Origin of the sequence: Saccharicrinis carchari, from assembly GCF_900182605.1 — a bacterium.
GTDB classification, from domain to species: Bacteria; Bacteroidota; Bacteroidia; order Bacteroidales; family Marinilabiliaceae; genus Saccharicrinis; species Saccharicrinis carchari.
On the sequence record NZ_FXTB01000002.1, the window covers coordinates 461372 to 519042 of the forward strand.

Below are 57671 nucleotides of genomic sequence, written 5' to 3' on the forward strand. Positions count from 1 at the left end.
GATAATGAGGTAGTACTTAATGCTTTCTCCGAAATGGACTTTAATACGGTTTATTATCCGCAAAAAGCAAGCCTACAACTGGATTCGATAATAAACTCATTCAATAATTCCGAGAAACTTACTTATAAAGGTCACATTGAATATATTCGGGCACAGCTATTTTATAATCAAATGGAAGTGGACTCTTCCCTCTATTACGTGGAGGATGCCATATCTTATTTTACGGATGAGGAGGATAAAGAATGGTTGGCTCGCTGTCAGTTCTTGTTAGGCCGAATTGCCGAAACCACGGGACTTTACGAACAAGCGAAAATTAATTATTACGAAACAATTAAGCTAAGCGAAACAAGTGAAGAGCGGATGGTAGGTTTTGCCTATATAGCAGTAGCAAGATGTATGATGACTTTATCTGAGGATTATGAAGCAGAGGTAATAAAAGGAGTTGAGATATTAAAAGAAAGTCCGCATGAGGAGGTTCAACTCTATGCCGATTTTATGGAGCAGTATTTTAGGCTGATGGAACCAGACACCCCGGGAAAGCTGAATGTAATAGCAAATAAGTACTTAGATAAGAAAGTGTACAACCGGGCGGTAAATGTATATAAGATTGTGGCCAGCAGTTATCATGCCCAACAAGAATACGATTCGGCTCATTTGTATTGCGATAAGGCAATTCAAATCAGTGAAGAATACAATGTGGGCCATTTGATTTTGCCCGCTTTGTATCAGTTTAAGGGGGTACTTTATTTTAAGCAAAAAAAATATAAAACGGCCAATGACTTCTTCGATATGTCACTCGATCTGTACGCCAAATTCAACCAGCACAACAGGATGTTGTACACATATAATTATTTGCATCAGATAGACCTGGCACAAAATGACTATAAAAAGGCCTATTCAAATTTGCACAAATACATCGATTTAGTTGAGAAGACAACATCCTCTGAAAAAATACGAATGGCTAAGGTATTAGAAATAAATAATAAGGTTGGCTTGATGAAAGGGCAACTGGCTCAGATGAAAATTGAAAAAAAAGCCAGTGAGTTTATGCTTTATCTTGTGCTGTTAATTACAGCTGTAATACTAGTTGGAGTAGCTATTTACGTTTATTTATACCAAAAGAACAAAAAGGCCAAAATTGAGGAATTAAATAAGGAGTTCCATAATCTGCTCATAGGAATTGGCGAAAAACAATTGTTGGAACATAGGCTAAGTACACCTTCGCAAAGTAAAAAACGCAGCACTTCGCGGTTGACAAAGGAGCTTAATGTGAATGGTATGAGCGAAGAGGATTTAAGCGATAATTTTGATAGCTGCTATATGGAGACAATTGGATTGTTAACCGGAGCCTTTCCGCAATTAACCAGAACCGAAGTGAGATATGCGGTAATGATATGTCTTAAACTACCAATGGAAGTGATCTCAAAAGTACAAAACGTGCAGCCTGCTTCTATACGAAAAGCGAAACAACGTATCCGAACAAAATTAAACGTGAGTTGCAATCTGGATATTTATCTGCAACAACATCTCGAAAAATTACTTGCAGATTTGGCACAATAGTTTTAAAAATCAAAAGGGATAAGTTAATTACTTTCCACCGGCACTTACAAAAATTACTTAGCCTGATAAAATTTTTTTCCAGAGTTATTCTCAATCCAGCTCAGGTGAAAACGGCATTGTGTACCCAAGGCATAAATTTATCAATATAGGGTGGGTTAATAAGTCAATAATATATTTTTATCTGCATAAAAATGTACGATTACGGACACTTTATTGTGCGGTGTGTTTAATATGATAATTGTAAGTTGTTTTTTTTGTCTTTCAATGCCTTTATAAGTCGTAGTATATTAGGCGAATAGCTTTTGTCACGCTTTTGTCACGCCTAAAATTCGTCTTTTTTTTCCTCTTCCTTGATATTTGTGATAAACAATTTTTAAAAACCGTTTATCATGAAAGCTACAAATCTTTTTTCCACATTATTCACTGTATTTATATTATTTGTTTTTGCATTTGCATCAAATGCCATGGAGCATAAAGCACCTGTTGTTATCGAGGCAAGTAAAATTGTACGTGAAGATCCCATCATAATTATGTGTAATAAAGTAGAGCGTGAGGATCCCATCATAATCATGTGTAATAAAGTTGAGCGTGAAGATCCTATCATAATCATGTGTAATAAGGTTGAGCGTGAAGATCCCATTATAATCATGTGTAATAAAGTGGAGCGTGAGGATCCCATCATAATTATGTGTAACAAAATTAAGGATGAGGACTCGGGTGTTATTGTAGCCTGATTATAATTATTTTGGTATGTACTGCAGGTGAGCTTAATAATGGACTATAGAAAGATATTCTGTTGATTAAACAAAGCGCAGATCTGTACAGCGATGATAAAAATTAATACTTGTACAATGAATTAATAAGGAGAATGTTATGGTGAGTGTTTCGGTATATGATGGTATTGTAGAAGTTGAAGTTACCAAATTCATCACAATGGATGATGTGATTTTGGATGTGCATGAATATATCAACAGTTTACCATCACTGCCATCTGAGCAATTGATGCTTATTGATGCAACACAGTGCAGAACTAATATCGGTTTAAGTGATTTGGGGAGGTTAAAAAATACAAACAAGTTATTGACCGAATCTTTTGAGATGTTAAAAGTGGCTATCGTTCTTGATGATCCTTTGTACACCGCAATATGTATGGTTTATCAAAATATGATGGATTCGGAACGTTTTTGTTTAAGGGTATTTTCTACCCGTTCCGGTGCACTTAGATGGTTGAGATAGAAAAACTAAAAGCTAAAAAATATATACAATACTAATCTTGTACAGTTGGTGCAATCGTAATCTTTTACAGATGATTCCCAAATCGTAAGTTTAGCGAGAGATGATTAACCCAAACAAGATTTAAGTCCGTTGTAAACCGCAACTTTACAACGGACTTTTTTATTTTAATGAGGTTGTTGATAATAATTTAATAAATCGTTTAATTTTTGTTCGGAACTTTTAAGCCCGCCTATCCGGTTTCGCTTTGTCCATAGTTCATTATGTTTTTTTACAATTTGTTCCAATTCAACTGAAAGCATTGATCGGGTAGGAGAGTCGATATTTTTAGTGGCCAATTTTTTGGCTTCGAGACGGGCTACTCCAAGTTTAATACCATGTTTTGCCAGGTTTGCTGCATGCCTTATTTCTTCAACTGTTATAGCTGCATCCGAACAGGTAGGAGTGGAGGCCTGTAAAAGTTCTAATGCCTTATTGATTTCTGCCTTGGCAGCTAACAGTTTATCTTTTGTTATCATCTTAGTTTGGTAATGCCCTTTCATCGACCATTTGTAACGTCGTAACATTAAATGAAAAGCATTCGCATTTCCTTCAGGAATACCGCATAGGAGATATGCGTTACCCAGTTTTAATAAGGCTTCCGATAGCTTGCCAGAGGGGTCCTTAAAAACAAATTTATCTAATACGGTGCTTAGGTTCTCGGTAGGGTTAATAGTAGTGTTCCAGGCATAAGCGGCACCTACGGTCATGGCCGGGTAACAAACAGACAAGGGTTGCCAATGCCCCCAGTCACCCCAGTTTGTATTCAGATAACCTTTGGCTCCATATGTCTTGCCGTATTGTGCGGCACGCTGTAAATTGGCAAAGGCATCCCTGTTGCGGCCAATGAGCGACCGCCAGGTCCCCGTGCCCGGACATACATAAAAGTCTAAGCCACTATGCTTAAATCTGGGTAATTGTTTTTCAAACGGGAAATAGCTTTCGTAGCCCCATACCATAGCTGTCATGTTCTGCGGAAGGGAGGGGATGAGTTCGGGATAGTTTAGTATAATGTCGCCCCAAAATTGGGCTTTTTTACCATGTTTGTTTGCTTCCGTGTTTAGTTTCTTTACAAAGTCGAGATATACTGTGCCTTTTCCTTTTTCCTTGCATGCTTCTTTCGATAATCCATTGCCAAGTTCTACTGTTTCGTCACATCCTATGTTAAAATAAGTGCTGCTGAAATTGGGCAGTAATTCAGCATATAGCTCTTGCATGAGTTCCAACGACTTAGGGTTAAGCGGGTTTAAACTATGCCGGCTACGTTGGCCCCATATTGTTTTGCAATCTGTAGGACACTCCGCCAAATGGAGGTATTCATCGTGCTTTAACCAATTTTCCATGTGACCAAAAGAATTTTGATTTGGCACAAGATCGATAAACCTGCTTTTGCAGAAGGCATCTAACAATTTAATCTCTTCGGCGGTAATTGGGCTTGCCCCTTTCCATACCGTGGCGTGGTTTTTATAGGCGAAAGTATGCTCGGTATATAATTGAAATTCATTAATCTTAAAAAAAGCCAGAAAATCGATTATGCTATAAAGCGTTTCCATGCTGGGTACTTTGTCCCTGCTGATGTCCAACATGTATCCTCTTCGCTCAAAATCAGGCCAATCGCTAATGGTTAAGCAAGGGATAGGACGACCCGTATCTTTGCTGTATTTGATAATTTGTTGTAGCGTTTGCTTGCCGTAAAATAAGGCAGCTTCATTGTTGCCTTTAATGGTGATGGAACATGAATCTATAGTTAATTTATATTCCTGAGCGCGTTTTAATTTAGGATCAAGGGCCAGTTTAAATGAATTGGTAAAAAGCGGCGAATAATAATCTTTTACAGTGCCCTTTATATTGAAAGGGATTATCTGTTCAACGGTACGTATAAATTGATCGCTTGCAAATGCGGTCTTGTGATAATGGTTCAGGTGCCCTTCTGTAATCTGCATGTGCTGTGGCATAGGCATTAAATACTCCCTAAGCTGCTGAGCCGCTGTAGCATGCTGAAGCATAAATGCAAGTAAAAAAAATGTGGTAATTTTCATAGGTTTATATTTGATTTCATTTGCCTTATAGCCTGCCCCGATTTTTTATCGGGGGAACTCGCCATTATAATCATTCTTCTCCCTAAGGCAGGACAAGTGGTGTGAGAAAAGGCTCTCATAGCTTGCCCCGACCCTTCAGGGGCTGGTTTCATCTCGCAATAAATATATTCATTAATTGTATTCCATAGGCTGTCCCCGAAATTTGGGAGCCTTGAATCGTTAAAATAGGCTTATCTTAGATATTCAATAATCCAAATTGGTGAAGCTCTTGCCCGTTATAGCTTTGCCAAAATACATTAAAATCGCCCAGATTGTTTTCCTTAAAACTATCTCTTGTCTGGTTAAATGTAGGTTGCGTAAAGTGCTTAACACTACACCTTTGTAGTAATTCTTTGATCCAAATGGCGAGTGTAGCTTTCATTTTTAGTTGAGCTGTACCTTGTTTCATGTAGAACGTAAGTTCGCCCATTTGGGTATTTTTCCCTTTCTTTTTTTTGTCGTAAAATCGGAGTTCAGGTATGTTTTCCAGCCATACGAGTTTACTATTTGGCAGTGGTACTTGATGTGCAGGCTCCTGAAGGGATTGATAAATAAAGTCATACGAAATTTGTGGTGACGGAATTTTAAAATCGAACCATCTTTGCAGTGGTAAGTCAAAGCCAACATCATGCATGTAATTATATAACGATTTTTTCAGGCCATCGCTGAACTTATAATGGGGCGCTCCTGTTGGGTCGCTGTGCTCCAGATCGTTGTTGGCAAATGGGTGTGGGCCTGCATCTTTTATTTTCACGTTAAACCTGTCGGGATTTTTACCAACGGGGCTGTGGGCGGTCAGTGCAAATTGATGCCAAAAACCGGAGTGTACAATCTGATTTTCAAAAAGCTGTTTCACTACTTCCAGCGAATTAATGGTTTCCTGGACTGTCTGTGTGGGAAATCCGTACATAAGATAGGCATGGGTCAAAATGCCGGCATCGGTAAAGTTTTTACATACCTTAGCTACTTTTTCTACACTAACGCCTTTGTTAATTAGCGATAATATACGATCCGATGCTACTTCGAGACCGCCTGAAACAGCTATGCATCCCGACTTCTTTAGCAATTGGCAAACATCGGCGGTAAAACTGCTCTCAAAGCGTATATTGGCCCACCAGGTAACATTCAGGTTCCGCTTTAAAATTTCTTTTGAGAGGGCTATCATTAATGCAGGTGGTGCTGCTTCATCTACAAAGTGAAAACCCGTATGTCCGGTTACATCTATTATTATTTCCATTTTGTTGCAGAGCAATTTGGCGGTGGCCGGTTCAAAGCGCGAAATATAATCAAGGCTTGTATCGCAAAAAGCACAACGTCCCCAATAACATCCATGGGCCATGGTCAACTTGTTCCAAAAACCATCGCTCCACAATCGGTGCATGGGGTTGCTTATTTCTATAACAGATAAATACCGATGCGCTGCTAAGTCGGTGTAATCCGGGCAAATGGGATCCCTGAACGAAATATCTTTGCTTTGAGATCCGTTTAGATACCTTACTTGTTTCTCGATGCAGGCAAAAGTTCTTTTTAGTTGTTCACGAGGTCTTTCGCCTTCTAAGTATTCTATCAGGTTCAATAGGGGGATTTCGCCATCGTCGAGGGTGATATAATCTACAAATTCAAAAATTCTTGGATCACACAACGAACGCAACTCTGTATTGGCATATCCACCGCCAAAGCATACGGTAATGTGGGGATGGTATTTTTTTATATATTGTCCACACTTTAAAGCTGAAAATAAATTACCGGGGAATGGTATCGAAAGTGCAATCATATCGGGCTTTTCGCGATTGAGATAATCCTCTAATATCGCTAACTGAAATTGTACGATTAGCGATTCGTCGGTGAGTAGAGCGTTATATATATTGTCGAAAATTAAAGCCGAGGAGCTGAGCCGTTCTGCGTAGCGACTGAAACCGAAATGCGGGTCGATGCACTCTACAATAAAATCGGATATATCTTCCAGTAATAAGGTGGTTAGGTGTCTGGCCTTATCGCGTATACCCATGTTACCAAAGTTCCATTCTAAATCTTCCAGTTGGTCAAAACGCGAGGCGCGTGGTAAAAACCAATCGGAGCATATTCGATGGGCAAGCATATCGTTGCTTCCTTGTAAAAATAATATCAAATCGTCGATAAGATTGATATATTCATGCCGCAGAGCATAAATACGTTGGCTGTTTTCAGATGCGTTGGATAGTATTTCAGGGTCAATTTTAAATATTTGTTTCAACCCTTTGGACGAAAAAATAGTTAAGATTACATCAAGCCCTAAATCCAATTGAAACGAAGATATGTGTTGCGTGTTCAGATATCCTTTTAAGTAAGGTGTTGCCGGATAGGGCGTGTTAAGCTGTGTAAATGGTGGTGTAATCAGCAGAACTTTGGATTTCAAATGTTGCAATTTTTTGTTTTTGTACAAAAGTATAAAAATTGTTGGCTTCGCATTTGATGCTTTACCCCGAAGTGTTAATAAATGGCCGCAAACAATTAAAAATAGTTAATATCGTCTATTGTGAGCAGTAAGGGGGTACGCAATAGAAAATGTTTTTTACTTTTGCACCGCCTACTTCACATTTAACAACTGCTAAAAGTTTACTAACTTCATTAAATACAATGTATTATGTTAGTTTGACTTGCAGTGTTTCACAACTATTTTATGGGAATTTTGTCTGTTGCTTTTTTGAAAAAACATTAAAGTGTCAAGCGCTTGATAAGGAACAGATTGGTAAGAAATGGTTACGCCTCACAGTGTACAAATTTAAAAGAAATTTATTGCAATTGTAACTTTTTAAGAATGCATTCGTTAGAAGTTGACAGATGCATACTTATAAATTGTGAATGTATGATTTTACGTGATGAAAGAATTTATAATGAGGAATGATTACGAGCCAACGAGGTTGGGACTAGGATGAAAAATTAATTTTGGGGAAAATTAAGGAAGCATCACCGCAGCCATATCGTGCCCTGATATGCATACAACGAAAGATTAATATTTTAATAACACAACAACATACAACAACACAACACAGATTTAGATATGTTTAAATTCACTTTATGTTCGCTACTAGTTTGGGGACTGGCGATACAAACTTCATGGGCCCAGGGAGGGCAATCATGTAACCAGGCAGTTAATGCTCAACAAGGAATCAATATTGCTGACAACTCATTGGGCGACCAATGGTTTTCGTATACAGCTACTTCAACAGGTAAGGTAACAGTTTCGTCCTGCGGACAAACCACCGCCGACACTTACGTAGAGGTTTTTGATGGCTGCAACGTGGAGGCTTTTACATTTAGCAACGATTTTTGCGAAAAACAATCGGAAGTAAGCTTTGAAGTAATATCCGGCTTAAGCTACCAAATATGTTGGAGAGCTAAATATACCAACCGCAACTTCGAGTGGTTCCTGACCGAAGCACCCATAGAGCAAGGCGAATTTTGTACTTCAGCCATAACCGTTGAGGCGGGTAGCTCAAATACCAGCATACCCACAAACCAATACAGATGGTACGAATTTACGGCCAGCCGTACAGGAAAAATAACAATTGAGGCCGGTCCTGATTGTAAGGTGGCAGTATTTGATAATTGCAACTATACCACCTCATTGAATAATGATGATAACTGGAATCCCGCAAAAGTAGCTATTGAGGGAGTTGCCGGTGAAAGCTATTTAGTGGCACTATTTAATTCCGGATCAAATTCTACTGTCAATTGGCTTATCACCGAAAGCGATTGGCAGACGGGAGAGCGTTGTTCCGATCCTATTGAAGTATACAATCTAAATGAAGCACCTATTGACCATGATTCCGGAACAGATAAGTGGTATCGCTTTATCGCTTTTGAGGATGGTGATGTTACCATCTCTTCAGTAGGTTTAACCAATCAGGATACCTATTTAGAGATTTATGAGGGTTGTGGTTCGGAAAGAATTGCCTTTAGCGATGACGCCTCGGGTTTACAATCGGAACTTGTGCTGAATGCAAAAGCCAACAAGGCTTACTATATTAAATGGGACAATATTTTTCAACTGGAACCATATGCGTGGAACTTAAAATCGGGCAATTACTCAACGAGCTTACCCGAAATGGAGAATGCTTCTATAGGAGTTTACCCAAATCCTTCGTTCGGACCCGTAACAATAGATCTGCGTGGTTTTGAATCTGAAATGGTTAACATATCGGTAATGAGCGTTACGGGAGCCGCGGTAAAAATGTTCCGCTTGCCCGGTGGAAAAGAAGTAAGTTACGATTTGTCCGACTTAAGTAAAGGTATATATCAAATTGTACTGGAAGATTTGGTTTCGAAAAAAGTGGTGAAGTTCTTGAAAAAATAAATACGCTGACACAAGCACATATTTTGAATGAAGCACCTTGGGTATAACAATATAAACCCAAGGTGCTTTTTTTATTATATTGGCATTCATTACGGAATACGTATATACATTTATAAGATGAAAAAATTTAAAACACATAAAAACTTGACAATTGTGAATTTTGCAATTGTATCTTACTTTATTCTGATTTGGTTAATTAGCTTTTATAATATCAATTTTGTATTGATTGGAGTGTTAAGTGAAATGTTGACTATACCATTTCTTATTGCACAAATTGTTTTTTTAATAATTGGAATAAAGTATTTAATTAAGAATCAAATAAAATTCTTAACATTAATAAGTGTTTTGGCATTAGCTATTTGTTCATATATAACAATCGGAAGTTTCTTTTAAAACAGGAATTGAAAGAAATTATATAAACTGACCTATTGCGGATTGGAATAAGTTGACGAAATGGATTGCTGCCCCAATGGACTCATGCCGGGGAAAATCGAAAAGCGGAGTTAAGCCGAACAAAAATGAATCTGTATAAAGTAAGGAAGTATCATCAATGGCCAAATTCAACATGGCTCAAGTCCTTTCTTAAAACGAGCCCTGCGAGGGGTAGGCAGGCTGTATAAGTAACTTCTCACATTAGCTGGCCCGTCTAAGGGGAGGAGGATGTGTAGTGCGGAGAGTTCCTCCTGACCATAAAAATCAAATAATTGACCAAGTAAACGAGAATCAATAGGCACGATTGACTTTTAATGCAGAACGATTCAGTCGAACTATTCCACGACAAAATCATAGCCAAGCCGATACCTTACTTGCCAAGGTCAGTAATAACAGTATTTTCCGTGGAGGCGATATAGGCTAACAACCTTAGCTACAACTATAAATTAGTTTTTAAGCAGTTAAGAAAGCTAACCGATCCAGCTTGGAAGCTGGGCTATACTGAACCGCAGCCTCAAATACAATCCAATATAATCCCCCTTAGGGCCAATTTGTTTTGTTCTCTTCACACGAATCCATACATGGCTAACTCTATTTGATGTATGAAAATATACGCTTCATCTATATAAATTAAGTTTAAGGTTTAAAAAGTTTTAGTTTTACGTTAACAAAACCGGCTAATAATTGTAATAATAGGGTATAGATTGTCATTAATTTTACACTTTGTAAGCCAAGACTTAAAAAATACGAGAACTGTATTTTTTTTAGTGGTTTTTTGTAAAAGAAATTCTATTTTGCACCTTTGTTTTCAAATACCTAATAAGGAAACGCCGTAAGCACGAATGAATAAAAGTAATCTTAAATAAGTAACATGGAATCAAAACTTCAGGAACTAACGAATAAACTTTATTCCGAGGGCGTTGAAAAGGCCAATAAGGAAGCTGAGTCTATATTGGAAAAAGCCCGTCAAGAGGCCGATAAAATAGTAGACGATGCAAAACAGGAAGCCGAACAGTTGATGGAAGAGGCGGAAAAACAAGCGGCCGAGACGCAAAGGAATGTGGAGGCTGAAATTAAACTGGCTTCGCAACAAGCCATTGCTACATTACGCCAGAAAATAGGAAATAGCTTAACGGTAAAAATGGTAGAACCGGCAATGAAAGCGGTTTTTTCCGATAAAGAATATTTGCAGAGTTTAATTTCAAAAGTAGTGGAAGGATGGAGCAAGTCCGGAAACTTCGACATGAACATAGTGCTCCCGGAAAAAGATAAAGCCGAACTGGAGAAAATGGTGAAAAATAACTTTGCCGGTGAAATGAACAAAGGATTGAATTTTGAATTTGATTCAGCCGTTAAGTCGGGTTTTAAAGTGGGGCCAAAGGATGGTAGCTATAAAATTAGCTTTACTGAAGCAGATTTCCATAACTTCTTTAAATCATTTCTCCGTCCTAAAACCAATCAATTATTATTTGAAGAGTAAAAGCTATGGCAAAAAATTATTACTGTTTGGTTGCCGGCTTACCCGATATTTTATTGGGCGACAAAAAAGTACCGTTCACGTCCATCGGCCTGCGCGATATGCTGAGCGAAGAACTTGCCGAACGCGACTTTAGCATGGTGCAAGCCCTGTATTTGCCTTTCGATCATAGCAATCTCATCAATATCTATTTCGAACAAAATAAGGAGTTTGATCCCAGGGGCAATTACTCCCTGAACGACCTGGATCCCCTGATTAATAAAAAACAGTTGGAAACGCTTGAAGGAAGCAATTTTCCTGACTATATGATCCGGTTTGCCGAACTGATCCTTTTTGGCGATGATGAGATAAACAGTGTAGATGCCGAAGTAAAGCTCTATAAAATGTACGCGGAATACCTGCATGGCTTTTCAAATACCTTCCTGCAAAACTATCTGCAGTTTGAGCTCAATCAAAAAAATATATTCGCCGCACTCACCGGACGTAAATACGAAATGAATTATGAACATGAACTGATAGGGGAGGGCGAAGTAGTAGAGGCTTTAATAAAAAGTAGATCGCGGGATTTTGGTCTGGCCAATGAAATAGAGTATGTCGAATCGCTTGTGCAAATATATGAAGAAGAGAATATTTTGCAGCGCGAGCTTAAAATAGATCGCCTTAAATGGGAGTACCTCAACGAAAGTACTTTTTTTAACTATTTTACCATCGAAAGGGTTATGGCCTTTGTATATAAGCTCTTTATGATTGAAAGATGGACAGAGCTAAACGAGGACGAAGGCAAAAAAATGTTCCAACAACTATTGAGCGAATTGAAAAATAGCTTCGAGTTTCCTGAAGAATATAAAATACGACATGGAAAGAAAAAATAAAACTATAGGAGTGGTAACCGGGATTATATCCAACCTTGTAATTGTTAAGGTCGATGGCCCCGTTGCCCAAAACGAAATTTGTTTTATCCGCCATCCCGAAAATAAACTGATGGCCGAGGTAATTAAAATTACAGGCGATAACGCTTACGTGCAAGTTTTTGAGAGTACACGCGGATTAAAGATAGGTGTGCAGGTAGAGTTCGAGAATCACCTGTTGGAGGTGAGCCTGGGGCCGGGAATACTGTCACGTAACTACGACGGACTGCAAAACGACCTGGACAAGATGGACGGCGTATTCCTTAAAAGAGGCGATTACACAGACCCGCTGAACCGGGAGAAGAAATGGGACTGGAAACCCCTCGCTAAAAAAGATGATAAAGTAAAGGCCGGCTCCTGGTTGGGCGAGGTGCCCGAAAACGGCATGCCCCACCGTATTATGGTACCTTTTAAAATGGATGGTGAGTACACTGTTAAAAGCGTAGTGCCCGAAGGTGCCTATACCGTGGACGACGTAGTGGCCACCGTGACCGATACCGACGGAAATGACATTGAATTAACCATGGTGCAAAAATGGCCGGTTAAAATGGCTATTACAGCCTACAACAATAAACCGCGCCCCTTTAAGCTACTCGAAACGGGTATACGTACCATGGACACCCTGAACCCAATTGTTGAAGGTGGAACAGGTTTTATCCCCGGCCCTTTTGGTACCGGAAAAACCGTATTGCAGCACGCCATATCAAAGTTTGCCGAGGCCGATATAGTGATAATTGCGGCTTGCGGGGAGCGTGCCAACGAGGTGGTGGAAATTTTCACCGAGTTCCCCGAGCTCGAAGATCCGCGTACCGGACGAAAGCTTATTGAGCGTACAACCATTATTGCCAACACATCCAACATGCCTGTGGCGGCTCGTGAGGCATCGGTATATACCGCCATGACCCTGGGAGAGTATTATCGCTCCATGGGGTTAAAGGTGTTGCTGATGGCCGACTCCACCTCGCGCTGGGCACAGGCGCTGCGCGAAATGAGTAATCGTTTGGAAGAACTTCCCGGGCCGGATGGGTTCCCCATGGATCTGACAGCCATCATCAGCGGTTTTTATGCTCGCGCCGGATTTGTATACCTCAATAACGGAGAAACGGGTTCCATCACTTTTATCGGTACGGTATCACCGGCAGGGGGTAACCTAAAAGAACCGGTAACAGAATCTACACGGAAGGCAGCGCGCTGTTTTTATGGTCTAAATCAGGATCGTGCCGACAGTAAGCGCTATCCCGCCATCGACCCCATTGATAGTTATTCTAAATATTTAGAATATCCCGAAGTGCAAAATTATTTGATGGAGCACATTGGCGAAGGCTGGCTGGAAAACGTGGCCAAAGCCAAAAACTTACTCTTAAGGGGACGCGAAGCCATGGAACAAATAAATATCCTGGGCGACGATGGTGTGCCCCTTGAATTTCATGAGCGTTTTTGGAACTCCGAACTGATAGACGGCGTTATACTTCAGCAAGATTCCTTTGACGAGGTGGATGCCAATTGCCCCATGCCGCGCCAAAAATATATGCTCGAAAAAGTACTCAACGTAAGCGAAAAAAAGTTTGCGTTTGAAAATTTCGAGGATTTGAGCAACTTCTTTAAGCGCATCATTAACGTTTTAAAGCAAATGAACTACTCGGAGTGGGAATCGGATAAGTTAAAAAAGCATGAAGCCGAACTGGAAGAGATAATGAATGAACGCTTAAATTAATCCTGAAAAATTTATATGCATGGAAACACAAGCATTTCAAAAAATATATACTAAAATAACTAACCTGACAAAGGCCACTATCATGTTAAAGTCCACCGATGTAGGCTACGACGAGATGGCGCTGGTGCATGGCAGGATAGGGCAGGTAGTGAAAATTATGGGCGACGACGTTATCCTTCAGATTTTTGGAGGAACGGAGGGAATACCCACGGATGCCGAAGTGGTGTTTTTGGGTCGCCCACCACAACTTAAAGTGGGTGAGCAGCTCGCCGGACGCTTTTTCAATGCCTTTGGTGAACCCATAGACGGCGGCCCTGAAGTTGAAGGGGAGATGGTGGACACCGGTGGCCCCTCAGTAAACCCCGTGCGACGTGCACAGCCCTCGCAACTAATAGCCACGGGAATTGCCGGAATCGACCTGAACAACACGCTGGTTACGGGCCAAAAGATACCTTTTTTTGCCGACCCTGACCAACCTTATAATCAAGTGATGGCCAATGTGGCCCTGCGAACCGAAGCCGATAAGATTATCCTGGGTGGTATGGGCTTATCAAACGATGATTATCTGTACTTTAAAAATGTATTCGATAATGCCGGGGCGCTCGACCGCATCGTGAGCTTTGTGAATACTACAGAGGATCCACCGGTAGAACGACTTCTTATTCCGGATATGGCACTTACCGCAGCAGAGTATTTTGCTCACGAAAAACAAGAGAAAGTACTGGTACTGTTAACCGACATGACCTTGTTTGCTGATGCCCTTTCCATCGTATCTAACCGTATGGATCAGATACCTTCAAAGGACAGTATGCCGGGATCGCTTTATTCCGATTTGGCGCGCCTCTACGAAAAAGCGGTACAATTTCCCCACGGTGGATCCATCACAATTATCGCGGTAACCACGCTTAGTGGTGGTGATATTACCCACGCTATACCTGATAATACGGGCTATATAACGGAGGGGCAAATATTTTTACGTATGGACTCGGATGTGGGTAAGGTTATCGTAGATCCGTTCCGAAGTCTTTCGCGACTGAAACAGCTGGTTATCGGAACTCAAACGCGCGAAGACCATCCACAGGTGATGAACGCTGCCATACGTTTGTATGCCGATGCCGCCAACGCCAAAACAAAGCAGGATAACGGTTTTGATTTAACTGATTACGACGAGCGTACGCTTAAATTTGCGCAGGAGTATTCCGAACGCTTATTGGCGGTGGATCTGAATATAGATACCGAAGAAATGCTTGACAGAACCTGGCAATTATTTAAGGAAAACTTTAGCCGCGAAGAGGTGGTGGTGCGCCAGGAGTTTGTAGATAAATACTGGAAATAAAGCTGGATTGTTACGCTATTAGCTATTAGACTGATAGATTATAGGTAAATGGATAATTAGAAATTAGATAAACGGATTGGTGGATGAAAACGGGGGCAAAATATTAAGGCAACAGACAATGTAAAAGTCTATTAGCCTTTGTCTTATCTCAAAGTTACTGATCGTTTGTCTCTTATCTCAAAATCTCAAAATAAATATGGCCATAAAGTTTCAATATAATAAAACCTCGCAGCAGTTGATGGACAAGCAGCTCAAAGTACGTGAGCGCGCTTTGCCCACGCTTCAGAATAAGGAAGCGGCTCTGCGAATCGAGGTTAAAAAAGCAAGGGAAAGGGCGCAGGAACTCGAACATGAACTTGAAGCAAAGCTGGCTGATTTGGATAATATGTCGCGGTTATGGGGCGAGTTCGACATGAATGCCATTACGGTTGAAGATGTGGAGCTTGCAAATAAAAGGATTGCCGGCGTGCAAACCCCCGAACTTGTGGAAGTTATATTTAAAAAAGAACCATTTGCACTGTTTAGCAAGCCCGTGTGGTTTTTAGACGGTGTTAAAATTGTGGAAAGTCTGGCTAAATTGGGCATCGAACGCGAGGTGTATATTCGCAAGATGGAGCTGCTGGATAGAGCGCGTAAAAAAACAACCCAAAAGGTGAATCTTTACGAGAAAGTGCAGATACCGGGTTATAAGGATGCGATACTAAAGATAAAGCGATTCTTGGAGGATGAGGAAAATCTATCGAAAGCAGCACAGAAAATCATAAAAAATCGTCAGGAAGAAATGGAGGTGCAGTTATGATTATACCGATGTATAAATATTCTTTTTTGGTGCATCACTCAGATTTTATCTCTTTCAAGGAAAACCTGAAGGAAAAGGGGGTGCTCCACATCAAGGAAAGGGATATCGAACCCGGTGCCGAGGTGCTTGACAATATTCAGCAACTCAGTGAGGTAAAACGGCATAAGCGCCGGCTCCTGGGCAGAAAGGCTGATGAGCACACGGTGCAAGTGCAGATACCACAGGACGGCAGTGAACTGATAGAAATGCTCAAAAGCAAAAATGCCCAACTGGATACGCTCCATCACGAGCAACAACAACTTGACAAAGAGGTGGAGGCGCTAAAGCCATGGGGCGATTTTAGCTGGGATACAATCCATAAGTTAAAAAAACAGGGTATTAAAGTCAGATTTTTTTATACCGCCGCAAAAAAATATGATCCCTTATGGGAAAGAGAGTATAGCCTGGCAAAAATTTCGGAGGAGCGCGGTTTTGTTTATTTTGTTTTTTACGACACCGAAGACCAGACGCTGGATTTGGATGTGGATGAAATAAAAATCCCTGAAAAGGAACTGAGCGATTTAAAAAAGCAACTGGATTCGATCATCAAAAAGATTGACCGTTTAAATCAGGAGCTGGATAAGATAGCAGAAGAGGGCATACCTGTTTTGGATAAATTTGAAAGCGATATTCAGGATAGGCTCAATGATGCCAGTTTTTTGGTAAACAGCGGAGATGGGGCAGATGGTAAAATCAAGATCGTAGAGGGTTGGGTACCCAAATCCCTGGACGAAGGGTTTGAAAACTATATAAAAGAGCAATCCGTTTATTATATACGCGAGCAATCAACCCAAAAAGATAAGCCGCCTATCTTGCTCCAAAATGGAAGATTTTCAAAATTGTTCGAGCCCATCGGCAAACTGTTTTCGCTGCCTTCGTATGCCGAGCTCGATTTGACAGCCTTTTTTGCACCGTTCTTTTTCCTGTTCTTCGGTTTCTGCCTTGGCGATGCCGGATATGGGCTCTTGCTCCTTATTGGCGCAGGGGTGGCCAAGTACAAAGTGGATAAGGACATGAAACCGTTATTGTCCTTGGTGCAATGGCTGGGCGTAGGTACCATCCTGTTCGGTGTGGTAACCGGAACATTTTTTGGTATTAAGTTGATGGATGTAAACATTCCGTTCTTCACTAATTTAAGGGAAACTTTCCTCGATGATCAGCAAATGTTTAATCTGGCATTAGGCTTTGGTTTTGTGCAGATACTCTTTGGTATGGCCATTAAAGTGGCTAATGGGGTTAAGCAAAATGGCTGGAAACATTCCCTCTCGGCAGCGGGTTGGTTCCTGTTTTTTATTTCAACGGCTATCATGGTAATTTTAGATGCCGTTGGAGGGGAAGAAAAATGGTTGTGGAGTGTTCCGCATATCATCTTAATCAGCATCTCGGGCTTGGGCATTTTTGTGCTTAACGATCCTAAACGAAACGTATTTATGAATATAGGTGTGGGACTTTGGGATACCTATAATATGATAACCGGATTTGCCGGCGACTTGTTGTCGTACATCCGTTTGTTTGCCCTGGGGCTGTCAAGTGCTATATTAGGCCTGGTGTTTAATTCTTTGGCCTTTGATCTGGCTCCCGACATACCTGTTTTGGGTTGGATAGTGACCCTGATAATATTGGTATTAGGGCATGGATTAAATCTTTTTATGGCATCATTGGGCGCGGTAGTTCATCCCATGAGGCTTACCTTTGTTGAGTTTTATAAAAATGCCGGTTTTGTCGGCGGTGGTAAAGAATATAAACCATTTAGTAAAATAAGTAAATAACCATTTTAAAAATAAGATTATGAGCGCTATTGTTTTAGCTTACATTGGAATCGGAATTATGATCGCACTTACCGGAATCGGAAGTGCCTACGGAGTGTCTATCGGCGGTAATGCAGCCATCGGAGCCATGAAAAAGAATGCTGACGCATTTGGTAATTACCTTGTGCTGAGTGCCCTTCCGGGCACGCAGGGACTGTATGGCTTTGGTGCCTTCTTTATTTTTAGTACCACAGGCATTTTAACTACCGATATTACCTGGCTACAGGCTTCTGCCGTGTTTGGCGCCGGACTTGCACTGGGGTTGGTTGGTTTGTTCTCAGCCATCCGTCAGGGGCAGGTTTGTGCTAACGGAATCGCTGGTATAGGATCAGGACACGATGTTTTTGGTAACACCCTTATCCTTGCCGTGTTCCCCGAGCTTTATGCCATCCTCGGTTTTGCCGCTGCCTTTATGATCAGTGCGTCCGTAGTAGGTTAAGCAGATAAAATAAATCATTAAACGGTACTGTGATCGAAGTGCCAATTTTTATAACCGATGGCGAAAGTCATCGGTTTTTTTTAGAAACAAATCGGCATAATGGCTATTTGTGGAAAGTATATGATCCATATAAACACAATACGAAGTACGCTATTCAGTCAGTCGCCACCAGCTTATAGAAGCTATTTAGATGCTTTTATATCATTTATCCCACTTAAGCCTGCAGCCATCTTGCACGCTCAACGCTTTGTTTTTGCTGCACGCAATACAAATGCTGCCATATCTTTTTTACGCCTGAAAATACCAATATTCACCTATTACCTATAAGTGTCATTCGGATTGTACGTTTCTACATGGCGTTCGGTTTTTGCCTGGTTAAACTCATTAATAGTGATGATGATACCGGTTTCTTCCACATCGCCAAAGCGATCGTTTACCGCTGTTCCGAATGATCGCATGGAAGGTGAAAGGTTCATATAGGCATTTACCAACGGAGGTATAGTTTCGCCAAGCTCCCTCACTTTACGATTCAAAATCTTGTAGTCTTCAACAAAGGTAGGGCCTGGGAAAATGCTGTTTATTTCCTCCTGGCTCAAAGCAATTTTAACTTTATAGGCTTCGCGTGGATAAACCAGTTGGTCAGGATCGCTAAAATATCTGTTCATAAAACTGAGAATCAAATCTCTGGCTTCCTGGTTAAAGTGCGTGTACATAGTCACTTTACCAAAAAAATATTTCATTTCCGGATGGTTTACAATCAGTGAGCCTAAGCCATCCCACAAGTTATCTAAAGCAAAAAGACTTTTGGCTCCTTGCTTACTCGACTGGTATTGGGGTTGCACAAAAGATCGACCTAATTCAATGGTTTTAGGAAAATATTCGTTTAAAAACTTTTGCGAGAAATGAAACAGGCGTGAGGTAGCTAATTTTACGTTTCCATCCTTGTCTTTGGGCACTTGGTTGCCCATAATATACCGATAACCACCTAAAATTTCTTTTTCTTCCGGATCCCAAACAATCAACTGATGATAGGGAACTTCGGCGGTGTCGTAATCGTCAATGTCCGCTTCCTTGCCTGTGCCACCCCCGGCTTGGCGAAAAGATTCTTCTCGTAAGCGTCCTACCTCCAGCATCAGGTTGGGTGCCTGATCGCCACGGAAATCGTAGATCTTGTTGCCTCCCTTGTTGGTATTGCGAACAAACCTTTCTTTTGTCAATTCTGCTTCCAGCTTTTCTTTAGCTATTGGAGCAATAATGGGTTTAATAGAATTCATCAAATTAGTACATGTTAACCGATACAAAATTAAATTAATTTTGGTAAGCCATAGACTGTTTCCTTTATTTTTTCTGCCCACACTTTGGCACTTTCACCATTTTCAAGTTGCTGCCACGGAATGACTGAGCCAAACCGCAATGTAATATGCTTATCTTTTTGCTTAAACATTTCATCTACAAGGTAGAGCATTTCAATATTCGCTTTTAAGCCAATTAACTTTCTGAAACGAGCCAGGTTATAAAAAAAGTTAGAATTACGTCCTTCTATATGTACCGGCACTATATTACGCTGGTGCGCGATGGCTTTTTTTATAAAATTGGGTTTCCAATCCAAATCCTTTATGCCGCCTTTTTGTTTTCGCGATACCAGTCCGGCCGGAAAATAAAGCATTTGGGCTTCCGATGCAAAAGCGTTCTCAATCAGTTCCGCTGCTTTTCTGGAATGTCCGCCATGTTTGTTAATAGGTACAAAGATATCATTGAAGCGTCCAATTTGCAACAAAATGTCGTTTACCGGAAACTTGATGTTGTCAAAAATACGGCCCACCTCGTTCATAAATATAATACCGTCCAACCCACCCAAAGGATGGTTCGATACAAAAAGATATCTACCATCAAGGGGTATTTTATCCAAGCCAATAGATTGGCTTTTCACACCAAAATGTGCAGTGCATATCTTTCCAAAATCAACATTGTATGCATTCGGATCAATGTTGAGCATTCGGTTTAAACTATCCTGATGGATAACTCTTTTCAGATACGATAAAATAAACCCCGGAATCCATTTTAATAAAGCAGGGTTTTTTTCCTGAAATACTTTTTCAATGTCGATGGTTTTCAGCTCTTGCTTATTCTTTTCTTTCATGTAAATAAAATAAAGTTCAATCTTACAAAAAAACCCTTAAACCTTATTGTTTTTCGTGCTAAAAATTATCGATACAATACATCAAAGGGAAAGAAATATAAATAAAGTGGATTAAAGTGGGTTAAAGTGGTTGATTGTGGTTTTAAAATTTCATACTTTTACATCAAATAATATAAAATCGTAATGGCCACATTTATAGGTGATTTTGTTTGCAAAGCGGATGCCAAAGGACGAATTGTATTGCCTTCTATTTTTAAAAAGGTGATGAATGCAATGAAAGAGAACCGTTTTGTGGTTCGTAAAGACTTATATACAAACTGCCTGCTGGTATATCCATACCCCGATTGGGAGGCACATGTGCACGACATCCGTTCAAAGGTAAATGTTTATGATAAAAACCAAAATATGGTATATCGACAGTACGTGAGAGCAGCAGCTGAGGTAAGTTACGATGCGAATGGTAGAATGTTAATACCTAAGCGATTAATGGATAAGATAGCGGTGGAAAAAGAAGTGGTTTTGGTTGGTGTGGACAATAAAATTGAACTGTGGAGCAAAGCTGAATTTGAGAACGGAGGGATGGACGATGATGAATTGGCTGCAAAAATGCAAACCTTTTGGGGCGAAAATATAAATGAAGACAGGAAGGAGGACGAGTAATGGGGGATGTATATCATGTGCCGGTTTTATTAAACGATTGTATTGAAGGCCTTAAACTGAAGCCCGATGGTACTTATGTGGATCTTACTTTCGGTGGTGGCGGACATACCAGGGAGATATTGAACAAACTGATAAACGGAAGGTTAATCGTTTTTGATCAGGATGAAGATGCCTACCGGAACCGTCCCGAAGATGAGCGTTTGATTTTTGTACGTCATAATTTTCGTTACCTGAAAAATTTTCTTCGCTATATCGGTATCGAAAAGGTGGATGGCATATTAGCCGATCTGGGTGTTTCTTCGCACCATTTTGATACACCTGAACGGGGCTTTTCATTTAGGTTTGAAGGGGATTTAGACATGCGTATGAATAAACAGGCAAGCATTACAGCCGCAGATGTGCTTAATACGTATGATGAGGATAGCTTATTTAAGGTATTTAAAAATTATGGCGAAATCAAAAAATCGGGCAAGTTGGTCAGAGCAATTATCGCTCAAAGAACCACCCGTCCGTTTAAAATGATATCCGATTTGCTGCAGGTAGCCGAACCATGCGTTCCGGGGCGCGAGAAAAATAAGTTTCTGGCTAAAGTATTTCAAGCACTACGTATCGAGGTGAACCGTGAAATGGAAGCGCTAAAAGATATGTTGATGCAAACAAAGGACGTACTGGCACCGGGGGGCAGATTGGTGGTTATATCCTACCACTCGCTGGAAGATAGATTGGTAAAAAACTTTATGAAAACCGGCGACTGCGAACAAACACAGCCCGAGCAGGATTTTTACGGCAAACCTTTGGTGCCATTTATAGCCATAAGTCGTAAACCTATTGTGGCAGGTGAACAAGAGTTGCAAAGTAACACAAGGTCGCGAAGTGCAAAATTGCGTATCTGCGAAAAATTGTAAGCATGGTGGCAAAAAAAAGAAGAGATAAAGAGTTTGTGAGTTCAGGTGCAGGGGCATCAAAACGATTATCCTTCCGCGATTTTGTGTCCGGAAGGATATTTACCCGTGCCGAGGTGGTCAACCAACTTCCATTTTTGCTGTTTTTAACACTCCTGGCATTTATTTATATCTCCAATCATTTTAAGATGGAAAAATTGCTCAAAGAGGCGGCAACCTTAAATAAAGAAATTCAGGAACTAAGGATTGAAGCAATAACCACTTCGTCCGATTTGATGTATTTTAGCAAGCAGTCGGTTATATTAAACAAGGTGAAGGAGGCCGGGGTAGAGCTTGAAGAGCTTACCGAGCCACCACGAAGGATAGTATTGAAAAAACAGTGATAGTTCAATGACAATAAAAAGAGACATAACGTGGAGGGTAGGGGTTATTTATTTAGCTTTAGTGATGTTGGCTGCTTATGTGATAGTTAAAGTGGTGTATCTGCAGGTGGCAGAAGGTAGCGAATGGCGTGCCATGGAAGCTAAAATGACCAGTAAAGAACGCGAGATAGAGGCCAATAGAGGGAATATATTGGCTTGCGATGGACGCAAACTGGCTTGTTCGGTACCCAGCTATCGTTTATATATGGATGTGGTGGCTGATGGCCTTACCGATGAAGTTTTTTACCAAAACATCGATAGCCTAAGCTATTGTTTGTCCGTATTCTTTAAGGATTTGTCGCCTAAAGGCTACAAGCGTCGCCTGGTAGAAGCCCGCCGGAAAAAAAGCAGATACTTTAGAATACATAACCGTAGAGTTTCTTATACCGAGTTAAAAAAAATTAAACAGTTCCCACTCTTTCGTTTGGGCAAAAACAAGGGGGGGTTCATCCCCGAACAGCTCGACATGCGTAAAAAACCTTTTGGTATATTGGCTTCTCGAGTTATTGGTAAATTGTACGAGGAAAAAGAAAAAGGGGGTATGATAGGCCTGGAGCGTGCTTTCAACCAGGAGCTTAAGGGCGAAAATGGCATCAACACCTTTACCCGAATATCTGGCAGGTGGGTTCCCGAAGAGGTGGTGTCGCCACAAAATGGAAACGACGTTATGACATCTATCGATATCGAAATTCAGGATGTGGCCGAAAATTCCTTGAAACAACAACTCATAAAGCATAACGCACATCATGGAGTGGCTATATTGATGGAGGTTGAAACCGGTGCAATAAAAGCCATTGTAAATTTGCACCGTAAAAGCGAGGGTTTTTATATAGAAGATTATTTTAATTATGCCATCGGCGAGGCAACCGAGCCGGGTTCTACCTTTAAACTGGCCAGTATGATGGCGGTATTGGAAGATGGATTGATTAACCTCGACGATACTATTGATACCGGAAATGGCGTTATTAAGTTTTACGATCGCACCATGCGCGACAGTCATTATGGCGGTTTTGGAAAAATAACTTATAGGGAGGTTTTTGAAAAATCATCCAATGTGGGTATCTCAAAAATGATAGTGGATAACTATAAATCCAGACCTAAGCGCTTTATCGACCGTCTTTACGCCATGGGGCTGAATAAAAAGCATGGGCTCGAAATTAAAGGCGAAGATGAACCCTATATAAAATATCCGGGTTCCGATTCATGGTCGGGTGTTTCACTACCTTGGATATCTATTGGTTACGAATCGGAACTAACGCCCTTGCAAACACTTGCATTCTATAATGCGGTAGCCAACAACGGCAAAATGATGAAACCTTATTTTGTAACCGGTGTTTACAGGCATGGCGAATTGGTAAAAGAATACCAACCCAAGGTGCTCAATCCTTCTATAAGTTCCCTGTCAACTATCGAAAAAGTACACGATTTACTGGTTGGCGTGGTGGAGCGGGGAACGGCCACCAACCTAAAAAACAACAATTATAAAATAGCCGGTAAAACCGGTACTGCACAGATTGCTAAAGGTAGAGACGGGTATAAAAATGGAGGGGTGGAATACCAGGCTTCCTTTGCCGGTTATTTCCCTGCCGACAGACCCAAGTATTCGTGCATTGTTGTCGTAAACGGACCTTCCAATAATGTATACTACGGAAATGTAGTGGCGGGCAGTGTGTTTAAGCAAATAGCCGATAGGGTGTACGCAACAGGATTCGACATGGTGCAAGAATATGCCCGCCGTGAGCCTGGTGAAGGGGTTTTACCCTATTCAAAAGGAGGTAAAAAAAGTGATTTGCTAACCGTGTTTGATAAACTAAGGGTAACAGTAGATGGAAGCGAGGTGGAGTCGGAGTGGATATCTACCTTGGCCCAGGAGCATAAAGTAAGTTTCAGCCAGAAGACCTTCAAAAACGGCCTTGTGCCTAACGTGGCAGGGATGGGGGCAAAGGATGCCGTAACTTTACTTGAAAATGCAGGTTTAAATGTAATCGTGTCCGGAAGAGGACGCGTAATAGAGCAGTCGATTTCGCCGGGTAGCCGACTGAAACGTGGAGTAAGGATATTTATAAAGTTAGGATAGGTATGAATAGGATGGTGCAATTAAAAGAATGGACCAAAGTAAACCAGTTGGTGGGCAAAACGGAAGTAAGTTTTTCTGAAATATCTTTCGATTCGCGAACAGTATCCGGGAAATCGCTTTTTGTGGCTGTGCGGGGCGTGCATGTTGATGGACATACCTTTATTGCAAAAGCCATTGCCGCGGGATGTGTAGCCATTGTTTGCGAAGTATTGCCCGAGCAGGGCTACCGGAATGTTACTTTTTTTGTGGTGAACGACTCCGCACTGGCGCTGGCTCAAATAGCATCCGGGTTTTATGGAAAGCCTTCGGAGCAGCTGCGTTTGGTTGGCGTAACGGGTACCAATGGCAAAACCACAATAGCTACTATGTTGTATCAGCTCTACAGCTCTATGGGCTTTGAAACCGGGCTTTTTAGTACGGTGGCCAATTATATAGGCCCCAAAAAAATTGCTGCCACACATACCACACCGGATCCTATTGCCTTAAATAAAATAATGCGCCAAATGGTGGATGCGGGTTGTGAATATTGTTTTATGGAGGTGAGCTCGCATGCCATCGATCAAAAGCGTGTGGCTGGATTAACATTTGCGGGAGGTATCTTCACCAACCTAACACACGACCATCTGGATTATCATAAAACCTTTGACGCCTATTTAAAAGCAAAAAAAGGATTTTTTGATCACTTGCAGAAAAAATCTTTTGCGCTTATAAATATCGATGATAAAAACGGAATGGTAATGGTGCAAAATTGCAAGGCACAAATTAAAACGTACTCCATCCGTACCATGGCCGATTATAAAGCCAAAATTGTAGAAAGCATGTTCGAGGGCATGCAGCTGCTTATTAACGATAACGAAGTGTGGACACCGTTTATTGGTAAATTCAATGCTCAAAACTTGCTTGCCGTGTATGGCACCGCTGTGTTGTTGGGTCAGCCACAGCACGAGGTTTTGTTGGGTTTAAGTTGTCTCACATCTGTGGATGGAAGATTCCAGACTCTACGCTCGCAAACGGGCGTTACGGCCGTGGTTGATTATGCCCACACACCCGACGCCTTGCAAAATGTAATAGAAACCATAAATCAAATTCGCCAACCAGGACAGGATTTGCTTACCGTGGTAGGAGCTGGTGGCGACCGCGACAAAACAAAACGGCCGGAAATGGCGCGGGTGGCTGTAATGGGAAGTAGCCGCGTGATATTGACCTCGGACAATCCGCGTTCGGAAGATCCGCAGACTATTGTGGATGAAATGATGGAGGGTGTGGAATTTAAAAACCGCATTAAAGTGGTGTGCATCATTAACCGTAAAGAGGCTATTAAAACAGCTTGTATGCTTGCTAAGCGTGGCGATATTATATTGGTTGCCGGCAAAGGGCACGAAGATTATCAGGAGATAAATGGTGTAAAGCATCATTTTGATGACAGAGAAATAATTAAAGAAATTTTTGAAATGACGCAGGAACGATTTTGAGAAGCCTTTTAGTATGCTGAGGCTGAAAACTAAAGTCGATTACCTATTGACAATTATCTAAAATATAAACTAATGTTATACTATCTTTTCGAATACCTGGCACAGATGGATATCCCCGGAGCAGGGGTGTTTCAGTACATTTCGTTCCGGTCGGGCATGGCCATTATCTTGTCGCTTTTGATAGGTACCATTTATGGTAAAAAAGTAATTAGCCTGCTTCAGAAAAAGCAGATAGGCGAGGTGGTACGTAACCTCGATTTGGAAGGTCAGTATGCTAAAAAAGGTACCCCAACAATGGGGGGCCTTATTATTATCGCCTCTATTTTAATACCCACCTTGCTGTTTGCAAAGCTATCTAACATATACATCATTTTAATGTTAGTATCTACTGTGTGGCTTGGTATTATTGGTTTTCTGGATGATTACATCAAGGTTTTTAAAAAAAATAAGGAAGGGCTGGCTGGTCGTTTTAAGATAATCGGCCAAATAGGTTTGGGTTTAATTGTGGGTGTTACCATGCTAATGAGCGATTCAGTGGTAGCACGCGAAAAAGTGCCCGGCGAAACGATAGTGATAAGCAATAGCCAGGGCAAACAAATAGAGCGTCCGGCTACGGTGGATGTTAAAACAACACAAACCACCGTTCCTTTTATGAAAAATAACCGTTTCGATTATGCCTGGTTTGTAAGCTTCATGGGACCCAATGCAGCCCAATGGGCTTGGGTAGTATTTGTACTGGCAGTAATATTTATCATCACCGCTGTATCTAACGGTGCCAACATGACCGATGGCCTCGATGGACTGGCCACGGGAACGTCTGCCATTATTGGTACTACCCTGGGTATTTTAGCCTATGTTTCCAGTAACACTGTGTTTGCCGAATACCTCAACATCATGTATATCCCCCAGTCGGAAGAGCTGGTTATTTTTATGAGTGCTTTTATTGGTGCAACCATCGGCTTTCTATGGTATAATTCCTTTCCGGCGCAGGTTTTTATGGGAGATACGGGTAGTTTAACTTTGGGCGGAATTATTGCGGTTTTTGCCATTCTCATTAAAACAGAATTACTCATACCCATATTGTGCGGGATTTTTTTGGTGGAGAACATATCTGTTATGATGCAGGTGTCGTGGTTTAAATATACTAAACGTAAATATGGAGTAGGACGGAGGATTTTTAAAATGGCGCCCTTGCATCACCATTATCAAAAAAAAGGATATACCGAATCAAAAATAGTTACCCGATTTTGGATTGTGGGAATAATTTTGGCGGTACTGACCATTGTTACGCTTAAAATTAGATAAAGCAAAACAAAAGAGTATAGCGTAAAGCACAGATGTTTTTTGTTTTGAAATTGTATAACAGTAAATGTAAATGAGCAAACGGATAGTCATATTAGGAGCAGGAGAAAGTGGCGTTGGTGCGGCATTGTTGGCGCAAAAACAGGGCTTTGAGGTGTTTGTGTCCGATAAATCCGTAATCAAAGATATTTTTAAGAAAGAGCTGATTGAGAATGGTCTGGCCTTCGAGGAAGGTGGGCATACCGATTTAAAAATTATGAATGCGCAAATAGTGGTAAAAAGTCCGGGAATACCCGATAGTGCTCCCCTTGTTATGGCACTGCGCAAAAAGGGTATCCCGCTTGTATCCGAAATAGAGTTTGCTGCAAAATTTACGGATGCTCGTTTTGTTTGTATCACCGGTAGCAATGGCAAAACCACTACGGCCATGTTGATATACCATGTATTGAGCGGGGCAGGTTTAAATGTGGGACTGGCCGGCAATATTGGTACGAGTCTGGCGCGCCAAATATTCAACAATCCAACCAAAGATTGTTATGTGCTTGAGCTGAGTAGTTTTCAGTTAGACGGTATGTACAATTTTAAAGCGGATATAGCCGTGCTAATGAATATTACACCCGATCATCTGGATCGTTACGATTATAAAATGCAAAATTACATCGACTCCAAGTTTCGGATTATTCAAAATCAAACCAAAGAGGATTGTTTTATATACTGTTTGGACGACGAAAATATTGTCAAGGGATTGAAAGAAAGGAAAATACAAGCGCATCAGCTGCCTTTTGCATATGGACAGGAGTTGGAGTCAGGGGCCTTTATTAAGGATGATAAAATAGTGTTTAATCTAAAGGGAGATACTATGAGTGTATTTATGGAACAATTGGCCATACAAGGCCGGCACAATCATTATAATACGATGGCGGCAGGCATAGTGGCACGTCTGTTTCAAATCCGTAAACCGCTTATTCGCGAATGCCTGTTGAGTTTCAAAGGGGTGGAGCACCGGCTGGAAAAGGTGTTGAAAGTTAGGGGGGTGACTTTTATAAATGATTCCAAAGCCACCAATATTAATTCTACCTGGTACGCATTGGAGAGCATCAATTCAAATATTATTTGGATAGCAGGCGGTGTAGACAAAGGAAACGATTATGCTGAATTAAAGGAAATGGCCGGTAAAAAGGTGAAAGCCCTGGTTTGCCTTGGTACCGACAATGCAAAGTTATTAGAAAGTTTTAAGGGTACCGTGCCTACCGTTGTGGAAGCTACAAGTATGGCCGAAGCAGTTAGCAAAGCATATCGCCTGGGCGATAAGGGCGATATCGTATTGCTGTCGCCTGCCTGTGCCAGCTTTGATTTGTTCGATAATTATGAGCATCGCGGAAGGCTTTTTAAAGAGTGCGTGCGGAATTTGTAGGGGATGGGCTTTATAAATAATAGATTAGCGTATTTTATTAGAAAAATTAAAGATGGGAATAAGAGCAACCTTACAAAAATACTTTAAAGGCGACCCGATATTATGGGGGGTAATCGCTTTTTTGGCAGCTATATCTCTTTTGGCGGTGTATAGCGCAACAGGTTCGCTGGCTTACAGAATGCAGGGTGGGAATACCTATTATTATATGATGAAACACCTGGTATTTTTACTTTTGGGCATGTTGCTGATGCTGTGGATTCACCAATTGAATTATCGTATTTTTGCCAAATATGCTACCGTAGCCCTTTGGGTGTCAATAGGTTTGTTGGCCTTAACATTGATTACAGGCATAAGTCTTAATCAGGCTTCGCGTTGGCTTACCTTACCCGGCATAGGTGTGTCCTTTCAGCCATCCGAACTGGCCAAAATAGCCCTGGTGATGTATATTGCCCGAACCCTTGCCCGTAATCAGGACGAGAAGGTGGGAGCCAAAGAGGCTTTTAAGCCCATTATGATTTATGTTACGCTGGTTTGTGCACTCATATTTACCGAGGATTTTTCAACCGCATTCCTGATTGGCTTTACGGCTTTTTTATTAATGTTTATTGGACGAGTACCGGCCAAATACCTTCTGGGCACCATTGGGGTGGTAGGATTGATGGCAGTTATTTTGTTTTTCGCATCGCCCCATTTGCCATTTTTGCACAGAGCGGCAACATGGAAAGCCCGTATCGAACGTTTTGTAGACGACGACGATCAGGTGTCGGAAGGCAGTTATCAGTCGCGCCAGGCACAAATGGCAGTAGCTACGGGTGGTTTTTTCGGAAAAGGACCGGGCAACAGCAAGCAGCGTAACTTTTTGCCTCATCCCTACAGCGATTTTATTTTTGCCATCATTGTTGAGGAGTGGGGGCTGTTGGGGGCTTTGCTGGTGGTGATGAGTTATATGGTTTTTTTGTTTAGAGCCGGTGTGCTGGTGCGGGGAAGTACCCGCACGTTCCCGGCATTTCTGGCCATCGGATTGTCGTACCTACTGGTTTTTCAGGGTTTTTTTAATATGGGGGTGGCCGTTGGTATATTCCCGGTAACAGGGCAACCTTTACCTTTGGTTAGTATGGGTGGAACATCCATTTTGTTTACCTGTATTGCCATGGGAGCCATACTGTCCGTAAGCAGAAATAATATGGAGGAGGCTGAGCGCTTAAAAAAGAAAGCCGCCGCCGCTAAGGGCTAGTAGTTTTTTGTATGGATACTTTTATTTGATAATCTAAAAATAACATGAAAGTAATAATAAGCGGAGGAGGCACAGGCGGACATATTTTTCCAGCCATTTCTATTGCAAACGCATTAAAACAAACCGATGCATCGGTACAGATACTGTTTGTTGGGGCAGAAGGTAAAATGGAAATGGAGAAAGTGCCGGGTGCCGGATATGAAATTGTGGGCTTGCCCGTAGCCGGTTTTCAACGTAAACTGTCGCTTAAAAACATTACTTTCTTTTTTAAGCTGGCAGCCAGTATGATAAAAGCCCGTAGCGTGGTACGGCAGTTTAAGCCCGATGCTGTGGTGGGAGTGGGCGGATATGCCAGTGGGCCTGTTTTACGAGTGGCTACAAGCCTGAAAATACCAACTATCATTCAGGAACAGAATTCTTTTCCGGGCGTTACCAACCGTATTTTATCGAAAAAGGTGAATAAAATTTGTGTTGCCTATCCCGGGATGGAACGGTATTTCCCGGCTTCAAAAATAATTCTGACGGGAAACCCGATACGGCAAAACCTGTTGCAAAAAGTGAATAGGGAGGAGGCAGCCAACTATTTTGGTCTCGATCCTAATAAAAAAGTGGTGTTCGTTACAGGGGGAAGCCTTGGAGCCGGAACCATTAATCAAGGTGTTCTGGCCGGGTATCAAGTCCTGGTAAAAAGTGGAGTGCAATTGATTTGGCAAACAGGTAAGTATTATTTTCGCGAATTGAATAAAGTAGTAAGCGAAAATGAGAACGTAAAAATAATGGCTTTTGTAGATCGTATGGAGGCCGCCTTTTCGCTGGCCGATGTGGTAGTTTCCAGAGCCGGGGCTTCATCTATTTCCGAAATCGCTCTGCTGGGAAAAGCTTGTGTTTTTGTGCCTTCGCCCAATGTGGCCGAAGATCATCAAACTAAAAATGCCATGGCTCTGGTAAAGGAGGATGCGGCCGAAATGGTGGAGGATAAAAAGGTAGCCGAAGAATTGGTAAAAAAAATACTGTCTTTGTTGAAGGACGAGGAGCGATTGATGCAACTGAAAAATAATGTTAAAAAATTTGCCATGCCCGATGCAGCCAAAGTTATTGTTGAGGAACTGTTCATGCTGGTAAATAAATAACGCATATGGATTTTAAAAAAATAAATAGTGTCTATTTTATTGGAATCGGTGGCATTGGCATGAGTGCGCTGGCGCGGTATTTTAAGGCCAACGGTTACGCGGTGGCCGGATACGACCTTAACCCGACGTTGCTTACCGCAGACATGGAAAAAGAAGGTGTAGACATTTGTTTTGATGATAAGGTAGAACTTATCGCCGATGAGTATAGAAATCAAATCACCACCCTTGTGGTTTATACGCCTGCCATACCCGCTAATCTTAAGCAATTAAATTATTTTAAAGACAACCTGTTTAATGTAAAAAAACGTTCCGAAGTGCTCGGACTCCTCACGCATTTGCAAAAAGGTATTTGTGTAGCCGGTACGCATGGTAAAACAACCGTTTCTACTATGATAGCCCATCTGTTAAAACAGTCGGAGGTGGATTGCAGTGCTTTTTTAGGGGGCGTATCACAAAACTACAAAACAAACCTTTTGCTCTCTGCTACATCAGATTTTGTAGTGATGGAAGCCGATGAGTTCGACCGTTCGTTTTTAAGACTCAGACCCTATTTGGCTCTAATCACATCTGCCGATGCCGACCATCTGGATATTTATGGTGACGATACCTCGGTAAAAGAATCTTTCCGCGAGTTTGCAGGATTGATTAAACCGGGTGGAATATTGCTCTCCAAAAAAGAAATCGATTTACTGTTTGCAGTTCCGGATGAGGTAAAACACTTTAGCTATTCCATGGACGATAGCACGGCCGATTTCTATGCTTCAAATTTGCACCTGATCGACGGTTTGTATCATTTTGACTTGCATACACCGCAAGGCCTTGTTACAAACATTACAGTGGGCATTCCGGGTCTGGTTAACGTGGAGAATGCGATTGGTGCATGTGGGGCGGCCTATTTGGCGGGGGTGTCGGAAGGCGCTATGCGAATAGCTATGCCACAATTTAAAGGAGTGCGTCGCAGATTCGAGTATCGTATTAAGCGCGACGATTTGATTCTGATAGACGATTATGCGCATCATCCCGAAGAGATAAAAGCCACCGTAACATCAGTTAGGGCGCTTTATCCAAATAAAAAATTGACGGGCGTATTTCAGCCTCACCTCTATTCGCGCACCAAGGATTTTCATCGTGAGTTCGCTTTAAGCCTTAGTATGCTCGATGAACTTATCTTATTGGATATTTATCCTGCGCGCGAAAAACCAATTGTGGGGGTCAGCGCGCAAATGATTTTGGATTTGGTAAAATTACCGGTGAAAGTATTAAGTACAAAAAAAGAACTCATCGAGCAGATAAAAAATATCAAGCCCGAAGTTTTATTGATGATGGGTGCTGGCGATATTGATAAAGAAATTGATAAAATAACGGAAAGCTTAAAATAAAATAATGGCCACCATAAGCCAATTCCTTTGCAAATTCAATACGTCTTTTTCCTGTTATGGGGAGGCCTTGGAATATAGGGAGAGTTGGCTATTTAATAAATGATAAGCAGGTTTTAGTTGATAAAAAATGGATAATTGTTTATAAATAAGCCTATTTAAATTGTGTTAAATAAAGTTATTCAGATATATTTAAGCAGTTTGCGAAAGGTGCGTAAAAATGATTGATAAAATAAAAAATATAATACTGTGGACGTTGATGATAGCTTACTTCCCGGTGCTTTATGCCTTTGTAAGTAAAAGCAAGAACCGTGTGGTATGTGCAGATATTAGCGTAGCAGTAAGCGACAGTACAGAGTCCGGTTTTGTGCATTCACAACAAATACGCTCTCTTTTGTTAAACAAGTATCCAAAAATATTGGGCAATAAAATAGAAACTGTGCCATGTCAGGATATAGAGCAATTTTTAAAGAAGCACCATGCCATTAAGGTGTGCGAAGCTTATTATACTATCGGAGGTCAGTTAAATGTTGAGCTGAGTCAGAGAAAGCCCTTATGCCGGGTATTTTCAGGATACGACTCGTATTATATTGATGAAGATGGCAAAAAAATGCCCTTATTCGATAATTATACCGCCCACGTCCTTGTTGTTAGCGGACACGTAAACAAACTCGATAGCCTGCAGCACGTGATACAGCTGGCAAGGTATATTAAGGCGAATGAGTTTTGGGACGCACAGATTGAGCAAGTATATGTAGAAAGTAATGGTGAATTTACCCTGGCACCACGTGTGGGCGACCAGATTATTTATATGGGAAAGCTGGATGACTTTGCGCGTAAGATGGAAAAACTGTATGCGCTTTATACCAAAGGCTTGCATCCGCGCGAGTGGAACAACTACAGTAAGATTAATTTAAAGTTTGAAGGTCAAATAATTTGTACAAAAAAATAATACCATGAGTGAAACATCCAATTTAATTGCTGCTATCGATATAGGTACTACAAAAATTGTAGCTGTTGTTGGACAAAAGAGCGAGGACGGTAAGTTACATCTGCTGGGTATCGAAAAAGTGATTTCCACAGGTATAAAAAGAGGGGTGGTACTCAACATTGATGAAACGGTGAATGCCATTAAGGAATTGGTTTTTAATGTAGAAGCCAAATACGGTGTAAAGCTGTATGAGGTGTACGTGGGCATTGCCGGGCAGCATATTAAAAGCCTTCAAAATAAAGGATATCGTTATATCGAAACCAACCAGGAGATTACGCAATACGATGTGGATCAATTGTTCAACGATAATTATAAAATTCCGCTGGAAGCAGGCGAAAATATATTGCACGTATTTTCGCAGGATTATACGGTGGATAATGAAGCAGGTGTTAGAATTCCTATCGGGATGTCAGGCCGTCGCCTCGAGGGGAACTACCATATTGTTTTAGGAAGGGTTGCTTCGGTTAATAATATTGAAAAATGTATTAACCGTGTGGGATTAAAACTAAATCATCTTATCCTTGAGCCTATGGCATCGGCACGCTCGGTGCTTACCGCGGAAGAAAAGGAAGCAGGGGTGGTATTGGTTGACATAGGCGGGGGAACAACCGATGTAGCCATATTTTACGATGGGGTGATACGCCATACCGCAGTAATTCCTTTTGGGGGCAATGTGGTTACTTCAGATATTAAAGAGGGCTGCGGTGTGCTGCAAAAGCAAGCCGAAGCGCTGAAAACACAGTTTGGCTCGGCATTGGGCGACTTAGAGCGCGAGGATATGGTGGTTACCATTCCGGGTATAGAAGGATGGGAGCCCAAGGAAATCTCGTTTAAATCCCTGGCCTATATTATTCAGGCGCGGATGGAGGAAATCGTGGATTACGTCATGTATCAAATAGAATATTCAAAGCTATACGACAAGTTGGGTGCAGGTATTGTTATCACCGGTGGAGGAGCTTTGCTTAAAAGTTTGCCCCAGCTTATAAAGTACCGTACAGGATTGGAAGTTCGCTTGGGTATCCCCAATAGATACCTGCATAGTAGTACGGTGGAGGAAGCAAATATGCCTATGTATGCCACCAGTATTGGTTTGTTGCTTAGCGCTATTGACAACCCGGTAAAAAAAGTGGTGGAGCAAGAATTATTCGCAAACGAATTTGAAGAGCAAAGCCCACAACCCAAAAAAGTAGAGCCTCCTACGCGTAAAGAAAAAAAGCGCAAAGAAAAACCGGAATACACTACGGGCGACCTTTTTGGAAGCCTGAAAAAAACTATTGCGGGAATATTTGACGAAAAAGACGTGGAGATGTAAAAACAGATGGCTGTTTAATTAAAAAAATGAGATGAACATGAGCGAGGAATTAATGAATTTCGATATACCTCAAAACCGCGATTGTATTATTAAAGTGATTGGAGTTGGCGGTGGTGGAAGTAATGCGGTAAACCACATGTATGCACAAGGCATAAAGGATGTTAACTTTATGGTGTGTAACACCGATGCGCAAGCCTTGGAAAATAGTCCTGTCCCCATTAAAATACAACTAGGCGATTCGCTAACGCAAGGTCGTGGGGCCGGTAATAAGCCCGATAAGGGAAAGCAGGCCGCTATAGAGAACCTGGGCGATATTGAAAGAGTTTTGCAGGACAATACCAAAATGGTTTTTATTACAGCCGGTATGGGTGGCGGAACAGGTACCGGAGCCGCACCAATTATAGCTAAGGCGGCCCGCGATATGGGCATTCTTACCGTGGGTATTGTAACCATACCTTTTAAGTTTGAGGGCAAGCTGCGAATAAGCCAGGCGCTCGACGGCATAGCCGAGATGGAGAAGAATGTAGATTCCCTGTTGGTAATTAACAACGAAAAGCTACGCGATATGTACGGCGACTTGAAATTATCAAATGCTTTTTCAAAGGCCGATGATGTGCTGTCGACGGCTGCAAAAGGAATAGCCGAAATTATTACTGTACACGGATATATAAACGTTGACTTTGCCGATGTAGAAACCGTGATGAAAAACAGCGGCGTATCTGTGATGGGAAGTTCATTGGCATCAGGCGAAAATAGGGCACTGCTGGCTATTCAACAGGCCTTAGAGTCGCCTCTGCTTAATAGCAATGATATTACAGGTGCACGAAATATACTGCTCAATATTACCTCTGGAGTGGATGAGATTACCATGGACGAAGTAGGCGAAGTAACGGATTTTGTACAGGAAACGGTGGGGGCAAATGCTTCTATTATTTGGGGTACAGGAAACGATGCTAACCTACAGGACAATGTTAGCGTTACAATTATTGCTACCGGTTTTAATACCAAAAATATTGCTGAATTCTCGAGTCGTAACCAACCCAAGGTACAGCGGTTTTCGTTGGATGGCGATATAGTAAAGGAGGATGAATTAACAAAGCCGGTACACAAGGAAGAAGAGCATATGCTGCTCGACTTGGGCGAGGTGGAAGAAGGGCCTAAGCGAGTGGTGGATTTTGACAAGATTGAGCGTGAACGTGAAGAACGTATCAATTTGTTTTACAAGGATACGAACCGTAACAAGCCCGAAAATCAAACGGATCGTGATTGTTCCACGGGATATGTCGAAGGCCGCATAACTGCGGGAGTGGGCGAACGTTTCCCTATTTCAATCGATGAGATGGAAGACGACCGTTATATCGAAAACCTCGAGAATATACCCGCTTATAAGCGCAAAAAAACCAGGGAAAATCAAATGCAACCCGAAAAAGACGAAGGGCAATATAGAATGTCGAGATTCACCATAGCAGAAGGAAAAGACGGCAAAACAAAAATTGTACGCGATAACCCCTATCTGCACGATAACGTAGATTGATCCTTTAATTATTTTGTGATAAGCCGTTTTCTGTTTTACGAATTTAATTAGCTATATCATATTATTATAAAACAAATATCATGACCTTAACAGAAAAGATAAATAGCGACATAAAAGCCGCCATGAAAGCTAAAGATAAAGTAGCTTTGGGCGCTTTACGCGGAATTAAAAAAGAATTGATAGAAGCCGGCACGGCCGAAGGTGCTTCCAATGAGGTGAGCGAAGAGGCGGGCATAAAATTAATGCAAAAAATGGTGAAGCAGCGTAAGGATGCCGCTGCTATTTATGCAGCGCAAGGGCGGGAAGATCTCGTTGAAGCCGAAAACGCTGAAATAGCCGTCATTGCCAAATATTTACCCGAGCAAATGACAGGTGCCGAACTGGAAAAAGAAATAGGGGCCATCATCCAAAAAGCGGGTGCCTCCTCCATCAAAGAGATGGGTAAGGTAATGGGTATGGCCGCTAAGCAATTGGCCGGAAAAGCAGATGGCAAAGAAATGGCTGATATGGTTAAAAAGCTCCTCAATACATAAAAAATCTCCCGGAGCAAGCAGGCCGGAACGTTTCTGTAAAAACAAGCTGCCCATCAGAACCGTTCCTTACATTAACCATGCTGCCCCATAAAAAAACTCCCCCAGTTAAAATGATAGTATTATTTCTTGCGAATAGGCTACCTTTTTTTAGGGAACGGTTCTGATTTGCATGACTTATATACAGAACCGTTCCAAGATAGGCGGGTACATAACAGATAGGACAGTAAGATAGTAGAATTTAGGTTCAGGTAATTTGTTGTTTCTTGATAAGATTACCATGCATTATGCCAATGACTTGAATAGAAATGAAGTTAAGTTTTTGGCATCATTCAGCAAGCTAAGCTTTTTGACTCTAACCGGTTTTTATTCGTTATAACTCCTATAAAATAAGGTCGATATACGGTTGCTTTAAGAGAACAATTTGTAGTAGAATCCGTTTCTCACATATACTGAGCGTACAAAAAAATACGTTGCAGCATATGCTGGATATTTATATTAAATGTATAATATAAACTTATTAGAAATGAATTTATTACGAGGAGCTTGGTTTGACAAAACCGATTTGATAATAACCCAATGGATGGCGCGTTACGGATACCGATTGATGAGCGTATCTATTGGAATTGTATTTGTTTGGTTCGGTTTTTTAAAATTCTTTCCGGGCTTGAGTCCGGCGCAGGATTTGGCCATACGCACCATTACCTTGATGAGCTTTGGGCTGATACCTGATTTTTTAATCATCAACGGCTTGGCTTTTTGGGAAGTGCTTATTGGCGTAGGCCTGATATCGGGTAGGTTTATGCGCGAAACACTACTGCTGTTATTTCTACAAATGGCCGGTACATTTGCTCCGGTATTCCTTTTTACCGATGAGGTGTTTACGCGTGTACCATATGCCCCTACGCTTGAGGGGCAATACATCATCAAAAATTTAGTTCTGATTTCTGCAGGAATAGTATTGGGTGGCAAGCTTCGCAAATAAAGAAATGGCCACGAGGTATGTCCCCGTGGCCATTTCTTTATCTGATAGATTTTCTATCTCATTAAACTTTCCAATTGAATGCCGGACAAAACAGGGCGCCCCTTTACTTTATTGAATTCAACGACCAACCCATCTTTGGCCTTTGCCTCAAAACTGATTTTAACCCCTCTTCCACTGCCGTAGTTTTGTGCTAAATTGATGTTTGGTAACACCTTGATTCCATTTGCCTTAATGTCAAATACGCGCAAAGCCGGGTCATCTATATCTTCCTCATCCGACAAGTTATAGATTACCGTAGACGCCCAAGAGTTGGGCTCCACAAAAAGCAGGGTTACCCGGTAAAGGCCATCCGCCAAATCAAACCTGTATTGCTCAATCCCTTCGCGCATGGTTTGAAATAAGGGATCGTTATCGGTTCCTTTTATATTGATAGGGGTTCCCTGGAATTTGTCATTGTTGCGTTGAAAAACCTGACCGCCCACATAGCCCCAGCCCCCGGGGCGATAGGCCTGATCGTGCACCCAAACTTCATCGGAAATGGGATCGGTGTAATCGCAATGCGAACCCACATTGACACACAAGGGCCGCTCGCTTATTTGATGCAATAGTTTCGATCGTAAAGCCAGTTGCAACTCACCGTGATGAATGGCTCCTCCGGCTTCCGCTTTTAAGCGATACTGTCCTTCGGGAAGCGAAAGATTAAAACGGGCTATACCGTTATCTACACCTGAAGTTAGATATAAAGTATCATTTACCCATAATTTTACCTCTGCCTGATTTGAAAAAACGTCTAAAACAACAAGGCCTGTGACCGAATCCAGGTCCACCGCATATCGCAGCTCACGGTTTTTATTGGCGATAAATACAAATGGCTTGTCCAGTAACAATGCCTGATAGTAGTGATACACATTTTTAGGGCTGCGGTCGAAATTGAGCAGACCCTTTTGATTGACAAATGGCCTGGCATCCTGCCGCCCGGAAGAGCCAAAATCGGCAAAATTCCAGGCGGCCATCCCCAGCATATAAGGGCGCTCCATTACCTGTTTATAGTAACTCCGGTGGCTTTTTAGCTGATAGGCCTCGCTGTAGTCCCAGGGCAATGGGGTATCTGTTTGGATACGGATATCGGCACCCGGGCCGTACTCCGAAATCATGATGGGCCTGTTGGGATATAGCCTATGCTGTTGGTCGAGAAAAGCACCCAAATCGTGTAATTGATCATCATACCAACCAAAATACAGGTTCCAGCCAATCACATCGGGGATATCGGCTATTCCTGTTGTATTGTATATCGGGTTGTTATGCAGGGCCATCACCGTCATTCTATCCGTATCAAGATCCCGGCTCAGGCTGTCCAGTTGTTGGGCAAGCCTTTTGGACGATAAAATAATTTCCTGTTTCTTCTCTTCGGTCAGGCCTCTTGTAAATACCATGCGAAGAAAAATTTCGTTCATATAACCCCACATAATTACGGAAGGATGATTATAAAACTGGCTGATGTGTTCGCGTTGCATCTGAAGGCAATTCTGTGTAAAGGCTTCAGAATTGGTTATCTCATTAATAATAGGAATTTCCGACCAAACCAGGAGCCCCAGTTCATCGCATAAGCGGTAGGCTTCCGGATCGTGGGGATAATGGGCAATGCGCACAAAGTTGCAGCCCATTTCTTTAATCAGGCGGTAATCTTTTTGATGTATGGCTTTGGGCAGAGCATTTCCCAGGCCTTCATAATCCTGGTGGCGGTTTACGCCAATAAGTTTGTAGTGCTTGCCATTTAAAAAGAAGCCATTGACGGGGTCGATGCTAAACCAACGGCAACCGAAAGTAGAAGATACCGCATCCGTCATGCTGTTATCCTTCTTATCCGCAATACTTAGCTCCGCTTTATACAAGGCGGGTGATTCAGGCGACCAAAGCGTTGGTTTGTTTATCTCCGTTTCAAATTTAACAGGCCGCTTTTCGCCCGGTTTAAGTTTTATATTTTGCTTTAATGTTCTAAGTACTGCCCCATTGGGTTGAACTAGTTTTACAATTACCTCTGCTTTTTTGGTGGAGCCTGTTTCATTTACCACCACGGCTTCAATGGCCACATCCGCCTCCTGTTCCGACACCGTTGGCGTGCTTATCATAAAACGGCCTGCGGCTTCATTCTGCACCTCAAAATGTAAAGCAGATGTGGAGATAATGCTAACGTCGCGGTAAATGCCCCCATAAAAGTTAAAGTCGGCCTCCAAAGGGGGGATGTCCGCATTGTGCGAGTTGTCCACTTCTACTTTCAGCTGATTTATTTCCCCAAAGGAAACATGACTGGTCAAGTCAAAGGAAAAGCCAGTATAGCCTCCTTTGTGCTCACCAACAAAATGATCGTTCATCCAGAGTTTGGCGACCTGGTTAGCTCCTTCAAATTTAATGTAAACGCGCCTGTTGCTCCATTCGGCGGGCACAAGCAATTGTTTGTGGTAGCTACCCTTTCCCCTGAAATATCCGGCCTCACCCTTAAAAGCATCCTCTGCATTCCAGGTATGCGGCAAATGAACTATTCCGGTGGATTCAGGATGCTGATGGAGCGAGAATTGCCATGCAGAATTAATGGTATGCTCAATGCGTTGCCCGCTAAGGACACCGTATTGCACAATAATACTAATGAGCAGAAATAGCTGTTTCATGGTTTAAGATTATACTTTAAACTGATTAATATGGAGCACCACCAATACATCGGAACATGTTCCGATGTATTGGCATCCCTTACTTTATCAATCCCCTGTCGCGATACTTTTGGATGTAAGCTTCGTCGAGCTCTCCCGAATCTTTATAATATTTGCGTGTTTCGTATAGTTTTAGGGTGAGTGAGTCTACTACATCCTGATAGGCCGGGTCGTGGTAAACGCTGTTCAGCTCCAGGGAATCGTTTAAGCGGTCATATAGTTCCCATTCGTCCACATCGTAATAAAAGTGTACCAACTTATACTCTTTGGTCACGATTCCATAATGCCTCTTTACGGCATGGAAACCGGGATATTCGTAATAATGGTAATAGGCCACGTCCCTGTGCCATTGGTCGGCCTGTTCGGTTAACAGGGGCATAAAGCTCTCGCCCTGCATATCTTGGGGGGCTTTTATGCCTGCAGCTTCCAGAAAGGTCTGTGCATAATCCAGATTTTGAACCATTTCGTCCGACACAGATCCGGGTTTTATTTTTGCCGGCCAGCGTACCACTAAGGGTGTTTTAAACGATTCGTCGTAGATAAAGCGTTTATCGAACCAGCCATGTTCGCCGAGATAAAAACCCTGATCGGAGGTGTAGACCACAATGGTGTTTTCGCTCAATCCATTTTGGTCGAGATAATCCAACACACGGCCCACATTTTCGTCCACGGCAGCAATACAAGCCAGGTAATCCTGCATGTAGCGTTGGTATTTCCATCGCATATAATCTTCGTTGGTCATGCCGGGATAGTCTTTTTTAAAGGTTTCGTTGATGGGTCCGTAAACGGCATCCCATTGCGCTTTTTGTTCCTCAGTGAAGCGGCCATACTTACTTTTAAACACCTTGAAGCCCCATTCCGATGGCTCAACAATCTTTAATTCCTTGGCCACTTCCGGATATATTTTGTTGTCGGCCGAAACAGTCATGTGCTTTCGCAGGTTCATCTCCGCTGTTTTGGCTGCCGTTCCCCTTCCTTTATAATCGTCGAACAGGGTTTCGGGTTCGGGGAAGATTTTTTGGGTAAAGGCTTTGTAATGCCTTTCTGCCGGTATCCACTCGCGGTGGGGTGCTTTATGCAGATACATCAACAGAAAAGGCTTTTCTTTTTCTCTTTCAGTATCCAGCCAATCTAATGTCAGGTCGGTAATTACATCGGTAACATAGCCCATGATGGTCGTATCGCCTTTGGGCGTTATAAAATCGGGGTTGTAATAATCGCCCTGATCGGGCAGAATCATAAACTCATCGAAGCCTTTTGGGTTGTTACCGAAATGCAGTTTTCCGAACATAGCAGTCTGATACCCATTTTGTTTGAGTATTTGGGGGAACGTGACATTGGTGGTGTCGAACGGAAAGTTATTATCGATTTTTCCGTGTATGTGGGTATGCTTGCCGGTAAGTATGGTGGCCCTGGATGGTGCGCATATAGAGTTGGTTACGCTGGCATTGGTAAATAGTATGCCCTCGTTGGCAATACGGTCTATCTGCGGGGTCTCTATCAGCTTATCATTATAAGCACTAATAGCCTGATAAGCATGATCATCCGACATAATAAACAGGATATTGGGTCGTTTCTCCTCCTTGGGTTGCTGGCAGGAGCTAAGCGTAATCAGTACAGCTATGGCTAGCATAAATACTGTTTTTTGTAATAAGGGACTATTCTTCATCACCATTCTGTTTTTTATATAATCAATTATTAATATTTTAAATTTTTAGCTTATTGCTTTAATGACATTGCCTTAATAATAAAGTCCTGGCCTTCGTCAGTTTTGTAGGTCTTTGTATAGGGCGAATAAGTTTTAACGCTCATTGTATTTGTACGGTGGTTTATTTTCAATATCCGTAAAAATCCGTTCCCCCCTTTAACAGATCCCTTAACGCCTGCCTGATAATTGGCCAAATGCTGATAAACGGGCCATCCATCGTCGTTAATGCTGACCAGATTGCCCACACCACTATTTAAAACATGTCCGGAGAACACAAAACGGATATTGCCATTTTCTTTAATCAACTTTCTCCATATCTGCTCACCGTCATTCACCGAGGAGGCACCAGTATCTTTACCTATACCATAAGCCTGCGGTCTCCAGTGGTCGCCTTTGTTCTGGCGCGTGCTGTCGGAATACATGTAGGAATGCGTATTTACGATTACTGTTCGATCTGGATAATTACGCACCACCCTGTTGGCCCAATCCAATACCATATCCCTCGGGCCAAATTCCAAGTTGATTATCAGCCATTTGAAACCTGCTTTTTCAATAAGATAGTAGGCATTGTCCATCTTTCCATCTTCAAATACGCCACCAAATGCAGGTAATTTAGACATTTGGTGATAGGGAAAAAATGCATTGAACATTTCAGTATGGCGGATATCTGCAAACTTGCCCGGTTCGCTACCCATATCATGATTTCCTACTGCCAGCGCGTAAGGCACAACTCCATTCAGCTTGTCAAACGCTTCTTTTACAACTGCCCATTCCTCCCGGTTGTTATTTTGAGTTAGGTCGCCCTGTTGCAATACTATATCGATATCTGCTTTGTTTTCAAGAATCCAATCCACCTGACTTTGCAATATATGCGGAAATTTTTGGGCATAGGTTTGTGTATCTGGCAGCAATACAATAGTTGTAAGCTGCTTTGATGATTGACATGCAGCTATTGAAAACAGCAGCAATAGTGCTACCAAGAATCGAGGTGCTTGTTTTTTTAGATTCATTTCTACATTCGTTTTATTTTGAGGGAAAAAGAGGCTTAAGTTATTCGTAAATCAATCGTTTTGTAATATTCGGAACGATTCTGTACGACGAATGCTTTGTGTATCAGATCCGTTCCTTACTTTTGATTTGCAGATTGGTATTTTAAGGAACGGTTCTGATTTGCAGCTTGCCAATACAGAACCGTTCCAAGCTGTTCCCTTTTACCTGGCTTATTATTTCACCTCCATCACCTTGGTTTTTTTCGAGATGCCGTTTTCGTTAAAAGCCTCAATGCTGAAATAGTAAGGTGTATCCCTGTCTAAGCAGCGCATAAAGTGCTCGTTAACATCATATACCAACCACGATTGGTACAGTTTGTCCGGAGCAATGCCCCACCGGATATTGTAGCCCTGGGCACCTTCTACCGGCTTCCAGGAGAACTGTGCATCCCGCCTGTCCTCCTGTCGTGTTACTTTAAAATCTTTAACCGAAGCCGGTTTTTTACCAAAGCCTTTGCCAAACACCCTTATTTCGGACAAGGCCAGGTTATTGCCCGGCACTTCCACATTATTGTAACGGACAAACCTTCCTTTAACGGGTTGGTTTAGGACGATATAGGCATTGGGCGAATCTTTATAGCTATTGCTTCTGTCCACTATGGTTTGCCATACTTTACCATCCTCCGAAACCTCAATGGTAAAACGGTGGCGCAATCCGTCTACACGGGTATATATACCTGACTCATGATCGTGATAGTTGATTTGCAAAGCGTAAATATTACCCGGTTTACGCATCTCTATCTTAACCCATTGCTGATTATCGTTTGCATCGGCCACCCAGAAGGATTTTGGGCTTTCATCGGTCAGCACTTCCGACATGATCTCGCCCGCCTTATTTTTTTTCAGCGGAAGCTCCGTTATATCGTAATCATCATCTGTGGATGTGCTTTTTACGATTTGCATTTTCGATGAGGAAACCGCTACCTTACCGTTGTAGGATAATAACATCCAGCCGCAATGTTGCCCGGCCATGGTGGGATGGTTGGATCCAAAGCGGGGGTAATCGCCATAATGGGTGTTGGAGTACATCAGCCCTTCGGCATCAAAATAGGTGGGGAACATGCAAAGGCGGCGTTCCCAGTGCGAGTTGGAAGCCAGTGCCATGGTGGCGAAATGCCAGTACTGTCCATTGGTTTGCTTAACGGTGATGCCGTGTCCGGCACCATTAGCAAAGCCACCCGGCTTAAAGCTCATGGGGTTATTTTTCATATAGGTAAATGGCCCAAGTGGTGTTTCACCGATATAAGCGCCATCGCCATACACATTAAACTGTGTTCCGGGTGCCGCATATTGCAAATAGTATTTGCCGTTGTGCTTGGTCATGGAGGCTCCTTCCATGTACCCTTCTTTTATGGTAGGGTGGAAATTGTTTTCGCCAAAGCGCTCCCAGCCGTGCTCCTCCTCAACCAGGTTAATCAACTCTTTCTGTACCCCTATTTCAAGGAAACGATCATCCCTGTTCAGCATTTTTACACGGATGGGGTGTACATTGGATGAACCCCAGTACAAATAGGCTTTTCCGTCGTCGTCGATAAACAACTCGGAGTCCTGTAAGTTTTTAGAAATAGAAGCTGTGGGTGTCCATTTACCGCTTTTCGGGTCGTCGGTATAGAGAATGCTGCCATATCCGGCCGGATCGCCTGCAAAATAAAGCAAGGAATCTTTATAATTAAATGCGGTAGGCGCATTACTTCCCTCAAAAAACCATTGTGTCGGTTTGATAAAATCCCAGCTCACCAAATCTTTCGAATGCCAATAACCGAACGAACGGGTAACAAACATATAATATTCGCCACGGAATTCAACTACCGCCGGATCGGCACCGGAACGATAGGATATATTCCTGCTGGAATTATACACCATGTAGGTGTAATCCAAATCCATTGGGTTGCAATAGGTTTGTGGAACTACCTCTTGAGATTGAACACTAACACTTAGCATTAAAATAATGTAGAGGAGGATGTAATTAATATATTTCATGGTAATAGCTTTTAAATTTGTGGGCATCAAGGGAGCGGTTCTGTTTTACAAGGCGCATATACAGAACCGCTCCTTATTTTTTTGTGGCTTGGGTAAGGTAGGGAACGGTTCTGATTAGAAGCACGCTTATACAGAACCGTTCCGCCGCTATTCCACCAAACTAAACTTTAGGTGCTGCGATTCATCATCAGAGCTGCTAGCTATCCACACGTCAAACTCGCCCGGTTCGGCCAGCCATTTCATATCGATATTGTATAGGCTTACGGTTTCCTCGTTGATGGTGAATTTTACGGTTCTTGTTTCTCCTTTTTTAAGGCTTATCTTTTCAAAGCCTTTGAGCTCTTTTACCGGACGGGCAACAGAGGCTACTTTGTCGCGGATATACAATTGTACCACCTCTTCGCCATCCATATCTCCTGTATTGGATACATCAACCGATACGGTGATATTACCACCGGGCACTAATTTTTCCGAACTTATTCTGGCATTGGAATAGGCAAAGCTGGTATAACTTAATCCATAGCCAAATGGATACAAGGGTGTATTTGGCACATCAATATACGATGATCTGTAATCGGCCGGTTTATTGGGGTTGAACGGGCGACCTGTATTTTTCACATTATAAAAAATCGGAATCTGCCCCACGTTCCTCGGGAAAGTCATCACCAGCTTAGCCGACGGGTTGTAATCGCCGCTCAATATATCAGCCACTGCATGGCCCGACATCAAACCCGGATACCAGGCCTCTACGATGGCATCCATATTTTCATCTTCCCACGATAAATCCAAAGGACGGCCATTAAAAAGCACGAGTATAATGGGTTTTCCTGTTTTTTTAAGTTCTTTAAGCAGTTGTCGTTGGTTACCCGGCAAGGTAATATCAGTACGGCTGGCTGCCTCACCCGACCAATGGTAATTTTCGCCCATGGCCACCAAAATTACATCACTGTCTTTTGCCTTTTGGATGGCTTCGGCAAAACCCGATTTGTCGGGAACCTGGTTGGTTGAAACGTGGGCTGTTCTTCGATCAATCAAAGGCAGTGTGGTGCCTTGGGCATAGTCGAATTGAACTGCTGAGCCGGCATACTTTTCTTTTAAGCCCTCCATCAAGGTAACGGATTTACTTCTGTCGCCTTTGATAGCCCATTCACCGTTAAGGCTGTTACGCTCCTCAACAAAAGGACCGATAAGAGCCACCTTGCGGGCTACATTCTTTTTCAAGGGCAATATATTATTGTCATTTTTGAGTAATACGATGGATTGCTGTGCCGCCTCTCTTGCCACCTCAATATGCTCGTCATTCATTATCACCTTTTTCTCGCGTTCGTCATCAAAATACCGGTAAGGGTCGTCGAACAGTCCCAGAAGAAACTTCATTTCCAAAATGCGCGCTACGGCCACATCAATCTGCTCTTCTTTTACTTTACCTTCTTTTACCAAAGCGGCCAAATGGCTAACAAAAGCTTCGCTAATCATATCCATATCGATACCTGCATCTAAAGCCAATTGAGCGGCGTGTTTTAAATCGGCAGCCACCCCATGGGCTATCAGCTCCATAATAGCCGTGTAATCTGTAAGAACCATGCCGTTAAATTTCCATTGGTCGCGCAAAATATCTTTGTACAAATATTCATTGGCTGTGCAAGGTACTCCGTTCAGGTCGTTAAATGCGGTCATAAAGGTAGCCACCCCCTCATCTACCGTAGCTTTAAACGGGGGGAGGTAGGTTTCGCGCAGAGTGCGTTCGGACATATCTACCGAATGGTAATCGCGTCCGGCCTGACCTGCACCGTAACCCACAAAGTGTTTGGCACAGGCCAGCATGGTATTGGGTTTGCTAAAATCTTTATAGGATTGGATACCCTGAAAACCTTTTACCCGGGCACGCGCCACCAGGGAGCTCAAATACACATCTTCACCGGCACCTTCCATCACCCGTCCCCAGCGCGGATCACGTGCTACATCAATCATGGGAGCAAAGTTCCATGCCACGCCCGCAGCTGTGGCCTCCTCGGCAGCTATCCGTGCGGTGCGTTCCATCAGCTCCAAATCCCAGGAGCAAGCCTCGGCAAGGGGTATGGGGAAGGTTGTTTCCAGACCATGGATTACGTCAGCCGCAAACAGCATGGGTATTTTCAAGCGCGAATACTTCATGTTCTGCTCTTGGAGCATGCGCAGATGATCGGTACCAAATACATTAAAAGTACTTCCGATCATACCCTTTTTAAGGTACTCGCCGGAACGGTTACTGCTCACTTCGCCCGTTGATGCAAAATTACCGGAATATTGATTCATCTGTCCTACTTTCTCATCCAGGGTCATCTTACTCAATAAGGATTCCACCTTTTTCTCGATGGCAGGATCGCCGCTATAGCTTTTCCAACTCGTGTTTTTTTGTGCATGTAGCTGAAAAGAAAACAAAGCCAGCAAAGCAAGTACTGTCAGTTGAAATTTTGTTGCGTTATACATATTTACGTTATTTATATTGTTATGATTCTAAATTATTATATGAACTGCGTAAAACCCACAGTTTATGATAAATCTCTACAGGCTGTTCCATAATCATCTTGCATAGTTCCGACGCTCAGAGACTTTACACTTATAAGTAACATTATCCTGCGTCGGATTTGCGTGACGTTATTTCCCCGGGTTTAAACCCGGGGTTAAGTTTTGGCAACTCCTACGGAGTTGTGTTTGCATTACTCTTGATATCCCCCAGTTGCGCAAACTACATTGGGGGTTATGCCTACTGGCAAAGAAAACTCCGCAGGAGTTTCCCTTTTCCATATTTCGATAGCCGTCAATTATCGTTTACAATAAACCCCAATTTCTCCAAGCCATTTTTTACATCTTTATTTTGCATAAATAAATTCCATAATAATCCGGTTCTATGGTTTTCAACCATCACGGGGATGGGGCCCTGATCGATAGCGAGATAACGGGGCACATACCAGTTATGGGTGTGGCTGTAGGCATCGTAGGGCCCATACTTCCCAACCAGCGAATCGGCCTCACCGTAGATATATCTTAAAAATTGCATCGACTCCTTTGGCGTATAGGGAAAGGATGACAGTGCAGCAGTTGGAGATATAACCCCCAAATCGGCTTTACCCGGCCGATGGGCGGAATAACCTTTAACCGAATAGCTGGAACTAAGTCCCCATTGTTTTGGACCATAACCTTTAAATTTTTTAGGATTATCCACGCAATACCGATAATTGATAAGGGCATGATTTTTATTTAATTCCCAATAATCGCCATAACTGTCCTGCAAACCTTTGGGATTAAGCCCCAGGTAGGAGTAATGTGCCCAAAATAAGGGTCCCACCGGATCCTTGCCTCCTTGATAATGATTGAGCACCGTGGGTAAATCATAATAAACGGTATCGCGTGTGATGTTACCGTTTGAAGTCCATCCCTGATGATATACTTGTGGGTGGATAGTATGCGTTGGCGAGGATGCTGCCAGAACATACATGACAAGACACTCGTTGTAACCTCCAATGGGGAAATCCATGTCCCACCCGTAGTTGGGCGACCAGTGCCAATACAGCACATTTTGCCCCCCATTGGTGTACCAGTCCCATTCCACTTCGTGCCACAAGCGGGTAATGTCGGATACCAATTGCTGCTCTTCGGCATTACCATCTTTAAAATATTCCGACACAGTGAGCAAGCCTTGTATCATAAATGCCGTTTCTACCAAATCGCCCCCGTCGTCCTTTTTACTGAAAGGCTTCACCTTAGCGGTGACTCCATCTAACCAATGGGGCCATACGCCATGGAAGCGGTCGGCACGAGTTAAAAAATCTACTATTTTTTGCATGCGTTTCAATCCCTCCTGGCGGGTAATGTAGCCCCGCTCAATGCCCACCAGTATGGCCATAACGCCAAAGCCGGAGCCGCCGAGGGTTACGATGTGTTGGTCGTTTTGGGGGTAGACATCGTCCGTATGGATACGTTCGGGTGCCATACCGGAATTGGGTTCGGCACCGCTCCAAAAGTAATCGAATGTTTGGCGCTGGAGGGTATCTAATAGCTGGTCGTCGGACCAATGACTTACTTTAGATGCCTCCGCTTTATCTTTTCCCATTTTTTTTGCGCCGGATGTACAAGCCATAAAACCCATTAGCAATAGGCTAAAAATAATTGGATAAGAGATGTGTTTTATATTTTTCATGTTTGTTAAAATTAGTATCAAGATGTGAGTGTCAAGTATCAATATGGGCGTATCAAGTTTAGGCGAACAGTACCCCAACGGAATGTGGTAGCATGTCATTTATAAATAAAAATCTCAATAATTAAACCCAAGCTTCGTTAAGCCCTGTTGAACATCCGTATCTTGCATAAATAAATTCCATAACATTCCTGTTCTGTGATTTTCAATCATTAGGATAATAGGTCCCTGGTCGATGGCGAGATACGACGAAGCCACCCAGCTATTACTGATACTAAAGGCATCGTAAAAACCATATTCTCCCCATAAGCGGTCGCCCAGTAAATAATAAAAGTGCTTTAACGCAGCCATGGACTCCTCCGGGGTATAAGGCATGGATGACAGAGCAGCCGTTGGGGTAATCACCCCTTTGTCGTTGGTAGGCGAATGTGCGGAGTAACCTTCGTGATTATCGCTGGCCGTCAATCCCCAACAATCGCCGCTATAACCTACAAAAGCCTTTGGATTAGCCATGCAGTAGCCACGATTAATTAATGTGTGGGCCTGTGCCTGCTCCCAATAATTGGCATAGCTGTCACTCAAATTGCGCGGATCTAATCCTAAAAAAGGATAGTGTTCAAAAAACATCGGACCACCATAATCATTGCCCAAAGGCAGGATGATATCGTAGAAGGATTTGCCGTTTTTCATATTTCCGTTTCGCGCCCAACCCTGATCATAAACTTCTTTGGTAATGGGGTGCGTAGGCGAGGAAGCCGCCAGAACGTAAACAATTAAAGATTCGTTCCAGCCCCTCACTTTCAGATTTTTTTCAAAACCGTATTCGGGCGACCAATGCCAGGTAATACTGTTTTCGCCTTGGGTGTACCAGTCCCATTCCACGGCTTCCCATAGTGCATTAATTTTGCTGATGATAGTATTTTCGGTAGGATTGCCCGGATTCAGGTATTGTTTAACGGTAAGCAGACCCTGGATCATAAAGGCGGTTTCAACAATATCGCCACCGTTGTCTTTTGTGCTAAAAGGCCTGGTAAGGCCGGTTGCCCCGTCCATCCAATGCGGCCAAACGCCGTGGAAACGGTCGGCCTTTGCCAAAAAGTCGACAATTTTGGCCAAGCGTGCCACGCCGTCGGCACGGGAAATGAAACCCCGCTCAATGCCAACAGGTATGGTCATCACGCCAAAGCCCGAGCCACCAATGGTCACCAAATCGCCCCCGGTACTCCTTTCGCGGCTGAGGCCGGATACGGGATGGGCAAAATCCCAGAAATATTTAAAAGTCTGTTGTTGTACCTTCGTCAATAGCTCTTCGTCGGAAATTACCGGGAATTTTAGCGATGAATCGAGCTGGGTAAAGAAATTTAACTCCAACCCGTCGAAAGGTTTGCCTATCCGTTTCTGAATTTGGGAAGAAATGGTAAACTGAAACTTTTGATAATCCTCCAATTCCTGCGTAACCGAGAAAGATATGGTAAGATCGTCGTCCTGGTTTAAATTGTAATTGAGCATAGCCCCATTACTACTAAACGTCGAAAAATCTTTCAGATCGCTTTGGGCGAGAGGTGTATTGAATCCGAACTTAATTGTCGGGATTCTATCTACATCTATTTGAGTAACCAAAGGATTGATCTGCTCACCATCTATCCATATCTTCTCCAAAACCAAGGGTAATGTAGTGGTGGTAAATGTGTAAGTCTGTTTTGTAAAAGTTTCGTTTTGCGCACCTTTTAAATCATCCGAAATACTTAAAGTGTATAAGTTGTTTTCCTTTAATAGGGGATGATCAATTTTTAACAGCTTATTTTGGTCAAAAAAGGCAAGAGTGACTGTGATATCCTGATTATCTGAGTCTATCAATTTGATTGCGTTATTGGCCGTGGTGGGATTTATCGGTTTATCAAATCGTATTTCGATCAGCTCATCGATGGATAAGTTTTTATTGTCATTAGTTATACTCAATGCCGCATCACCAATATATATGTAGGTCAGGTTCAGCTCTTCCGGCTTTGTATTTTCGTCCTGTTTATCCTTTTTACAGGCATACAAAATAGATGCAGTAAACAATATGAAAAGGAAGTAGCGCATGGATGATATGGTGAATAGTGAAAATGATTTGTTTGAATATGGTTCTGATTTACAGTTGGGTTACCTCCAATCTTTACTTTCGGCTTCCCGCAATTTTGCAAGACAGGCACTAAAGCAGGACGGATGCAATGTTTAGTTGCCGTCAACCCCTTGCTTCTCCGCTGAAGTTTCAGCGATACGAGAAAAGGGGTTGACTGGCAACTTGGGATTTAAGGAACGGTTCTGCTATGCACCGGGCCTATACAGACGCGTTCCATTGTCCTAATTACCAGATTGCTACATGCCGTCGTTCATCAGTAAAGTGACTTCCTCGGCGGTGAGGGCTTTTTTAAACAGATACAGTTCGTCCATCCTACTTTCGTCGGAAAGATGTCCCCAGGCACTGAATCTGGGTGCACCGGACATGATGGACAATAGGTCGCAGCCTGTCCAGTCGATACCGTCGAAGTCTCCTTGTTTGACCTCTGCACCATCGATATAAACCGTAGCCTTGTCGCTACTTACGGCAAAGGCAAAATGCACCCAATTACCGGTTGTGGGATCTACATCGGCCGCTTCGCCGCCATCGATCCAGGTATCCGCCGTGCCATTGCCCACATTGAGTTTAAAACGCTGTGTGGCTCCAGCATTACTGGCCTCCCTGAAGAATCTGAACCCGCTTTTTCGGTTGTTCTGCTTAGTGGGATATTCCGCATTTTCTGTGTCCTCAGGGCCCATGGTCAATATACCGGCCCTATCCGGAACATTGTTTATATTCAGCCAGAAGCTGGTGCTAAATTCATCGGCCTGCACATCCACATCGGCGGTTGAGAAAGTAAGGTACGAATTGGCCGCACCCATGTATGCATCGCCCACTACGCCTGCACCGTACACAAAGGTTGGAGAACCCTGCACGGTGGCTGCCGTGCCAGTGAGGGACTCTTTAAAGTCGCCGTTGAAATCCATGTAAAACGATGCCTGCTCTTTCAGCATCAGGGTTCGTATTTCGTCCTGCGACAAGGCTTTGTTAAATATGCGCAACTCGTCCATAGCACTGCCATCCGAGAGGTGGTCCCAACCTGTCCAGTTGGGTGCGCCCGACATAATGGATATTTGATCACAGTCTGTAATGTCGATGCCGTCGAAGGCGCCCTGTTTTACCACTTCGCCATTGATATAAACCGATGCTTCGGTTTCGGAGATTGAAAATGCCATGTGTACCCATTCACCTGTATTGGGCGTTACGTCGGCCTCGGCGCCACCATCAAACCATGAGTCGGAGCTACCCGTACCCACATTGAGCTTATAGCGTTGTGTGGCACCGCCGTTGCTGGCCTCCCTAAAGAACCTGAACCCTTTGGAACGGTCGTTATTATTATCAGCCGGCGGAGCCAGTACCAATATACCTGCCCTGTCCATGGCATCGTCAATTTTTATCCAGAAGCTGGCACTGATTGCCGTGGCACCCTGTAAAATGCTGCTAGGGAAAGTAAGGTATGCGTCCGCTGCACCTGCATAAGCCGTACCGCCTTGTATGCCGTCGGTAAAACCAGGAGAACCTACAGCAGTTGCCAGGCTCAGGCTGTTCATTTCCCTAAATTCGTTGTTGAAGGGCATATAAAATACTTCCCCTTCGTACAACGGTACATACGGAGGAGCTTTGGCAAAATTAACATCTTTGGTTGTGCTCTTTCCGTCAATATCGGTGGCTGTAATGGAGAGCACGTGCTGTCCGGTTGTTACATTGTCGTAAGTGTATTTTTTCATGGCCACCCGGTAATCTTTAAACTCGTTGTAGCTAACTATTTCCGAGCCATCCATCATTACCGATATAGAACTTATCTCAATGTCGTCAACTACCTTAAAGTCAATTTTAATGGAAGCTACGGCATCGTTGGTTTGAAGCTCATAACCTTCGGGCGGGAAGTTTACGGTTACTACCGGATCCGATTCGTCCGTACCCGGATCTACTTTCGATATACTATCGATGTAGTCCTGGTTGCATGCATTGAGCAGTAAAAACGCACATGCTAATGTGAATAACTTTATGTATGTTTTCATGTATGTAAAATTAAAATCAAGATATAGTTATCATGATTAATGAATATTTTCAATTATTTTATCCCTTCTCCCAATTGTGGCAACTCAGCTACCTGATCGGCCGGGAAGGGGAGGTAGGCTTTATCCATGGTAAATGTTTTTCCTTCGTGGCTGAGTTCGGCTGTGTTTTCCGTACGCACCATGTCGTAAAATCTTGTTCCCCACTCCATGGCCAGTTCGGCAAACTTTTCGTCAAGTACCTGTTGGGTTGTCACACCGGACAGATTGCTTAGGCCGGCACGTGTACGTACAAGGTTAACGGCATCGTCGGCACTCATGGAAATGGAGGACGTAGCACCTCGCGTTAGGGCCTCGGCATACATGAGCAACATTTCGGCATAGCGGATTACGATAAAGTTCTTATTGCTTCCCGGGCTGGTTCTTCCGGGAATTAGCTCAGTAGAGGGCTGGATATGCTTACCGCTGCCAAAATTCAGGCGCGCATTGTTGTTGAAAACATCGCCCTCCCTATTTTGATTGGATACCCATGCCGGAAGTGTGACACCATCATCCTGCAGGGCAGTTATGCCATCGGGCGTAAACACTACGCTGGTCTCCAAGCGAACGGTTTCACCCCTGTCCAACATAAATTTAATATACTTGGTAGTGGGTTCATAAAAACCCCAGCCGGCACCGGCTCCTGCCACCACGGGTGTCCAACCACCAATACCAAAAGGTGAAAAATTATGTCTAAACTGGTTGCCCTCGCCCTGGTTAAAGTCGGAGTACTGGAATTCGAGGATTATCTCGTCGTCGAGCTTACCTGCTTTTTTAAACAAATGGTAAAAATCGTTTGCCAATTGGTACTCCCCGGAGCTGATAATGGCAGAGGTGGCCTTAGCAACGCCCTGGTAATCTTTCATTTCCTGATAGGCCAATGCTTGTAGCGCATAAGCCGTAAATTGGGTTACCCCACCCTTGATATCTGCTCGTTTATTTGGATTGACGGCAGGAAGCATTGGAATAGCAGCTTCCATTTCATCTACAATGTACTGCATCATTTCCACTTTGTTGCTCACGGGTAGATTTTGGATGTTATCCAATTGATCGATTACAATACCTCCTCCGAAGGTGCGGCCGATATTAAGGTACAAATAGGATCTAATGACTCTGCATTCGGCGATGTACTGATCGGCCAATGCATCACTGGCTCCTTCCAGCCTGTATTTTTCAATTTCATCAATGGCCGTGAAGGTATTGATAATATCCTTATAATGACCCTGCCATACGGCATTGGCATTCCAATGACTGGCCAGGTAATTAAAAGCATCCTGCTCGTGCATGGGTGTCTGGTCTCCGGCGGCATTCACATCATCGCCTCGTAATCCCAAGGTTAATGGTTCTTCCCATCCTCTGGTATACAAACCGTGATAGGCACCTAAAACAGGTAATATCATATTCTCCCCGATGGAATAATTCACATCGCTGGTAAACGATTCATTCTCAAATGGATCATCAAACTTTTCGGTACAACTGTTTACCGAAAACAGGAGCAAGCCCAAGATTAGAATCGGTGTATAGTATTTTATTGTTTTTTTCATGATATTTAAAAATTAGTATCAAGATATGTGTATCAAGTATCAAGATAATAGTTTGTTTTTTAGCAGTATAGCTTCGTTTAGAATTTAATATTAAGGCCCACTGTATAAACCGAAGCAACGGGATAAAACTGACGATCCACACCGTTTGGTACTTCCGGGCTAAAGCCATTGTAGCTGAACACGGTCAACGGTCTTTCGGCAGTAAAATATATCCTTGCATCGGGCATATCTTCGCCCAGTAATTTTTTTCCATTGATATTATAAGCCAACTGAACGTTTTGTATTCTAAAGAACTTACCGTCTTCTAACAGCAGATCACTAAAGTTTTGGTTCCAACCACGTCTTAGACCTGATGCGGAGGGGTATTTATTGGATGTTCCTTCGCCACTCCATAAGTTATTGGCATAATCGGCATCGATGTTGGTGTCGTTGGTCCAAATAATCTCTCCTCTTTTACGGTTCAAGATTTTGTTTCCGCTTTGTCCGCTTATGTTCATGGAGAATTCAATATTCTTATAACTCAGGCCAAGTGAAGCTCCATAATTAAAATCAGGGATATAAGATCCCAGAAACACTTTGTCGTCATCGTCGAGCACTTCGTTGCCGTCCTGATTTTTAAATTTCAGGTCGCCCGGAACCAGTCCATTGGCTACGGCAATCGGGTCGGCGTCAATCTCGGCCTGGTTTTGGTAAACCCCTGCTACCTCGTAGCCATAAAAGGATGCTATGGGATGTCCCACTTGGGTACGCTGACGAAACTCTGACGAACCTGAATTGAGATATTCCTGTCCGAATAAATCGCGCACCTCATTTTTGAGGGTGGCCATATTTGCACCAATATTATATTTAATATTATTGCCAATAGCACCATTCCAGTTAACAGCCAATTCAAACCCGGAGTTTCTGATTTCGCCTACGTTTTTCAGAACACCGCCCGGCTGTAGCTTAAGGCTGACAAAGGTGGCTGCACCTTCCGTGTCTCTGACGTAATAATCCGATTCAATGCTTAGTCGATTGTTCAATAAATTGGCACTGATACCCACGTTGGTTCCTGTAACTGTTTCCCAGCCCAGATAACCAAATGTGCTGGTAGTAACTGTTCCGGTTACCTGTGTATCATCTATTGCCAGATATTCCGGCGTTGTGGTATTTGCTCCTGTCTGTCTGGTTATCTTGTCGTTACCCAGTTTACCCCATCCGGCTCTTAACTTAAAATAATCGATAAAACCGATGTTATTCCTAAAAAAGTTTTCTTCCGAAATAACCCATCCGGCACCTAATGCAGGGAATGTTCCCCATTTTTCCTGATACTTTGAAGTACCCTCTCTACGTAGTGTAAAATAGGCCAGGTATTTACTTTGGTAGTTATAAGACAAACGCCCAAAGTAGGAAAAGCCATATAGCCTATCGGCACTATCGTTTACTTTTTTAGAGTCCTCCGACAGGGACTGTCCGATATACCATGTATTTTCATTTAACGGAATATCCTCGGCCGAACCACTTAATGAATCGTACCACTCATTCCGATAGGAGGTACCTACCATTGCCGAAATGTTATGGTCTCCAAAACTATCGGTATAAGTTAAGGTGTTATCCAGAAACTGGTTAAAATATAAAGAGCGGTACTTACTGATGCTCGACAATTCGCGGTTCACATCTTCCGATGCCGATAAATAATAGGGCAGACCCACATTACGGTCGCTCAAATGTATAAGGGATAAATTGTAAGAAGTTTTAAATTTTAATTTCTCGGGCAGCAAACTGATTTCCGAATATACCCCTGTCAATACTTTCCGTATATCCAGGCGATGATCGCGATAATCGAGACTGATAAAAGGGTTTTGGGTACCCCGGTAACCCAGCAGTTTTGCATTTGAATACCTAATGGGAAAATCTGTTCCTGCGGCAACAAGTGCATCGTAATTCTCGGGGTCATAAACAGGTAAAATTGGTACGGCATGATAGGCTTTAAACCAGGCACCATCATCGGCAATGTATTGGGTGCCGTTACTTACATTCATATTAATACCGGCTTTTAACCAGGAGTTTACATTCTGGTCGAGTTTGCCCCGGATATTAAACCGTTCATAAGAATTTTTACCTTTCAGTAAGCCTTCCTGTTCAAAGTAACTTAGCCCCATCGAGTAGGCCGTGTTCTCACTTCCCCCGGTAACTGACAGGGCATGGTTTTGCTGCCTTGCCGATGAATGCATGATTTGTTTGTACCAATCGGTGTTTACATCCGGTACGTTAGGATTAATGCGACTTCTTCCGAAACGTTGCATGGCATTATCTACAAATTGTCTGTCTGCAGGTGCTCCAACTTGGTTAACGTAATTGACAAACTGCTCGGCATTGGCCATTTTTAATACATTTTGTGCTACCTGCACCCCAATATATCCGTCGTAAGTGATTGTTGCTCTGGATTTACGGTTTCCTGCTTTGGTAGTGATCAATACCACCCCGTTGGCAGCCCTCACACCATAGATGGCGGCTGCTGAGGCATCTTTTAACACGGATAAGGTTTCGATATCCGATGTGTTGATGAAATCGATGTTGTCAAAAAACATCCCATCCACCACGTACAACGGCTTTGAGTCACTACTGCTGGGGAACGAACCGATACCCCTGATTCGAACAGTTGGCTCGCTTCCGGGCGCACCTGCAC

40 protein-coding genes (2 of these 40 running past the window's edge) are annotated in these 57671 nt (G+C 42.7%); 26 read left to right on the forward strand and 14 right to left on the reverse strand.

Annotated elements, in window-relative coordinates; translation table 11 throughout:
* From FN809_RS06330 to FN809_RS06340, 3 genes are all read left to right on the forward strand, one after another.
* On the forward strand, positions 1-1560 hold the 3' portion of the coding sequence (locus FN809_RS06330; RefSeq protein WP_142532648.1) for a tetratricopeptide repeat protein. The gene continues 78 nt to the left of window position 1, outside the view; 1560 of the gene's 1638 nt are visible here — the last part of the coding sequence; its start codon lies off the left edge, out of view; the stop codon is at positions 1558-1560.
* Between the two features lie 389 nt (positions 1561-1949).
* The gene (locus FN809_RS06335; RefSeq protein WP_142532649.1) at positions 1950-2294 is read left to right on the forward strand and encodes a hypothetical protein; all 345 of its coding nucleotides are present in this window, start codon (positions 1950-1952) and stop codon (positions 2292-2294) included.
* A 139-nt stretch (positions 2295-2433) separates the two neighbouring features.
* Positions 2434-2796 (forward strand): hypothetical protein, encoded by a 363-nt coding sequence (locus FN809_RS06340; protein ID WP_142532650.1) that lies wholly within the window; start codon positions 2434-2436, stop codon positions 2794-2796.
* A gap of 164 nt (positions 2797-2960) precedes the next feature.
* Here the strand turns inward: FN809_RS06340 and FN809_RS06345 are convergent, their stop codons facing one another.
* Complete coding sequence (locus FN809_RS06345) at positions 2961-4871, reverse strand: beta-N-acetylhexosaminidase (RefSeq protein ID WP_142532651.1); 1911 nt, start codon at positions 4869-4871, stop codon at positions 2961-2963.
* A 235-nt stretch (positions 4872-5106) separates the two neighbouring features.
* Positions 5107-7305 carry a B12-binding domain-containing radical SAM protein gene (locus FN809_RS06350; protein WP_142532652.1) on the reverse strand — a complete coding sequence of 733 codons (2199 nt, stop codon included), beginning with the start codon at positions 7303-7305 and terminating at the stop codon, positions 5107-5109.
* A gap of 645 nt (positions 7306-7950) precedes the next feature.
* Here FN809_RS06350 and FN809_RS06355 point away from each other — a divergent pair.
* From FN809_RS06355 to FN809_RS06390, 8 genes are all read left to right on the forward strand, one after another.
* The gene (locus tag FN809_RS06355; RefSeq protein WP_142532653.1) at positions 7951-9246 is read left to right on the forward strand and encodes a T9SS type A sorting domain-containing protein; all 1296 of its coding nucleotides are present in this window, start codon (positions 7951-7953) and stop codon (positions 9244-9246) included.
* Between the two features lie 1303 nt (positions 9247-10549).
* Entirely contained in the window at positions 10550-11158 is a 609-nt protein-coding gene (locus FN809_RS06360; protein ID WP_142532654.1) for a F0F1 ATP synthase subunit B family protein, read from the forward strand.
* 5 nt (positions 11159-11163) lie between these two features.
* Positions 11164-12027, forward strand: a complete 864-nt coding sequence (locus tag FN809_RS06365; protein ID WP_142532655.1) for a DUF2764 family protein — start codon at positions 11164-11166, stop codon at positions 12025-12027.
* Positions 12011-13777, forward strand: a complete 1767-nt coding sequence (locus tag FN809_RS06370; RefSeq protein ID WP_142532656.1) for a V-type ATP synthase subunit A — start codon at positions 12011-12013, stop codon at positions 13775-13777. Before FN809_RS06365 ends, FN809_RS06370 begins: the two co-directional genes overlap by 17 nt.
* A gap of 19 nt (positions 13778-13796) precedes the next feature.
* Positions 13797-15113, forward strand: coding sequence for a V-type ATP synthase subunit B (locus tag FN809_RS06375; protein ID WP_142532657.1), 1317 nt, complete (start codon positions 13797-13799; stop codon positions 15111-15113).
* A 196-nt stretch (positions 15114-15309) separates the two neighbouring features.
* Complete coding sequence (locus tag FN809_RS06380; RefSeq protein ID WP_142532658.1) at positions 15310-15912, forward strand: V-type ATP synthase subunit D; 603 nt, start codon at positions 15310-15312, stop codon at positions 15910-15912.
* 8 nt (positions 15913-15920) lie between these two features.
* Positions 15921-17720 (forward strand): V-type ATP synthase subunit I, encoded by a 1800-nt coding sequence (locus FN809_RS06385; protein WP_246095487.1) that lies wholly within the window; start codon positions 15921-15923, stop codon positions 17718-17720.
* A 19-nt stretch (positions 17721-17739) separates the two neighbouring features.
* Positions 17740-18198 carry a V-type ATP synthase subunit K gene (locus FN809_RS06390; protein ID WP_142532660.1) on the forward strand — a complete coding sequence of 153 codons (459 nt, stop codon included), beginning with the start codon at positions 17740-17742 and terminating at the stop codon, positions 18196-18198.
* 317 nt (positions 18199-18515) lie between these two features.
* On the opposite strand, the gene FN809_RS06395 is transcribed toward FN809_RS06390, so the two are convergent.
* Both FN809_RS06395 and FN809_RS06400 read right to left on the reverse strand, forming a co-directional pair.
* Positions 18516-19472, reverse strand: coding sequence for a GNAT family N-acetyltransferase (locus tag FN809_RS06395; protein ID WP_142532661.1), 957 nt, complete (start codon positions 19470-19472; stop codon positions 18516-18518).
* Between the two features lie 29 nt (positions 19473-19501).
* Positions 19502-20338 carry a 1-acyl-sn-glycerol-3-phosphate acyltransferase gene (locus FN809_RS06400; protein WP_142532662.1) on the reverse strand — a complete coding sequence of 279 codons (837 nt, stop codon included), beginning with the start codon at positions 20336-20338 and terminating at the stop codon, positions 19502-19504.
* 183 nt (positions 20339-20521) lie between these two features.
* On the opposite strand from FN809_RS06400, the gene FN809_RS06405 reads away from it, so the two are divergent.
* The 15 genes from FN809_RS06405 to FN809_RS06475 all read left to right on the forward strand — a co-directional run bounded on the left by FN809_RS06405 (position 20522) and on the right by FN809_RS06475 (position 37679).
* Complete coding sequence (locus FN809_RS06405) at positions 20522-20998, forward strand: division/cell wall cluster transcriptional repressor MraZ (protein WP_142532663.1); 477 nt, start codon at positions 20522-20524, stop codon at positions 20996-20998.
* 17 nt (positions 20999-21015) lie between these two features.
* Positions 21016-21903: a 16S rRNA (cytosine(1402)-N(4))-methyltransferase RsmH gene (gene rsmH / locus FN809_RS06410; protein ID WP_246095489.1), complete on the forward strand. Its 888-nt coding sequence runs from the start codon at positions 21016-21018 to the stop codon at positions 21901-21903.
* Positions 21904-21905: 2 nt separating this feature from the next.
* Positions 21906-22283, forward strand: coding sequence for an FtsL-like putative cell division protein (locus FN809_RS06415; RefSeq protein WP_142532665.1), 378 nt, complete (start codon positions 21906-21908; stop codon positions 22281-22283).
* Positions 22284-22290: 7 nt separating this feature from the next.
* The gene (locus FN809_RS06420) at positions 22291-24399 is read left to right on the forward strand and encodes a penicillin-binding protein (protein WP_142532666.1); all 2109 of its coding nucleotides are present in this window, start codon (positions 22291-22293) and stop codon (positions 24397-24399) included.
* A gap of 2 nt (positions 24400-24401) precedes the next feature.
* Positions 24402-25871 (forward strand): UDP-N-acetylmuramoyl-L-alanyl-D-glutamate--2,6-diaminopimelate ligase, encoded by a 1470-nt coding sequence (locus FN809_RS06425; protein ID WP_221929374.1) that lies wholly within the window; start codon positions 24402-24404, stop codon positions 25869-25871.
* A gap of 72 nt (positions 25872-25943) precedes the next feature.
* On the forward strand, positions 25944-27176 hold the full coding sequence (mraY, locus tag FN809_RS06430) for a phospho-N-acetylmuramoyl-pentapeptide-transferase (RefSeq protein WP_142532667.1): 1233 nt from the start codon (positions 25944-25946) through the stop codon (positions 27174-27176).
* A gap of 70 nt (positions 27177-27246) precedes the next feature.
* Complete coding sequence (murD, locus tag FN809_RS06435) at positions 27247-28587, forward strand: UDP-N-acetylmuramoyl-L-alanine--D-glutamate ligase (RefSeq protein ID WP_142532668.1); 1341 nt, start codon at positions 27247-27249, stop codon at positions 28585-28587.
* Positions 28588-28639: 52 nt separating this feature from the next.
* Entirely contained in the window at positions 28640-29821 is a 1182-nt protein-coding gene (locus FN809_RS06440; protein WP_246095491.1) for an FtsW/RodA/SpoVE family cell cycle protein, read from the forward strand.
* A 44-nt stretch (positions 29822-29865) separates the two neighbouring features.
* The gene (gene murG, locus FN809_RS06445; RefSeq protein ID WP_142532669.1) at positions 29866-30951 is read left to right on the forward strand and encodes an undecaprenyldiphospho-muramoylpentapeptide beta-N-acetylglucosaminyltransferase; all 1086 of its coding nucleotides are present in this window, start codon (positions 29866-29868) and stop codon (positions 30949-30951) included.
* Positions 30952-30956: 5 nt separating this feature from the next.
* Positions 30957-32330 carry a UDP-N-acetylmuramate--L-alanine ligase gene (murC, locus tag FN809_RS06450; protein ID WP_142532670.1) on the forward strand — a complete coding sequence of 458 codons (1374 nt, stop codon included), beginning with the start codon at positions 30957-30959 and terminating at the stop codon, positions 32328-32330.
* A gap of 217 nt (positions 32331-32547) precedes the next feature.
* Entirely contained in the window at positions 32548-33279 is a 732-nt protein-coding gene (locus FN809_RS06455; protein ID WP_246095492.1) for a cell division protein FtsQ/DivIB, read from the forward strand.
* Between the two features lie 4 nt (positions 33280-33283).
* Positions 33284-34630: a cell division protein FtsA gene (ftsA, locus tag FN809_RS06460; RefSeq protein WP_142532671.1), complete on the forward strand. Its 1347-nt coding sequence runs from the start codon at positions 33284-33286 to the stop codon at positions 34628-34630.
* A 37-nt stretch (positions 34631-34667) separates the two neighbouring features.
* Positions 34668-36164, forward strand: coding sequence for a cell division protein FtsZ (gene ftsZ, locus FN809_RS06465; RefSeq protein WP_142532672.1), 1497 nt, complete (start codon positions 34668-34670; stop codon positions 36162-36164).
* A gap of 80 nt (positions 36165-36244) precedes the next feature.
* Positions 36245-36697, forward strand: a complete 453-nt coding sequence (locus FN809_RS06470; RefSeq protein WP_142532673.1) for a GatB/YqeY domain-containing protein — start codon at positions 36245-36247, stop codon at positions 36695-36697.
* Between the two features lie 523 nt (positions 36698-37220).
* On the forward strand, positions 37221-37679 hold the full coding sequence (locus FN809_RS06475; protein WP_142532674.1) for a hypothetical protein: 459 nt from the start codon (positions 37221-37223) through the stop codon (positions 37677-37679).
* Positions 37680-37732: 53 nt separating this feature from the next.
* Here FN809_RS06475 and FN809_RS06480 read toward each other — a convergent pair whose 3' ends face one another.
* From FN809_RS06480 to FN809_RS06525, 10 genes are all read right to left on the reverse strand, one after another.
* Positions 37733-40345, reverse strand: a complete 2613-nt coding sequence (locus FN809_RS06480) for a glycoside hydrolase family 2 TIM barrel-domain containing protein (RefSeq protein ID WP_142532675.1) — start codon at positions 40343-40345, stop codon at positions 37733-37735.
* Between the two features lie 79 nt (positions 40346-40424).
* Complete coding sequence (locus FN809_RS06485) at positions 40425-42017, reverse strand: sulfatase family protein (protein ID WP_394348162.1); 1593 nt, start codon at positions 42015-42017, stop codon at positions 40425-40427.
* Positions 42018-42103: 86 nt separating this feature from the next.
* Positions 42104-43102, reverse strand: a complete 999-nt coding sequence (locus tag FN809_RS06490) for a metallophosphoesterase (RefSeq protein WP_142532677.1) — start codon at positions 43100-43102, stop codon at positions 42104-42106.
* Between the two features lie 213 nt (positions 43103-43315).
* On the reverse strand, positions 43316-45121 hold the full coding sequence (locus FN809_RS06495; RefSeq protein WP_142532678.1) for a family 43 glycosylhydrolase: 1806 nt from the start codon (positions 45119-45121) through the stop codon (positions 43316-43318).
* 147 nt (positions 45122-45268) lie between these two features.
* Positions 45269-47590 (reverse strand): beta-glucosidase BglX, encoded by a 2322-nt coding sequence (gene bglX, locus FN809_RS06500; protein WP_142532679.1) that lies wholly within the window; start codon positions 47588-47590, stop codon positions 45269-45271.
* A gap of 331 nt (positions 47591-47921) precedes the next feature.
* The gene (locus FN809_RS06505) at positions 47922-49301 is read right to left on the reverse strand and encodes a glucoamylase family protein (RefSeq protein ID WP_142532680.1); all 1380 of its coding nucleotides are present in this window, start codon (positions 49299-49301) and stop codon (positions 47922-47924) included.
* 114 nt (positions 49302-49415) lie between these two features.
* Positions 49416-51383 (reverse strand): glucoamylase family protein, encoded by a 1968-nt coding sequence (locus FN809_RS06510; RefSeq protein ID WP_142532681.1) that lies wholly within the window; start codon positions 51381-51383, stop codon positions 49416-49418.
* 276 nt (positions 51384-51659) lie between these two features.
* Entirely contained in the window at positions 51660-53423 is a 1764-nt protein-coding gene (locus tag FN809_RS06515) for a LamG domain-containing protein (protein ID WP_142532682.1), read from the reverse strand.
* A 53-nt stretch (positions 53424-53476) separates the two neighbouring features.
* Positions 53477-55003: a RagB/SusD family nutrient uptake outer membrane protein gene (locus FN809_RS06520; RefSeq protein ID WP_142532683.1), complete on the reverse strand. Its 1527-nt coding sequence runs from the start codon at positions 55001-55003 to the stop codon at positions 53477-53479.
* A 77-nt stretch (positions 55004-55080) separates the two neighbouring features.
* Positions 55081-57671, reverse strand: partial view of a SusC/RagA family TonB-linked outer membrane protein gene (locus FN809_RS06525; protein ID WP_142532684.1) — the 3' portion only. The gene runs 451 nt beyond the window's last position; the window shows 2591 of its 3042 coding nt (coding positions 452-3042); its start codon lies off the right edge, out of view; the stop codon is at positions 55081-55083.

Coding starts and splice junctions, on each gene's coding strand:
- FN809_RS06365 (WP_142532655.1), top strand. CDS start 11,164: ATGGCAAAAAATTATTACTGTTTGGTTGCCGGCTTACCCGATATTTTA.
- FN809_RS06510 (WP_142532681.1), bottom strand. CDS start 51,383: ATGCGCTACTTCCTTTTCATATTGTTTACTGCATCTATTTTGTATGCC.
- FN809_RS06370 (WP_142532656.1), top strand. CDS start 12,011: ATGGAAAGAAAAAATAAAACTATAGGAGTGGTAACCGGGATTATATCC.
- murD (WP_142532668.1), top strand. CDS start 27,247: ATGAGCAAACGGATAGTCATATTAGGAGCAGGAGAAAGTGGCGTTGGT.
- FN809_RS06420 (WP_142532666.1), top strand. CDS start 22,291: ATGACAATAAAAAGAGACATAACGTGGAGGGTAGGGGTTATTTATTTA.
- FN809_RS06425 (WP_221929374.1), top strand. CDS start 24,402: ATGAATAGGATGGTGCAATTAAAAGAATGGACCAAAGTAAACCAGTTG.
- FN809_RS06375 (WP_142532657.1), top strand. CDS start 13,797: ATGGAAACACAAGCATTTCAAAAAATATATACTAAAATAACTAACCTG.
- FN809_RS06380 (WP_142532658.1), top strand. CDS start 15,310: ATGGCCATAAAGTTTCAATATAATAAAACCTCGCAGCAGTTGATGGAC.
- FN809_RS06470 (WP_142532673.1), top strand. CDS start 36,245: ATGACCTTAACAGAAAAGATAAATAGCGACATAAAAGCCGCCATGAAA.
- bglX (WP_142532679.1), bottom strand. CDS start 47,590: ATGTATAACGCAACAAAATTTCAACTGACAGTACTTGCTTTGCTGGCT.
- murG (WP_142532669.1), top strand. CDS start 29,866: ATGAAAGTAATAATAAGCGGAGGAGGCACAGGCGGACATATTTTTCCA.
- mraY (WP_142532667.1), top strand. CDS start 25,944: ATGTTATACTATCTTTTCGAATACCTGGCACAGATGGATATCCCCGGA.
- FN809_RS06335 (WP_142532649.1), top strand. CDS start 1,950: ATGAAAGCTACAAATCTTTTTTCCACATTATTCACTGTATTTATATTA.
- FN809_RS06395 (WP_142532661.1), bottom strand. CDS start 19,472: ATGAATTCTATTAAACCCATTATTGCTCCAATAGCTAAAGAAAAGCTG.
- ftsA (WP_142532671.1), top strand. CDS start 33,284: ATGAGTGAAACATCCAATTTAATTGCTGCTATCGATATAGGTACTACA.
- FN809_RS06385 (WP_246095487.1), top strand. CDS start 15,921: ATGTATAAATATTCTTTTTTGGTGCATCACTCAGATTTTATCTCTTTC.
- FN809_RS06520 (WP_142532683.1), bottom strand. CDS start 55,003: ATGAAAAAAACAATAAAATACTATACACCGATTCTAATCTTGGGCTTG.
- FN809_RS06355 (WP_142532653.1), top strand. CDS start 7,951: ATGTTTAAATTCACTTTATGTTCGCTACTAGTTTGGGGACTGGCGATA.
- FN809_RS06475 (WP_142532674.1), top strand. CDS start 37,221: ATGAATTTATTACGAGGAGCTTGGTTTGACAAAACCGATTTGATAATA.
- FN809_RS06360 (WP_142532654.1), top strand. CDS start 10,550: ATGGAATCAAAACTTCAGGAACTAACGAATAAACTTTATTCCGAGGGC.
- FN809_RS06415 (WP_142532665.1), top strand. CDS start 21,906: ATGGTGGCAAAAAAAAGAAGAGATAAAGAGTTTGTGAGTTCAGGTGCA.
- FN809_RS06455 (WP_246095492.1), top strand. CDS start 32,548: ATGATTGATAAAATAAAAAATATAATACTGTGGACGTTGATGATAGCT.
- FN809_RS06400 (WP_142532662.1), bottom strand. CDS start 20,338: ATGAAAGAAAAGAATAAGCAAGAGCTGAAAACCATCGACATTGAAAAA.
- FN809_RS06440 (WP_246095491.1), top strand. CDS start 28,640: ATGGGAATAAGAGCAACCTTACAAAAATACTTTAAAGGCGACCCGATA.
- FN809_RS06340 (WP_142532650.1), top strand. CDS start 2,434: ATGGTGAGTGTTTCGGTATATGATGGTATTGTAGAAGTTGAAGTTACC.
- murC (WP_142532670.1), top strand. CDS start 30,957: ATGGATTTTAAAAAAATAAATAGTGTCTATTTTATTGGAATCGGTGGC.
- FN809_RS06485 (WP_394348162.1), bottom strand. CDS start 42,017: ATGCTAGCCATAGCTGTACTGATTACGCTTAGCTCCTGCCAGCAACCC.
- FN809_RS06505 (WP_142532680.1), bottom strand. CDS start 49,301: ATGAAAAATATAAAACACATCTCTTATCCAATTATTTTTAGCCTATTG.
- ftsZ (WP_142532672.1), top strand. CDS start 34,668: ATGAGCGAGGAATTAATGAATTTCGATATACCTCAAAACCGCGATTGT.
- FN809_RS06515 (WP_142532682.1), bottom strand. CDS start 53,423: ATGAAAACATACATAAAGTTATTCACATTAGCATGTGCGTTTTTACTG.
- FN809_RS06480 (WP_142532675.1), bottom strand. CDS start 40,345: ATGAAACAGCTATTTCTGCTCATTAGTATTATTGTGCAATACGGTGTC.
- FN809_RS06390 (WP_142532660.1), top strand. CDS start 17,740: ATGAGCGCTATTGTTTTAGCTTACATTGGAATCGGAATTATGATCGCA.
- FN809_RS06345 (WP_142532651.1), bottom strand. CDS start 4,871: ATGAAAATTACCACATTTTTTTTACTTGCATTTATGCTTCAGCATGCT.
- FN809_RS06490 (WP_142532677.1), bottom strand. CDS start 43,102: ATGAATCTAAAAAAACAAGCACCTCGATTCTTGGTAGCACTATTGCTG.
- FN809_RS06495 (WP_142532678.1), bottom strand. CDS start 45,121: ATGAAATATATTAATTACATCCTCCTCTACATTATTTTAATGCTAAGT.
- FN809_RS06405 (WP_142532663.1), top strand. CDS start 20,522: ATGGCCACATTTATAGGTGATTTTGTTTGCAAAGCGGATGCCAAAGGA.